Source organism: Achromobacter arsenitoxydans SY8 (genome assembly GCF_000236785.1).
GTDB classification, from domain to species: domain Bacteria; phylum Pseudomonadota; class Gammaproteobacteria; order Burkholderiales; family Burkholderiaceae_B; genus Achromobacter; species Achromobacter arsenitoxydans.
This window is the reverse complement of record NZ_AGUF01000087.1, coordinates 56,884-114,069: the sequence shown is the minus strand read 5'-3', so window position 1 is coordinate 114,069 and position 57,186 is coordinate 56,884. Positions and strand designations below refer to the sequence as shown.

General features: G+C 66.9%; 48 protein-coding genes (2 of these 48 cut by a window edge). 27 read left to right on the top strand and 21 right to left on the bottom strand.

Annotation, left to right across the window (positions count from 1 at the left end):
• Window positions 1–794, top strand: partial view of a serine O-acetyltransferase EpsC gene (gene epsC / locus KYC_RS26575; RefSeq protein WP_008168363.1) — the 3' portion only. 154 nt of this gene lie to the left of the window's left edge; 794 of the gene's 948 nt are visible here — the last part of the coding sequence; its start codon lies beyond the left edge, outside the window; the stop codon is at window positions 792–794.
• Window positions 795–853: 59 nt separating this feature from the next.
• Window positions 854–1,672 (top strand): NAD-dependent protein deacetylase, encoded by an 819-nt coding sequence (locus KYC_RS26570; RefSeq protein WP_008168360.1) that lies wholly within the window; start codon window positions 854–856, stop codon window positions 1,670–1,672.
• 159 nt (window positions 1,673–1,831) lie between these two features.
• Here KYC_RS26570 and KYC_RS26565 read toward each other — a convergent pair whose 3' ends face one another.
• The 3 genes from KYC_RS26565 to KYC_RS26555 form a co-directional block, all read right to left on the bottom strand.
• Window positions 1,832–2,686 (bottom strand): inositol monophosphatase family protein, encoded by an 855-nt coding sequence (locus KYC_RS26565; RefSeq protein WP_008168357.1) that lies wholly within the window; start codon window positions 2,684–2,686, stop codon window positions 1,832–1,834.
• A 194-nt stretch (window positions 2,687–2,880) separates the two neighbouring features.
• Window positions 2,881–4,350 carry an NAD-dependent succinate-semialdehyde dehydrogenase gene (locus KYC_RS26560; protein WP_008168355.1) on the bottom strand — a complete coding sequence of 490 codons (1,470 nt, stop codon included), beginning with the start codon at window positions 4,348–4,350 and terminating at the stop codon, window positions 2,881–2,883.
• Between the two features lie 142 nt (window positions 4,351–4,492).
• Window positions 4,493–5,755 carry a 4-aminobutyrate--2-oxoglutarate transaminase gene (locus KYC_RS26555; RefSeq protein WP_008168353.1) on the bottom strand — a complete coding sequence of 421 codons (1,263 nt, stop codon included), beginning with the start codon at window positions 5,753–5,755 and terminating at the stop codon, window positions 4,493–4,495.
• Between the two features lie 96 nt (window positions 5,756–5,851).
• Between KYC_RS26555 and pdxR the strand changes: the two genes are divergently transcribed.
• Window positions 5,852–7,336, top strand: a complete 1,485-nt coding sequence (pdxR, locus tag KYC_RS26550; RefSeq protein ID WP_008168352.1) for a MocR-like pyridoxine biosynthesis transcription factor PdxR — start codon at window positions 5,852–5,854, stop codon at window positions 7,334–7,336.
• Window positions 7,337–7,352: 16 nt separating this feature from the next.
• Here the strand turns inward: pdxR and KYC_RS26545 are convergent, their stop codons facing one another.
• The gene (locus KYC_RS26545; RefSeq protein WP_008168351.1) at window positions 7,353–8,267 is read right to left on the bottom strand and encodes a DUF72 domain-containing protein; all 915 of its coding nucleotides are present in this window, start codon (window positions 8,265–8,267) and stop codon (window positions 7,353–7,355) included.
• A gap of 116 nt (window positions 8,268–8,383) precedes the next feature.
• Here KYC_RS26545 and KYC_RS26540 point away from each other — a divergent pair, with 116 nt between their 5' ends.
• The 8 genes from KYC_RS26540 (at window position 8,384) to KYC_RS26505 (ending at window position 19,479) form a co-directional block, all read left to right on the top strand.
• Window positions 8,384–10,561 carry a UvrD-helicase domain-containing protein gene (locus tag KYC_RS26540; RefSeq protein ID WP_008168350.1) on the top strand — a complete coding sequence of 726 codons (2,178 nt, stop codon included), beginning with the start codon at window positions 8,384–8,386 and terminating at the stop codon, window positions 10,559–10,561.
• 76 nt (window positions 10,562–10,637) lie between these two features.
• A complete protein-coding gene (locus KYC_RS26535) occupies window positions 10,638–11,648 on the top strand; it encodes a magnesium and cobalt transport protein CorA (RefSeq protein WP_008168349.1) in 1,011 nt (336 codons plus the stop codon).
• Between the two features lie 114 nt (window positions 11,649–11,762).
• Window positions 11,763–12,419, top strand: coding sequence for a thermonuclease family protein (locus KYC_RS26530; protein WP_008168348.1), 657 nt, complete (start codon window positions 11,763–11,765; stop codon window positions 12,417–12,419).
• Window positions 12,420–12,499: 80 nt separating this feature from the next.
• The gene (locus KYC_RS26525; protein ID WP_008168346.1) at window positions 12,500–14,737 is read left to right on the top strand and encodes an ABC transporter substrate-binding protein; all 2,238 of its coding nucleotides are present in this window, start codon (window positions 12,500–12,502) and stop codon (window positions 14,735–14,737) included.
• On the top strand, window positions 14,734–15,711 hold the full coding sequence (locus KYC_RS26520; RefSeq protein ID WP_008168344.1) for an ABC transporter permease: 978 nt from the start codon (window positions 14,734–14,736) through the stop codon (window positions 15,709–15,711). The genes KYC_RS26525 and KYC_RS26520 overlap by 4 nt, the downstream gene beginning before the upstream one ends.
• 5 nt (window positions 15,712–15,716) lie before the next feature.
• A complete protein-coding gene (locus tag KYC_RS26515) occupies window positions 15,717–17,228 on the top strand; it encodes an ABC transporter permease (protein WP_008168341.1) in 1,512 nt (503 codons plus the stop codon).
• On the top strand, window positions 17,225–18,916 hold the full coding sequence (locus tag KYC_RS26510) for an ABC transporter ATP-binding protein (RefSeq protein WP_008168339.1): 1,692 nt from the start codon (window positions 17,225–17,227) through the stop codon (window positions 18,914–18,916). The genes KYC_RS26515 and KYC_RS26510 overlap by 4 nt, the downstream gene beginning before the upstream one ends.
• Before the next feature lie 104 nt (window positions 18,917–19,020).
• Window positions 19,021–19,479, top strand: coding sequence for a DUF1178 family protein (locus tag KYC_RS26505; RefSeq protein WP_008168337.1), 459 nt, complete (start codon window positions 19,021–19,023; stop codon window positions 19,477–19,479).
• Window positions 19,480–19,550: 71 nt separating this feature from the next.
• Here the strand turns inward: KYC_RS26505 and efp are convergent, their stop codons facing one another.
• The 3 genes from efp to KYC_RS26490 all read right to left on the bottom strand — a co-directional run bounded on the left by efp (window position 19,551) and on the right by KYC_RS26490 (window position 22,567).
• Window positions 19,551–20,111: an elongation factor P gene (gene efp / locus KYC_RS26500; protein ID WP_006225610.1), complete on the bottom strand. Its 561-nt coding sequence runs from the start codon at window positions 20,109–20,111 to the stop codon at window positions 19,551–19,553.
• Between the two features lie 133 nt (window positions 20,112–20,244).
• Window positions 20,245–21,357 (bottom strand): elongation factor P maturation arginine rhamnosyltransferase EarP, encoded by a 1,113-nt coding sequence (earP, locus tag KYC_RS26495; protein ID WP_008168331.1) that lies wholly within the window; start codon window positions 21,355–21,357, stop codon window positions 20,245–20,247.
• 7 nt (window positions 21,358–21,364) lie between these two features.
• A complete protein-coding gene (locus KYC_RS26490; protein WP_008168328.1) occupies window positions 21,365–22,567 on the bottom strand; it encodes a DUF2863 family protein in 1,203 nt (400 codons plus the stop codon).
• Between the two features lie 244 nt (window positions 22,568–22,811).
• Here KYC_RS26490 and KYC_RS26485 point away from each other — a divergent pair, with 244 nt between their 5' ends.
• Window positions 22,812–23,585, top strand: a complete 774-nt coding sequence (locus KYC_RS26485; protein WP_081478117.1) for a DODA-type extradiol aromatic ring-opening family dioxygenase — start codon at window positions 22,812–22,814, stop codon at window positions 23,583–23,585.
• A gap of 116 nt (window positions 23,586–23,701) precedes the next feature.
• Here the strand turns inward: KYC_RS26485 and acnA are convergent, their stop codons facing one another.
• Together acnA and KYC_RS26475 are read right to left on the bottom strand one after the other, a co-directional pair.
• Window positions 23,702–26,407 (bottom strand): aconitate hydratase AcnA, encoded by a 2,706-nt coding sequence (acnA, locus tag KYC_RS26480; RefSeq protein WP_008168326.1) that lies wholly within the window; start codon window positions 26,405–26,407, stop codon window positions 23,702–23,704.
• A 236-nt stretch (window positions 26,408–26,643) separates the two neighbouring features.
• Complete coding sequence (locus tag KYC_RS26475) at window positions 26,644–27,552, bottom strand: LysR substrate-binding domain-containing protein (protein WP_008168324.1); 909 nt, start codon at window positions 27,550–27,552, stop codon at window positions 26,644–26,646.
• Window positions 27,553–27,700: 148 nt separating this feature from the next.
• On the opposite strand from KYC_RS26475, the gene KYC_RS26470 reads away from it, so the two are divergent.
• Both KYC_RS26470 and KYC_RS26465 read left to right on the top strand, forming a co-directional pair.
• Window positions 27,701–28,633, top strand: a complete 933-nt coding sequence (locus KYC_RS26470) for a pirin family protein (RefSeq protein ID WP_008168322.1) — start codon at window positions 27,701–27,703, stop codon at window positions 28,631–28,633.
• A 225-nt stretch (window positions 28,634–28,858) separates the two neighbouring features.
• Window positions 28,859–31,084, top strand: coding sequence for a TonB-dependent receptor (locus KYC_RS26465; protein WP_043519332.1), 2,226 nt, complete (start codon window positions 28,859–28,861; stop codon window positions 31,082–31,084).
• A gap of 95 nt (window positions 31,085–31,179) precedes the next feature.
• On the opposite strand, the gene KYC_RS26460 is transcribed toward KYC_RS26465, so the two are convergent.
• The 4 genes from KYC_RS26460 to KYC_RS26445 form a co-directional block, all read right to left on the bottom strand.
• Entirely contained in the window at window positions 31,180–31,776 is a 597-nt protein-coding gene (locus KYC_RS26460) for a transglycosylase SLT domain-containing protein (RefSeq protein ID WP_008168318.1), read from the bottom strand.
• A gap of 193 nt (window positions 31,777–31,969) precedes the next feature.
• Complete coding sequence (gene acnB / locus KYC_RS26455; RefSeq protein ID WP_008168316.1) at window positions 31,970–34,561, bottom strand: bifunctional aconitate hydratase 2/2-methylisocitrate dehydratase; 2,592 nt, start codon at window positions 34,559–34,561, stop codon at window positions 31,970–31,972.
• A gap of 209 nt (window positions 34,562–34,770) precedes the next feature.
• Window positions 34,771–35,568 carry an FxLYD domain-containing protein gene (locus tag KYC_RS26450; protein WP_043519331.1) on the bottom strand — a complete coding sequence of 266 codons (798 nt, stop codon included), beginning with the start codon at window positions 35,566–35,568 and terminating at the stop codon, window positions 34,771–34,773.
• Window positions 35,558–36,433 (bottom strand): FxLYD domain-containing protein, encoded by an 876-nt coding sequence (locus KYC_RS26445; RefSeq protein WP_043519329.1) that lies wholly within the window; start codon window positions 36,431–36,433, stop codon window positions 35,558–35,560. The genes KYC_RS26450 and KYC_RS26445 overlap by 11 nt, the downstream gene beginning before the upstream one ends.
• Before the next feature lie 316 nt (window positions 36,434–36,749).
• Between KYC_RS26445 and KYC_RS26440 the strand changes: the two genes are divergently transcribed.
• Entirely contained in the window at window positions 36,750–37,514 is a 765-nt protein-coding gene (locus KYC_RS26440; protein ID WP_008168314.1) for a TSUP family transporter, read from the top strand.
• A 39-nt stretch (window positions 37,515–37,553) separates the two neighbouring features.
• Here the strand turns inward: KYC_RS26440 and KYC_RS26435 are convergent, their stop codons facing one another.
• From KYC_RS26435 to KYC_RS26420, 4 genes are all read right to left on the bottom strand, one after another.
• A complete protein-coding gene (locus KYC_RS26435; protein WP_043519327.1) occupies window positions 37,554–37,994 on the bottom strand; it encodes a CBS domain-containing protein in 441 nt (146 codons plus the stop codon).
• A gap of 128 nt (window positions 37,995–38,122) precedes the next feature.
• Entirely contained in the window at window positions 38,123–39,028 is a 906-nt protein-coding gene (locus KYC_RS26430; protein ID WP_008168310.1) for a LysR family transcriptional regulator, read from the bottom strand.
• A gap of 112 nt (window positions 39,029–39,140) precedes the next feature.
• Window positions 39,141–40,145: an acyl-CoA dehydrogenase family protein gene (locus tag KYC_RS26425; protein WP_043519360.1), complete on the bottom strand. Its 1,005-nt coding sequence runs from the start codon at window positions 40,143–40,145 to the stop codon at window positions 39,141–39,143.
• 10 nt (window positions 40,146–40,155) lie between these two features.
• A complete protein-coding gene (locus tag KYC_RS26420; protein WP_008168307.1) occupies window positions 40,156–41,304 on the bottom strand; it encodes an acyl-CoA dehydrogenase family protein in 1,149 nt (382 codons plus the stop codon).
• A 276-nt stretch (window positions 41,305–41,580) separates the two neighbouring features.
• On the opposite strand from KYC_RS26420, the gene KYC_RS26415 reads away from it, so the two are divergent.
• From KYC_RS26415 to bktB, 3 genes are read left to right on the top strand one after another with little or no spacing between them, the layout of a single operon-like run.
• Window positions 41,581–42,549 (top strand): Bug family tripartite tricarboxylate transporter substrate binding protein, encoded by a 969-nt coding sequence (locus tag KYC_RS26415; RefSeq protein WP_008168304.1) that lies wholly within the window; start codon window positions 41,581–41,583, stop codon window positions 42,547–42,549.
• 29 nt (window positions 42,550–42,578) lie between these two features.
• The gene (locus KYC_RS26410) at window positions 42,579–43,379 is read left to right on the top strand and encodes a crotonase/enoyl-CoA hydratase family protein (protein WP_008168303.1); all 801 of its coding nucleotides are present in this window, start codon (window positions 42,579–42,581) and stop codon (window positions 43,377–43,379) included.
• Between the two features lie 54 nt (window positions 43,380–43,433).
• Window positions 43,434–44,615, top strand: a complete 1,182-nt coding sequence (gene bktB, locus KYC_RS26405; protein ID WP_008168302.1) for a beta-ketothiolase BktB — start codon at window positions 43,434–43,436, stop codon at window positions 44,613–44,615.
• A 63-nt stretch (window positions 44,616–44,678) separates the two neighbouring features.
• Here bktB and KYC_RS26400 read toward each other — a convergent pair whose 3' ends face one another.
• Window positions 44,679–46,268, bottom strand: a complete 1,590-nt coding sequence (locus KYC_RS26400; RefSeq protein ID WP_008168301.1) for a DUF1963 domain-containing protein — start codon at window positions 46,266–46,268, stop codon at window positions 44,679–44,681.
• A 39-nt stretch (window positions 46,269–46,307) separates the two neighbouring features.
• The gene (locus KYC_RS26395) at window positions 46,308–47,081 is read right to left on the bottom strand and encodes an IclR family transcriptional regulator (protein ID WP_043519324.1); all 774 of its coding nucleotides are present in this window, start codon (window positions 47,079–47,081) and stop codon (window positions 46,308–46,310) included.
• A gap of 112 nt (window positions 47,082–47,193) precedes the next feature.
• On the opposite strand from KYC_RS26395, the gene KYC_RS26390 reads away from it, so the two are divergent.
• Genes KYC_RS26390 through KYC_RS26365 form a run of 6 tightly spaced genes read left to right on the top strand, consistent with a single transcriptional unit; the run spans window position 47,194 to window position 54,142 of the window.
• Window positions 47,194–47,997, top strand: coding sequence for an enoyl-CoA hydratase (locus KYC_RS26390; protein WP_008168299.1), 804 nt, complete (start codon window positions 47,194–47,196; stop codon window positions 47,995–47,997).
• Window positions 47,994–50,078 (top strand): acetate--CoA ligase family protein, encoded by a 2,085-nt coding sequence (locus tag KYC_RS26385; RefSeq protein ID WP_008168298.1) that lies wholly within the window; start codon window positions 47,994–47,996, stop codon window positions 50,076–50,078. The genes KYC_RS26390 and KYC_RS26385 overlap by 4 nt, the downstream gene beginning before the upstream one ends.
• Window positions 50,079–50,110: 32 nt before the next feature.
• Window positions 50,111–51,079: a Bug family tripartite tricarboxylate transporter substrate binding protein gene (locus KYC_RS26380; protein ID WP_008168297.1), complete on the top strand. Its 969-nt coding sequence runs from the start codon at window positions 50,111–50,113 to the stop codon at window positions 51,077–51,079.
• Window positions 51,080–51,083: 4 nt separating this feature from the next.
• The gene (locus KYC_RS26375; RefSeq protein WP_008168296.1) at window positions 51,084–52,316 is read left to right on the top strand and encodes an acyl-CoA dehydrogenase family protein; all 1,233 of its coding nucleotides are present in this window, start codon (window positions 51,084–51,086) and stop codon (window positions 52,314–52,316) included.
• A gap of 4 nt (window positions 52,317–52,320) precedes the next feature.
• The gene (locus KYC_RS26370; RefSeq protein ID WP_008168295.1) at window positions 52,321–53,340 is read left to right on the top strand and encodes an acyl-CoA dehydrogenase family protein; all 1,020 of its coding nucleotides are present in this window, start codon (window positions 52,321–52,323) and stop codon (window positions 53,338–53,340) included.
• A gap of 31 nt (window positions 53,341–53,371) precedes the next feature.
• Entirely contained in the window at window positions 53,372–54,142 is a 771-nt protein-coding gene (locus KYC_RS26365) for a class I SAM-dependent methyltransferase (protein ID WP_008168292.1), read from the top strand.
• A 9-nt stretch (window positions 54,143–54,151) separates the two neighbouring features.
• On the opposite strand, the gene KYC_RS26360 is transcribed toward KYC_RS26365, so the two are convergent.
• Together KYC_RS26360 and KYC_RS26355 are read right to left on the bottom strand one after the other, a co-directional pair.
• Window positions 54,152–54,478, bottom strand: a complete 327-nt coding sequence (locus tag KYC_RS26360; RefSeq protein WP_008168290.1) for a type II toxin-antitoxin system RelE/ParE family toxin — start codon at window positions 54,476–54,478, stop codon at window positions 54,152–54,154.
• The gene (locus KYC_RS26355) at window positions 54,475–54,756 is read right to left on the bottom strand and encodes a type II toxin-antitoxin system Phd/YefM family antitoxin (protein WP_008168288.1); all 282 of its coding nucleotides are present in this window, start codon (window positions 54,754–54,756) and stop codon (window positions 54,475–54,477) included. The genes KYC_RS26360 and KYC_RS26355 overlap by 4 nt, the downstream gene beginning before the upstream one ends.
• A 182-nt stretch (window positions 54,757–54,938) precedes the next feature.
• Here KYC_RS26355 and KYC_RS26350 point away from each other — a divergent pair, with 182 nt between their 5' ends.
• The 3 genes in view from KYC_RS26350 to KYC_RS26340 are tightly spaced (at most 58 nt apart) and all read left to right on the top strand, a layout consistent with a single transcriptional unit that may run on beyond the window.
• Entirely contained in the window at window positions 54,939–55,691 is a 753-nt protein-coding gene (locus KYC_RS26350; RefSeq protein ID WP_008168287.1) for a GntR family transcriptional regulator, read from the top strand.
• Window positions 55,642–56,958, top strand: coding sequence for a malonyl-CoA decarboxylase domain-containing protein (locus KYC_RS26345; protein WP_008168284.1), 1,317 nt, complete (start codon window positions 55,642–55,644; stop codon window positions 56,956–56,958). The genes KYC_RS26350 and KYC_RS26345 overlap by 50 nt, the downstream gene beginning before the upstream one ends.
• A gap of 58 nt (window positions 56,959–57,016) precedes the next feature.
• Window positions 57,017–57,186, top strand: partial view of an enoyl-CoA hydratase/isomerase family protein gene (locus KYC_RS26340; protein ID WP_008168282.1) — the start only. The gene runs 622 nt beyond the window's last position; 170 of the gene's 792 nt are visible here — the first part of the coding sequence; its start codon is at window positions 57,017–57,019; the stop codon falls past the right edge of the window.

The following is a 57,186-nucleotide window of genomic DNA, read 5'->3' as shown; positions in this document are numbered from 1 at the left end:
AGATCATCAAGAACCTGTGCGGCGCGCTGTTCCCGATGCGCCTGGGCCCCATCGACCTGCGCGAAGAGGTCGAAGACTTCTACGTCGGGCACACCATCGGCGCGGCGCTCGATGCGCTGCTGCACCAGGTCTGTCTGGAGCTGCAGTACGTCGGGCGGGACGACCCGGCCCTGCGGGCGGACACGCAGCTGCGCGCCATTGAAATCGTGCGCCAGTTCGGCGCCGAGCTGCCGGCCGTGCGCGCCGCGCTCGACCTGGACGTGACGGCCGCCTACCAGGGCGACCCGGCGGCCCACAGCGTGGACGAAGTCCTGCTCTGTTATCCCGGCGTGGCGGCAATGATCCACCACAGGCTGGCCAACGTCCTGTATCGGCTGGGCGTGCCGATGCTGGCGCGCATCGTGGCGGAAATCGCCCACGCGGACACCGGCATCGACATCCACCCCGGCGCCACCATCGGCCGCAGCTTCTTCATCGACCACGGCACCGGCGTCGTGATCGGCGAAACCGCCATCATCGGCGACCGCGTGCGGCTCTACCAGATGGTCACGCTGGGCGCGAAGCGCTTCCCGCCCGGCGAAAACGGCGAACTCAAGAAGGGCCTGGCGCGCCATCCCTTGATCGAGGACGACGTGGTGATCTACGCTGGCGCGACGATCCTTGGCCGGGTCACGATCGGCAAGGGTTCGACCATCGGCGGCAACGTCTGGCTCACGCGCAGCGTGCCGCCGGGCAGCAACGTCACGCAGGCCAGCCTGGTCAGCGACATGCCCGACTGCGGCTTGGGCGGCTGAACGCCGCTTTTCCGTGCGCGGCCCGTGCCGCCGCGCGGAAATTCGACTGAGGAGCCTGGATGGACACAGCAGTCTCGGAACTGGCCGCGCTGCGCGGCTTCATCGACCGGCACCCCCGGCTGTTCGTGCTGACGGGCGCCGGGGTCAGCACCGATTCCGGCATTCCCGATTACCGCGATACCGAGGGCGAATGGAAGCGCCAGCCGCCCATGACGCTGCAGACCTTCATGGGCGGCGAACTGGCCCGGGCGCGCTACTGGGCGCGCAGCATGGTGGGCTGGAGGCGCTTCGGCCACGTGCGGCCCAATGCCTCGCACCTGGCGCTGGCCCGCCTTGAGGCGCGCGGCCATGTCGCCATCCTGGTGACGCAGAACGTGGACGGGTTGCACGAGGCCGCGGGCAGCCGCGACGTCGTGGACCTGCACGGCCGGCTGGACGCGGTGCGCTGCATGAATTGCGACTGGCGCGGCAATCGCCACGACTGGCAGGACGCGCTGCACGCGCTCAACCCCGACTGGGTGGCGCTTGAGGCAAGCGACGCGCCCGACGGCGATGCCGACCTGGACGGGCACGATTTTTCGCGCTTTGCCGTGCCGCCGTGTCCGCGCTGCGGCGGGATCGTCAAGCCGGACGTGGTGTTCTTCGGTGAAACCGTGCCGCGCGACCGCGTGGACCGGGCCAATGCCGGGCTGGCGAACGCCGACGCGGTGCTGGTGGTCGGATCTTCGCTGATGGTGTATTCGGGCTACCGCTTTGTAACCGCCGCGTCGCGCAGCGGCATTCCCATCGCCGCCATCAACCTGGGCCGCACCCGGGCGGACAGCCTTCTGACCCTTAAAGTCGAGCAGCCTTGCGCCGTGGCGCTCGAGGCGCTGTAGCGGCAGCCGGGTCGGCCGGTTTTTGACCGGTTTAAGCAAGTGCTTGCCCGGCAAGGTTTTTTTTGAACGGTTACAGACCTTTCCATAGGGTTGTCCACAGGAACTGGGGATAACTCCTAGGGATAACCCCATATTTCAGGGCTGCAAAGGCCCTTCCTGTCAAGCCTCGACGCTTTCCAATGCGTCCCCCAACAACGCCTTGCGCGCCGCATGCCAACTGCCGGCGTCGGGCGCGTACAGCAGGCCGCCAGTGCGGTGGGTGGGCTTGTAGGGGGATCCGTCGAAGCGCGCCGCATAGCCGCCGGCTTCGCGGTGCAGCAGCCAGCCCGCGGCATGGTCCCAGGCGGTAAGCTGGTTGTACAGGGCCACATGGCAGTGCCCCGCCGCCAGCATGCGGTATTCGTGGGCGGCGCAGCGCAGGGACGCCGTGCTGCCCAATCGCGACAGGTTGCCATTGACGGCGGACCTGAGGGGTTCGGGCAGGGCGCCGGTGGCGATCAGGCCGTCCATGTCCTGCGGGGGCGCGGGGCTGGCGACGGTCAGCGGCGTCCGCTTGCCGTTTTCGTATTCCAGCCAGGCGCCTTCGCCGCGCACGGCCAGGGCGCTGTCGCGGCTGACCGGGTCGTAGATCACGCCGGCGATCACGTCGCCGCGGTGGCAGGCCGCAATCATCATGCCGAACAGGGGCAGGCCGGCGACGTAGTTGCGGGTGCCGTCGATAGGGTCGATCAGGAAGGCCAGGTCGGCATCGACCAGCATGTTCAGCAGCGCAGGATTGCGCGCGGACGCTTCTTCGCCGATCAGCACGGCGCCGGGATGCAGCTTGGCAAGGCGTGTGGCGATCAGGCGTTCGGCGGCTTCGTCGGCGTCGGTGACGAGGTCACGCGGCGAACTCTTGTCGCGCACCGCGCCCTCGGGCAGGTTGCGAAAGCGCGGCATGACTTCCGTCTGCGCCGTTTCAGCCAGGATGGCCGCCAGCTTGCGGGTGTCCTCGAGGGTGAAAGTTCTGCTCATACTGACTCGTCCAGGGAACGCGCAAATCTATCATGCCTGGGCTGCATTTGAGCGTGATTTTCAAGTCATTGCTTTGAAAGGACTTTTTCCGGTCATGCAGGACTTGTCAGCCGGGTTGTCCACAATTGCTGGGGATAAGCGGGCGGGGAGCCCGCCTATCCCCGGCGCGCGGCGGGCGCCGCGCGCGCCGGGCGTCAGGCGCCCAGATCCACGCAGAGATACTTGATCTCGAGGTACTCTTCGATGCCGTACTTGGAGCCTTCGCGGCCCAGGCCGGATTGCTTGACGCCGCCGAACGGGCCGACTTCATTCGAAATGAGGCCGGTATTGATGCCGACGATGCCGTATTCCAGCGATTCGGACACGCGCCAGATGCGGGCGTAGTCGCGCGTGAAGAAGTAGGCGGCCAGGCCGAAGATGGTGTCGTTGGCCATGCCGATGACTTCTGCTTCGGTGTCGAAGCGGAACAGCGGCGCCACCGGGCCGAAGGTTTCTTCGGACGCAAAACGCATCGACTGCGTCACGTCGCGCACCACGGTCGGTTCGAAGAACGTGCCGCCCTTCGCATGCGGCTTGCCGCCCGCGATGACCTTGGCGCCGTTGGCCGTGGCGTCGGCGATGTGCTCCTGGACCTTTTCCACCGCGTTGCGGTCGATCAGCGGGCCTTGGGTCACGCCGTCTTCAAAGCCGTCGCCGACCTTCATGGCGTTGACCTTGGCCACCAGGCGCTTGGCGACTTCTTCGTACACGCCGGCCTGCACATAGATACGGTTGGCGCACACGCAGGTCTGGCCGGCGTTGCGGTACTTCGATGCCAGGATGCCGTCCACGGCGCGGTCCAGGTCGGCGTCGTCGAACACGATGAAGGGCGCATTGCCGCCCAATTCCAGCGACAGCTTCTTGATGGTGGGTGCGCATTGCTCCATCAGCGTGCGGCCGACTTCGGTCGAACCCGTGAAGCTCAGCTTGCGCACGACGTCGCTTTCGCACAGCGCCGCGCCGATGTCGCGCGAGCTGCCGGTGATGACGTGGAACACGCCGGCCGGCACGCCGGCCTCTTCGGCCAGCACGGCCAGGGCCAGCGCGGTCAGCGGCGTTTGCTGGGCCGGCTTGACCACCATGGTGCAGCCGGCGGCCAGCGCCGGGCCGACCTTGCGGGTGATCATGGCGGCGGGGAAGTTCCAGGGCGTGATCGCGGCGGTGACGCCGATGGGCTGCTTGAGCGCCATCAGGCGCTGGCCTGCCTTGGGGCTTTGCAGGATGTCGCCGTCGATGCGCTTGGCTTCTTCGGCGAACCATTCCAGGAACGACGCGGCATAGGCGATTTCGCCCGCGGCCTCGGTCACCGGCTTGCCTTGTTCGGACGTCATGATGGCGGCCAGGTCTTGCTGGTTCTGCATCATCAGTTGCGCCCACTTCAGCAGGATCGCGGCGCGTTCCTTGCCGGTCTTGGCGCTCCAGGCCGGCAGCGCGGCCTGGGCGCTGGCGATGGCCTGTTCGGTTTCCTTGCGGCCCAGCTTGGGCACCGACACGATGGTCTTGCCGGTGGAGGGATTGTCCACCGGAATGGATGCGCCGCCGTTGGCGCCTACCCACTTGCCGTCGATGTAGCAGGCGTCGCGCAGCAGGTCGGGACGCGAGAGGGGATGAGTCAATGCTGTCATGGGGGAGTCTCCTTGAAAGGCCGGCGGAACAAGCGACTGCGGGCGCGGCAGGCGAGCGGCCTGGTGATCAAGCCGCCGCGCCTGCTACGCCCGCAATCGTTGTTCCTGCCGGCCGAATAACCGTTTATTCAGGGCCTGCGTCTCAGGCGGTCAGCGCCTCGGACAGGATGTCCAGCGCGCGTGCGAACTGGGCGTCGGGAATGGTCAAGGGATACAGGAAGCGCAGGACGTTCCCGTATACACCGCAGCTTAGCAAAATCAGGCCGTTGTCGATGGCGTGCTTTTGCACGCGCTTGACGGCTTCGGCGTCGGGCTTGCCGGCCGCGTCGTTCAGTTCCAGCGCGACCATCGAGCCCAGGCCGCGCACGTCGGCGATGCCGGGAACCTTGGCGCGCAGGCCTTCCAGGTGCGCGCGCAGCTTCTCGCCCAGCTGGTTGGCGCGTTCGCACAGCTTTTCCTCGGCGATCACGTCCAGCACCGCATGCGCGGCGGCGACCGCCAGCGGGTTGCCGGCGTAGGTGCCGCCCAGGCCGCCCGCGGCGGGGCCGTCCATGACGTCGGCGCGGCCGACCACGCCCGAGATCGGGAAGCCGCCGCCCAGGCTCTTGGCCATCGTGATGAGGTCGGCCTGGACCGAGTGGTGCTCCATCGCGAACAGCTTGCCGGTGCGGCCGAAGCCGGTCTGGACTTCGTCGGCGATCAGCAGGATGCCGTGTTCGTCGCAGACCTTGCGCAGCGCCGTCATCAGTTCGGGCGGGGTGATGTTGAAGCCGCCTTCGCCCTGCACGGGCTCGATGATGATGGCCGCGACGCGCTTGGGATCAATGTCGACCTTGAACAGCAGGTCCAGCGCCTTGAGCGAATCGGCGACGCTGATCGACTGCGTGGCGTTGGGGAACGGCACGTGATAGATGTCGCCGGGCATCGGGCCGAACGACAGCTTGTACGGGGCGACCTTTCCGGTCAGCGCCATGCCCAGCATGGTGCGGCCGTGGAACGAGCCGGAGAAGGCGATCACGCCCGAGCGGCCGGTGGCCGAGCGCGCGATCTTGACGGCGTTTTCGACGGCTTCGACGCCGGTGGTGAAGAAGGCGCTCTTCTTCAGGCCGTCGATGGGCGCCAGGCGGTTGATGCGCTCGGCCAGCGAGATGTAGCCTTCATAAGGCACGATCTGGTAGGCCGTGTGCGTGAAGTTGTCGAGCTGGGCGGCGACCGCGGCCTTGATCTTCGGGTGCAGGTGGCCCGTGTTCAGGACGGCGATGCCGCCCGCGAAATCAATGTATTCCTTGCCTTCCGCATCCCACAGCGTGGCGTTTTCGGCGCGCACGGCATAGAAGTCGCACATGACGCCGACGCCGCGCGGCGTGGCCAGGGAACGGCGGGTATTCAGATCCTGATTCTTCATCTCGGTCTCGCAGAGCATGATGGGCGGTAAAAACCTTATTTAATGCTACGATGGCCCCACTTGTGGGAACCACTTTGATAAATCAGGTAGAACCAATTGCGGTCCATCGTCGGTGACTTGCTGCTGCTCCGTCTGGCCGACGGATCCAGCGATCCCATGAACAAGCGGCTTTACCGCGGCGTGCGCGAAGCCATCCTGGATGGATCCATCGCCGCGGACTCGCGCCTGCCGGCCACGCGCGACCTCGCGGCCGAGCTCGGCATCGCGCGCAATACGGTCGTGCACGTCTACAGCCAGCTCCTGGCCGAAGGCTATACCCGCAGCCGCCAGGGCAACGGCACCTTCGTCAATGCGTCGGTGCCGGACTCCTACCTGGCCAGCGGGCGCCGCCTGCGCCAGGCGCCCCAGGCACAGCCGCGCCCGGCGCTGTCGCCACGGGGCGCGGCGATCGTCGACAGCGTGTCGGCCTCGCCTTACCAGTGGGGCGCCTTCATGCCTGGCGTGCCCGACCTGACCGAATTCCCGCACAAGAAGTTCGGCCGCATCTTCAGCGGCCTGTGGCGCAATCCCTCGCCGGATCTGCTGAGCTACTCCTACGGCGGAGGCCTGCCCGCGCTGCGCGAGGCGCTGGCGCAGCACCTGGCGCTGACCCGTTCGATCGACTGCGATCCCGACCAGATCATCATCACCGAGGGCTCGCACCAGGCCATTGACCTGACGACCCGCATCCTGGGCGAGGCCGGCGAAACCGCCTGGGTCGAAGATCCCGGCTACTGGGGCGCCCGCAGCATCCTGCAGGCCAATGGCCTGCGCACGGTGCACCTGCCGGTGGACGAAGAGGGCATGCGCCTGCCGGACAACGCGGCCACGCCGCCGCGCTTCATCTTCGTCACGCCTTCGCATCAGTACCCGCTGGGGCCGGTCATGTCGCTTACCCGCCGGCGCCAGCTGCTGGCGCTGGCGCGGCAAAGCGGCAGCTGGATCATCGAGGACGACTACGACAGCGAGTTCCGCTTCTCCGGCAAGCCCATCGAGTCGCTGCAGGGCCTGGAGCCGGACGCGCCCGTCATCTACATGGGCACCTTCAGCAAGACGCTGTATCCCGGGCTGCGCGTGGGCTATCTGGTGCTGCCCAAGACGCTGACTGCCGCGTTCCAGGCGGCGCATGCCGAGCTGTACCGCGAAGGCCACCTGATGACGCACGCCGCGCTGGCGGCCTTCATTTCCGAGGGCCATTACGCCGCCCATATCCGCCGCATGCGCATGCTGTACGGGCGCCGCCGCGCCATGCTGGTCAACCTGATCGAGCGGCGGCTGGGCCCCGACTGGCTGCACCGCGACGCCAGCATGGCGGGCCTGCACCTGGTGCTGACCCTGCCGCAGGACATGGACGACCTGCGCGTGGTCGACGTGGCGCGCGGCAAGGGCGTGCTGACGCGCGCGCTGTCGCGCTACTACGTCAACGAAGACGGCCGCCGGCCGGGCCTGCTGCTGGGCTACGCCTGCGTGCCCGAACACGACATCGCGCGCAAGTTCGAAGTGCTGCTGGAAAGCCTGGCGGAAGTGGCGCGCGGCGGGTAGGGCGGAGCCCGCGATATCAAACCCCCGGCAGCGCCAGGGCCGAGGCGAAGGCCGCGGCGTTGCGCATGCCCTGGTCTTCGAAGTTGGTGTTGAACACAGCGTGCGCCTGCCCGGTCTGGGACGCCAGGCGCGTAAAGCGCGCGACCAGTTCGGCCAGTTCCTGTTCCGTGTATTCGTACTGGAAGCGGCCGGACGAGGCCGCGCCGGAAGCATTCCAGGTGGCGGCGTTGCGCCCATGCAGGCGCAGCAGCGTGAGGTCCGGATGCGTGCTTTCCCACACGGCGGGCACGGTGTTTTCGAACCCCTGAGGCGCGTCCACCACGGTGTGCGCCACGCCCAGGTCGCGCTCGAAGGCCAGCGTGCCGGCGGTGGCGGCGGGGCTGTCGAACCAGCTGCGGTGCCGGAACTCCACCGAGATCAGGTGTTCGTCCATGCGCCGGGCGCAGTCCGCCACCCGCGCCATGCCGCGCGCGTCGCGCCGTATCCAGGGCGGGAACTGGAAATGCACGGCGCCCAGTTTGCCGGGAAGCCGCAGGGGCTCCAGCGCAATCTGGTAGCGCCGCCAGACCTCGTCGCGCAGGTCGGCCGGCATCTGGTCGTGATAGATGACGGGTTCCGGCCAGTCCGCGAGTTCGCGGCGGATGTCCGGCGGCAGGGCAGTCAGCGGCGTCTGGTGGCCGGTGAACAGGCGGAAGGCCTTGATGTTGAAGACGAAATCGTCTGGCGTCCGGGTGGCCCACAGGTGGGCGTTGTCCGGCGCGGGCAGGGCGTAGAAGCTGGAGTCGACCTCGGCCAGCGAAAAGCGCGTTGCATAGAACCGCAGCCGGGACTCCGCGCTGTGCGCGTCGGGCGGGTAGAAGCGGCCGCAGGCCAGCAGGGTCGGGTCGGTCCAGGAGGCGGTGCCGGTCAGGATGCGGGCGGAATCAGGCATGGAGCCAGGGGAAATCAGACGGAATTCAAAAAATTCTGTATAAATATACAGTGTTAGTCCGGAGCCAGCCCTGGCTCCTTCCTTTTTTTGCGGCCGCAGCGCTGCGGCACCGCGATATGTCCGATCACGCCAATCTTCCGTCCTCGCCTTCCAACGAACGCCCCGCCGAGCTTCCGGCCGGCAGTCCGACTGACCGTCCAACTGACCGTCCAACTGGCCGCCCAACTGGTCGTCCCGATCCCCTGGCCGACCTGAATCCGGCGCAGCGCGAGGCGGCCGAATTCGGCGTGGCTGGCGCGCCTGGCGGCGACGGCCCCCTGCTGGTGATCGCGGGGGCGGGGTCAGGCAAGACCAACACGTTGGCGCACCGCGTGGCGCACCTGATCCTGAACGGCGCGGACCCGCAGCGCATGCTGCTGCTGACCTTCTCGCGCCGCGCCGCGCAGGAAATGGAGCGCCGCGTCGGGTCGGTGCTGCAGCGGGTGATGAACCTGCGTTCGTCGCAGCAGGCCCCGTCGCTGCCCTGGGCGGGCACGTTCCACGCGATCGGCGCGCGCCTGCTGCGCGATTGCGCGCAGCGCATCGGCCTGTCCGAAGCGTTCACCATCCACGACCGCGGCGACGCTGAAGACCTGATGGGGATGGTGCGGCATGAACTCGGCCTGTCGTCCACCAAGTCCCGGTTTCCGCTCAAGGGCACCTGCCTGGCCATCTATTCGCGCGTGGTCAACAGCCAGACGCCCGTGGCCGACGTGCTCAAGACGTCCTTCCCGTGGTGTATCCAGTGGGAAGACGAACTGAAGAACCTGTTCCGCGCCTATGTCGCGGCCAAGCAGGACCAGCAGGTGCTGGACTATGACGATCTGCTGCTGTACTGGTCCGAGATGATGTCCGACGCCGAGATCGCGGCGGACGTGGGCGCGCGCTTTGACCACGTGCTGGTGGACGAATACCAGGACACCAACCGTCTGCAGTCGTCGATCCTCCTGGCGATGAAGCCCGACGGGCGAGGCCTGACGGTGGTGGGCGACGATGCCCAGTCCATCTATTCGTTCCGGGCGGCCACCGTGCGCAATATTCTGGACTTTCCGCACCAGTTTCTCGCACCCGCGCGGGTTATCACGCTGGACCGCAACTATCGGTCCACGCAGCCCATCCTGAATGCGTCGAACGCCGTGATCGGGCTGGCGACCGAGCGCTACGCCAAGGACCTCTGGACCGACCGGCAGTCGTCCCAATTGCCCGAGCTGGTGACCGTCAGCGATGAAGCCGGGCAGGCGCGCTGGGTGGCCGACCAGGTCCTGGCCCAGCGCGAGGGCGGCGCAACGCTCAAGTCCCAGGCGGCGCTGTTCCGCACCACCAGCCACAGCGCGGCGCTGGAACTGGAACTGACCCGCCGCAACATTCCCTTCGTGAAGTTCGGCGGCCTGCGTTTCCTGGAGGCTGCGCATGTAAAGGACTTGCTGTCGCTGCTGCGCTGGGCCGAGAACCCGCGCGGACGCATGGCGGGCTTTCGTGTGGCGCAGCTGCTGCCCGGCATCGGTCCGGCCACGGCGGGCAAACTGATGGACGCGATGTCCGCGTCCGACGAGCCCTTGCGGGCCTTGCGCGAGTTCAAGCCGGGGGCGGCGGCCCAGGAAGAGTGGGGCGCGTTCGCCGATACCTACGCCGCGCTGTGCGATCCCGGGCTGAAATGGCCCGCCGACGTGGACCTGGCGCTGCGTTGGTACAGCGGCCAGCTTGAACGCCTGTACGACGATGCGCGGGTGCGCAAGACCGACCTGGACCAGCTCGTGCGCATCGCATCGGGCTATCCGTCGCGCGAACGCTTCCTGACCGAGCTGACCCTGGATCCGCCGGACGCGACAAGCGACGAGTCCGGCGCCCCGCTGCGCGACGAAGACTACATGATCCTGTCGACCATCCATTCGGCCAAGGGCCAGGAATGGAAGGCCGTCTACGTGCTGAACGTGGTCGACGGCTGCATTCCGTCGGACATGAGCACCGGCACTGCCGAAGAGATCGAGGAAGAGCGCCGCCTGCTGTACGTGGCCATGACGCGCGCCAAAGAACGCCTGCAGCTGATCGTGCCGCAGCGCTTCTATGTGCACCAGCAGACCGGCATGGGCGACCGCCACGTCTACGGCTCGCGCACGCGCTACATCACGAATGCGATGCTGCCGCTGTTCGACCACCTGCCCAAGCTGCCGGACCTGCCGGCCGGACGCGGCGAGCCCAAGGAGCCCCAGGCCCCGCGCATCGACGTGGCCAAGCGCGTGCGCAACCTGTTCTAGGCCGGATGCGGGCTGGGCTATCATCGGCCGATACGCATAAGCTGTCCGGCAGGGATCGATTTGTCTGAGGGTTTCCATGTCTACTGAAGAACAAGCCGCCGACGCGCCCAAGGGCGAGGTCGTGGCGTCGATCGCCTACGTAAACGGACGGCGGGACCGCGAGGTCCCCATCGACGAAGCGGGACAATACGTCAGCCAGGGGCTGCGCCACGGCATGCTGTGGATCGGTCTGCGCAACCCCAGCCCGGAAACCCTGGCCAAGGTGGCAAGCCAGCTTGGCGCCTGCGACAAGAACCAGGAAGAGATGCTTGAGACCCACAAGCGGCCCAAGATCATCGACTACGGCAACATGATCCTGATCGTCGCCATCACGGTCGAGGTCGAGGCCGAACGTCCCATCTTCGGCGAAACCCAGTTCCTGATCGGCGACGGCTTCCTGGTCACGGTGCGCCGCGGCGCCACCGCGGGCCACAGCCCCTTGCGCGAACGCCTGGAAGCCTCGCCCGACCTGCTCAAACGCGGCAGCGACTACGTGGCCTCCGAACTGCTGGACTGGCTGGTGGACCGCTACGTGGCCGCGGCGGTGAAGATCGAGTCCGTGGTAGAAGGCGCGGAACAGAAGCTGCTGATCCGCGGCGCCAAGGACTCCGACATCCGCAGACTGTACCGCCAGCGCCGGGACCTGTTGCGCATCCATACCGTCGTGTCGCCGCTGGCCGAGATCTGCCGCCGCCTGGCGCGCGTGGAAATGTCCGCCGTGGACGAGCATGCCCGCCCGTACTTCGGCGAAGTCGCGGACCGCGTGCTGCGCGTGGACGAACTGTTCAACTCGCTGCGCGAGTCGCTGGCGTTCGCGTTTGAAGCCAGCCTGATGATCGGCCAGGCCGCGCAGAACGACACCACCCGAAAACTGGCCTCCTGGGCCGCCATCCTGGCGGTGCCCACCGCCATCGCCGGCATCTACGGCATGAACTTCGAATTCATGCCAGAGCTCAAATCGCCCTGGGGCTATCCGATCACGCTGGGCGTCATCGTGTCGGCGTGCTCGGTGCTGTACTGGCGTTTCCGCAAGTCCGGCTGGCTCTAGGGAAAGGTCTGAACAAGCCGCCGCGCCGGCGCCCGGCTGGCGGCCGGCGCATGCGGGAAGTCCGGCCCGGGCTTGTGGCAAACTGCCCTCGTTTTCCTATCTGGAGTCCCGCTGGTGCGTGGCAAACCTCCCTTTCGCGGCGGCAGCAAGCTGACCGCCGTCGTTGTTGCCCTGATCCTCGCGGCGGCGGGCGCCCTCGTCAACTGGCTGCAGCCTTCGGACCGCCAGGAGTCGCGGCCAAGCGCAGCCGCGCCGTCGGCGCCCGGCAGGTCCGGGCCGGCAGCCGCTGGCGGCGTCCCGCAGGGCAGCTACACGCTGACCGGCACCATCGTGAACGTGGCGGACGGCGACACCGTGACCCTGCGCGCGCCCGACGGGCAGCGGCGCATCCGCATGGACAGCATCGACGCGCCGGAAGAGGGGCACGGCCCGGAGCAGCCCGGGCAGCCCGACGCCGAAGCCGCGCGCAAGCACCTGGCCAGCCTGGTCGCGGGCAAGGCGCTCACGGCCCAGTGCTACGAACAGGACCAGTACGGCCGCGATGTCTGCGCGCTGATCCTGGACGATGGCCGCTCGGCCAACCGCCTGCAGGTCGAGGCCGGCTACGCCTGGGCCTACACCGCCCGCAAGGGCGACTACCTGCGCGACAAGGCCATGCCGGAACTGCAGCGCCAGGCCAAAGAGGCCGGCCGGGGGCTGTGGGCCCGTCCCAACGTCACACAGCCCTGGAAATGGCGCTACGACTGCTGGCGCCAGCGCCAGTGCGGCTGAGAGCCTAGGGAGATGCCGGGTTACGGGACTCGTCCCGCGTTTGCTATCCTCTGTCGTTACGAAACGAAGGGAAGGTTTCCATGGGTGTCATGAAGCGGCTCTGGGCGTCGGCCATGCTGCTGTCGCTGGCGTTAGCGGGCTGCTCGCAAGAAAGCCCCATCAACAGCCCGTATCCATCCGGCGCAGAAAGCCAGAACACGCTTTATTCCGCTTTCGTCAAACGCTCCCCGAAGTACCTGGACCCGGCCAGTTCTTATTCCGGCGACGAAACGCCTTATACCTACAACATCTATGAGCCGCTATACGGGTATCACTACCTGAAGCGGCCCTACGAACTGGTGCCGCGCGCGGCTGCCTCGATCGACCCGCCGGTCTACCTGGACGCCCAGGGCAACCCGCTGCCGGCGGATGCGCCGGGCGAACAGATCGCCCAGAGCATCTACGACATCAAGATCCGGCCGGGCATGCGCTTCGCCCCGCATCCGGCCTTCGCGCGCAAGGACGACGGCAGCTACGCGTACTATCCGCTGGCGCCGGGCGAGCTCGACGACAAGTTCTACATCCCCGATTTCCCGCTGACCGGCACGCGCGAACTGACGGCCGACGACTACGTCTACGCCTTCCGCCGCCTGGCCAGCCCGCGCGTGGTGTCGCCCATCTATTCCCTGATGGCCGAGCACGTGCACGGCCTGAAGGACTACGGCGACCGCCTGCGCAAGCGCGACCAGAAACTGCGGCGCGACATGCCCGGCGGCGCCGGCGCGCCGCCCTGGCTGGACCTGCGCGAGGACGACACTTTCAAGGGCGTGGAAGCCCTGGATCCGCACACGCTGCGCATCCGCGTCGACGGCAAGTATCCGCAGTTCAAGTACTGGCTGGCGATGACATTCACGGCGCCCATCCCCTGGGAGGCGGACCGCTTTTACAGCCAGCCCGGCATGGCCGCGCATGACCTGTCCTTGAACACCTGGCCGGTCGGCACCGGTCCCTACATGCTGGTCGAGTCGCTGCAGAACCGCCGCCACGTGCTGGGCCGCAATCCCAATTTCCACGGCGAGCCCTATCCCTGCGAAGGCGAGCCCGGCGACGAGGCCGCGGGCATGCTGGCCGACTGCGGCAAACCCACGCCCTTCATCGACCGCGCGGAATTCAGTGTCGAAAAGGAAGCCATTCCGCTGACCGGCAAGTTCATGCAGGGCTACTACGACGTGCCGCAGATCGAGCGCGGCGAATACGGCGTGGCCATGCTGGTGGCCGCCGGCGACAGCCAGGACAAGGCGCGCAAATACCGCGAGCACGGCATCAAGCTGCCCACCACGGTCGAAACCGCCAACTGGTACATGGGTTTCAACTGGCTGGACCCGGTGGTGGGCAAGGGCGACACGCCCGAGCAGGAAGCGCGCAACCGCAAGCTGCGCCAGGCCATCAGCATCGCCTTCGACTGGGAAGAATACGTGGCGGTGTTCGAGAACAGCCAGGCGTCCGTGGCCTATGGGCCCGTGCCCCCGGGCGTGCTGGGCTACCGCGAACCGCCCGAGGGCATCAACCCGGTCGTCTACGACCTGGTCGACGGCAAGCCCGTGCGCAAGTCCATCGACGTGGCCAAGCGCCTGCTGGCTGAAGCCGGCTACCCGGACGGCCGCAATGCGCAGACGGGGGCGCCGCTGGTGCTGTACTACGACTCCATGTCCGGTGGCGGGTCCAATCCGCAGTTCGACTGGATGCGCCGCCAGCTCGCCAAGATCGGCGTGCAGCTCGACGTGCGCGCCACGGACTACAACCGGTTCCAGGACAAGATGCTGCGCGGCTCCGCGCAGATCTTCCTGTGGGGCTGGAACGCCGACTACCCCGACGCCGAGAACTTCCTCTTCCTGCTGTATGGCCCCAACGCCAAGGCCAAGGGCGGCGGCGAAAACGCCGCCAACTACTCCAGCCCGGAATTCGACCGGCTGTTCGAACAGATGAAGTTCCTGGACGACGGCCCGGAAAAGGCCGAACTGATCGCCAGGATGATCGCCGTCGTGCAGCGCGACGCGCCGTGGATGTTCGGCTACTTCCCCATGTCGGGCGGCGCCTATCAGCAGTGGGTGGGCAACGCCAAGCCCACGCAGATGGTCCGCAACACGCTGCAGTACATGAAGATCGACCCGGACCTGCGCCAGCGCAAGATCGACGAATGGAACTCGCCCATCTGGTGGCCCATCGGCGTCTTCGTCCTGCTGATTGTGCTGGCGATATGGCCTTCGTATGTTGCGCTAAAGCGGCGTGAGCGCCAGACGGCCTTCACTCAGCCCGAACGCAAGGAGCATCAATCATGATCGGCTACGTGATACGCCGGCTGCTGTATGGCGTGCTGATTCTGATCGGCGTGAATCTCTTCACCTTCATCCTGTTCTTTGCGGTCAACACGCCCGACGACATGGCCCGGCTGGCCATCGGCGGGCAGCGCGTCAGCCAGGACGCCGTCGAAAAATGGAAGGCCGAGCGCGGCTACGACAAGCCGCTGTTCTTCAACGCCCAGGCCCAGGGCGCGGCTCGGGTCACCGATACGGTGTTCTACCAGCGCTCGGTGCCGCTCCTGGTCATGGACTTTGGCGCGTCCGACGGCGGCCGCGACATCGGCCGTGAAATCAAGACGCGCATGGGCCCCAGCCTGGCGCTGGCGGTGCCGACCTTCTTCCTGGGGCTGTTCGCCAGCATCGTGTTTTCGCTCACCCTGGTCTATTTCCGCGCTACCCGGCTGGACTTCTGGGGCGTGGTGCTGTGCGTGATGCTGCTGTCCATTTCCAGCCTGTTCTACATCATTGCGGGGCAGTGGGTCTTTGCCAAGCTGCTGCGGCTGGTGCCGTTCTCGGGCTATTCGGGCGGGCTGGACATGGTCAAGTTCCTGGCGCTGCCGGTGCTGGTGGCGATCGTGTCCCGCCTGGGCCCCGAGGCGCGCTTCTACCGCACCCTGTTCCTTGAGGAAATCGGCAAGGACTACGTGCGCACTGCCCGCTCCAAGGGGCTGGCCGAACGCGTGGTGCTGTTCCGCCACGTGCTGCGCAACGCCATGCTGCCCATCCTGACCAGCACGGTCGCCGCGCTGCCGCTGCTGTTCATGGGCAGCCTGATCGCCGAGTCGTTCTTCGGTATTCCAGGGCTGGGCAGCTACACCATCGACGCCATCAACGCGCAGGACTTCTCCATCGTGCGCGCCATGGTGTTCCTGGGCTCGGCGCTCTACATCGTGGGGCTGATCCTGGCCGACATTTCCTACACGCTGGCCGATCCCCGCGTCCGATTCGAGTAGCCGCCATGCCCAAGTTCGTCTTCCTCTGGACCGATATCGCTCTGTGGCTGATGGTGCTGGGCGCGCTGGGCTACGTCTGGCACGTGCGGCGCAGCCCCAACCTGCGGGCCACCTGGGCGCGCGTCGCCCGCGACACGCCCGCCATGTGCTCCGCGGTCATCCTGGTCGCCTTTTCGGTGATCGGCCTGCTGGATTCCGTGCATTACCGTCCGCAGCTGCCGCCCGCGCCGGGCGCCGCGGCCGATGCCCCGCCGGTCTACGCGCCGGCGGTGCAGTCCGCGCTGGACGGCCTGCTGGCCGGCACCGTGCTGACCCGGCCCGAGAAAACCTATTCCGAGCCCCTGGCCGCGCACCAGTTCACCAAGGAAACCATGCTGGTGGACGACAAGCCGGTGCGCGATTTTCCGCGGCTGCGGGGCGCGGCCCAGCACCTGACCGACCCCGACAAGGAGCGAGCGGGCGACATCGCCATGCGCCTGGGATGGGGCATGGGCGCGGGGCTGGCGGTCGCGCTGGCGGGGGCGGTGCTGCTCTTCGCGTGTCTTGCCAGGGTCACCGGGTCGGCCTCCCATGCGGCCGAGGAACTCCTGGCCGGCCGGGCCGACATTCCCTGGCGGGCCATGACGATCACCTTCGCCTTGCTCTGCCTGGCCGTCGGCGCGCTGGCCGGCCTGTCCTCCGGCTACCACGCGCTGGGCACAGACCGCATCGGCAACGACGTGCTCTGGCAGGCGCTCAAGAGCATCCGCACGGCGCTCGTTATCGGCAGCCTGACCACGCTGGCGATGCTGCCGCCCGCCATCATCTTCGGCATCGCGGCCGGCTATTTCAAGGGCAAGGTCGACGACGCCATCCAGTATCTGTACACCACCATCACCTCGATTCCCGGCGTGCTCCTGGTGGCCGCCTGCGCGCTGATGATGCAGGTGTACATCGACAATCATTCCGACCTCTTCGATACTTCGGCCGCCCGCGCCGATCTGCGGCTGTTCCTGCTGTGCATGATCCTGGGCCTGACGGGCTGGGCGGGGCTGTGCCGCCTGCTACGCGCCGAAACCCTCAAGCTGCGCGAGCTGGAATACGTGCAGGCGGCGCGCGCATTCGGCGTGTCGCACTGGCGCATCATGACGCGCCACCTGCTGCCCAACGTGGCGCACCTGGTGCTGATCACGGTGGTGCTGGAATTCTCCGGCCTGGTGCTGTACGAGGCCGTGCTGTCGTACCTGGGTATCGGCGTGGACCCCAGCATGAATTCCTTCGGCTCCATGATCGACGGCGCCCGGCTGGAAATGTCCCGCGATCCCATGATCTGGTGGAACCTGATGACCGCATTCATTTTCATGCTGGCGCTGGTGCTGGCGGCCAACCTGTTCGCGGACGCGGTGCGCGACGCCTTCGATCCGCGCACCCGCCGCTACAAGCCCAGCCGCCTGGCGCGCCTGGGCTTCTTCGGACGCCGTCCTGGCGCCGTGCTGGCCGCCGATGCGCGCGCGTCCAAGACCGGAGAAGCGCCATGAGCCCGGACACGCCATTGCTAACCGTGCAGGGCCTGGACGTGGACGTCGCGGGCGAAAGCGGCATGACGCATGCCGTCAAGCGCTTGCAGCTGGCCATCTCCCGGCGCGAAACCTTCGCGCTGGTCGGGGAGTCCGGCTGCGGCAAGAGCATGACCGCGCTGGCGCTGTTGCGCCTGCTGCCCGACGCCGGGCGCATCGTGGGCGGGCAGATCGACCTGGACGGCGAAGACCTCAACCGGCTGCCCGAAAGCGCCATGCGCGGCGTGCGGGGCGGACGCATCGGCATCATCTTCCAGGAGCCGTCCACCAGCCTGAATCCGGTCATGCGCGTGGGCGACCAGATCATCGAAACGCTCACGGCCCACACGCCGCTGCGCGGCGCCGCGGCGCGCGCGCGGGCCATCGACTGGCTGCGGCGGGTTGGCATACCCGAGCCCGAACGCCGCATCGACGACTATCCCTTCCAGTTTTCCGGCGGCCAGAAGCAGCGCGTCATGATCGCGATCGCGCTGGCGGCCGAGCCCGTGCTGCTGATCGCCGACGAGCCGACCACGGCGCTGGACGTCACCGTGCAGGCCCAGGTGCTGGACCTGCTGGCCAGCATCCAGCAGGAAATGGGCATGGCCGTGCTGCTCATCACGCACGACCTGGCGGTGGTGAAGAACGTGGCGCACCATGTCGCCCTGATGCGCGGCGGCGAGATCGTCGAAAGCGCCAGCGCCGAAGAATTCTTCCACGCGCCGCGGCATCCCTACGCCAAACAGCTGTTCGAGGCGATACCCACCTTCGACAAGCGGGGCGTCCCGCTGACCGAACAGGGACGCGCGGCGGCGGCTGAAGTCGGCAAATCCAAGGCCCAGGCGCGGCCTGCCGGCGTGGTGCTGGACGTGCAGGACCTGAAGGTCCATTACCCGGTGCGCAAGGGGCCATTGCGCCGCATCGTGTCCTGGGTCAAGGCCGTCGATGGCGTGACCTTCACGCTGCGCGCGGGCGAGACCCTGGCCCTGCTGGGCGAGTCCGGCTGCGGCAAGACCACCACGGGCAAGGCCCTGTTGCGGCTGATCGAAGGCGCGCGGGTGTCGGGCCGGGCCATGCTGCTGGGGCAGGATGTGCTGTCCGCCGACCGCCGCCAGTTGCAGCGGCTGCGGCAGGACATCCAGATCGTGTTCCAGGATCCTTACGCATCGCTGGATCCGCGCATGCGCGTGGGAGACATCCTGGACGAAGGATTGGAATCCCTGCGTCGCGGCATGGGCAAGGAGGCCCGGCGCAAACACGCGGCGCAACTGATCGAGCGCGTGGGACTGCCCGCCAATACGCTGACGCGCTACCCGCATGAATTCTCGGGCGGGCAGCGCCAGCGCATCGCCATCGCGCGCGCGCTGGCGGTCGAACCCAAGGTGCTGATCTGCGACGAGCCCACCTCCGCGCTCGACGTGTCGGTGCAGGCCCAGATCCTGGATCTGCTGCGCGAACTGCAGGCCGAACTCGGCATCGCCTACCTGTTCATCACGCACAACTTCGGCGTGGTCGAATACCTGGCGGACCGCATTGCCGTGATGGATGGGGGGCGCATCGTCGAACTGGGGCAGGCCGAATCCGTGTTGCTGGCGCCGCGCCAGGACGTCACCCGCCGGCTGCTCGCGGCGGTGCCCAGATTGCATTTCGGGCCGCCGGAGCCGGCCTGAACTTTCCATTCGTCCTATTCTTGCCAACGGCTGCCGGACGGCCGTCGGCAAGCCGGCTTGCGCCGGATCTTGTATTCTGGGCGTAGAACCCCATATTTGATGCCATGGCCCTCAAAGTTTTTGACCTCCAATGCGACCACAGCCACGTCTTCGAAGGCTGGTTCGGCTCGCACGAAGACTATGACGCGCAACAGGCGCGTGGCCTCGTCACGTGTCCGGTCTGCGGGTCCGCCAGTATTACCAAGCGCCTGTCCGCGCCTCGCCTGAACGTGGCCCACCTGCACGCGCCCGCGGCCCAGCCCAGCGTGCCGGCCGGCGCATCCGACGCCGAGAAAATGGCCGCCCTGCAGGCCGCCGTCATGCGCCAGGTGCGCGCCCTGGTGCGCAGCACCGAAAACGTGGGGCCGCGCTTTGCCGAAGAAGCGCGCCGCATCCACGAGGGCGACGCCGACGATCGTCCCATCCGCGGCACCGCCACCCCCGAAGAGCGCGAATCCCTGGCCGAAGACGGTATCGAGGTCATGGCCGTGCCCGACTTCCTGGACGACGAACGCCTGCAGTAGGGCCACGACGCCCGGGGCGAAAAAAAAAGCCAGACCCTTGCGGGCCTGGCTTTTTTGTTTGGCGCGACCGATCAGTTGTTGACGCGGCTGCGGTATTCGTTCGTGCGGGTGTCGATTTCGATCTTGTCGCCGATGGCGCAGAACAGCGGCACGTTCAGTTCGTAGCCGGTGTTGATCTTGGCAGGCTTGGTCACCTTGCCCGAAGTGTCGCCACGGACGGCGGGTTCGGTGTAGGTGATTTCGCGGACGAGCGTCGTGGGCAGTTCCACCGAGATGGCGCGGCCGTCGTAGAAGACCACTTCCACGGGCATCGCTTCTTCCAGGTAGTTCAGGGCGTCGCCCATGCTTTCGGCTTCGATTTCGTACTGGTTGTACTCTTCGTCCATGAAGACGTACATCGGGTCGCCGAAGTAGGAATACGTGCATTCCTTGCGATCCAGCTGGACGACTTCGAACTTTTCGTCGGCCTTGTAGACCGATTCGCTGGCCGAGGCGGTCAAGAGGTTCTTGAACTTCAGCTTGACGACGGCGGCGTTGCGGCCAGACTTGTTGTATTCGGCCTTCTGGACGACGAGGGGATCCTTGCCGACCATGACCACGTTGCCGACTCGCAATTCCTGAGCGGTTTTCATTGATAAAACTCCGGGGTGATGGGTGCACTCACCGTGCTTGCACAAGCCGCATTTCGGATCGGCGTCATGCACACCCCGGGAGGCGTCATAGTTGAGGCCCGACTATTCAGGGCGACTCAGAAAACTCTCTATTCTAACGTTTCTTGGCCAAGTCTGCGCAAAATGCAGCCAGATTTTCAGCCAGGCCGGGCAGCGCCGACTGGCTGGCGTCCCACAGGCGGGCGGCGGCGATCCAGGCCAGCCAGGCGTCTGGCGCCAGCGCGGCCGTTGCGGCAGCGGACGTGTCCCCGGATTCCGGCTGGTTCCAGGCCCGGATCAGCGCGTGGGCGGATTCGGGGGCCGGATAGCGGGCCAGCCAGGCGTCCAGCTTTTCCAGATGGATGTTCTCTTCCTGCGGGTAGATCTGCCAGACCAGCGGACGGGCGGCCCAGGCGGCACGCACGAACGAGTCTTCGCCGCGTACGAAGTTAAGGTCGGCGCACCAGAGCAGGCGGTCGAAGTCGGGCTGGGCGATAAACGGCAGGCGAACCAGCCGTGGTGCGCCGGGCGCCTGGCAGGCGGTTTCCAGGCCGGGCGCCACGCCCTGCGGCGCGAGCAGCAGGGTGGGGCGGGAGTCCGCCGCCAGGGCCTGGGCCAGCTCGCCGGCGGGGGCGGACGGATAGCAAAACAGGGACACGGTGCGGGCGCCGTCGCGCCGCAAGGCCAGCGCGTCGTCGGGCACGCCGGCCGACCGCAGGAAGCTGTCTTGCAGCCCGGCGGACGCCTGCAGCGCGTCGCGCTCCGCGGACAGGCCGGACTCGCGCAGCAGGCCGCCGGTGGCCGCGGTAAAGCCGGGGAAGAAAAAGTGCTTCACCAGCCCGTCGGGCCGTTGCGAGGGCAGGCCGTGGCAGCTTTCCACCCAGGCTTCGGCGCTCAGGTATTCCAGATTGATCCAGACCGGATGGCTGCGGCGCATGCCGTCCACAAAGGCGGCTGGCGGGTCGCAGGCGAAGGCTTCGATCACCACGTCGCGCGGCGTCAGCGCCGGATCGGGCGCGTCGGACCAATGCACGATATCCACGCCGGCCGCCTGCTGGCGCGGCGCGCTAGCGTCGATGCCGGGCTGGATATGCGCAAAACTGGCAAGGTCGTCGACCCACAGGCGGATATCCCAGCCGTGGTCCCGCGCCAACTGGCGCGCCAGGCGCCAGCAGACGCCGATGTCGCCGTAGTTGTCGACGACCCGGCAGAAGATGTCCGCTTGCATGGCCGCCTTAGTGGAAATGGGCGGGGGCGGCCTCGGCGTCCTCGGGCAGTTCGGCATGAACCAGTTCGCCCAGGGGATTCGGGAAGTACGGCGCGCCGCAGTCCTCGCAGTACTCGGGCGGCAGCACGCCGGGAATGCGGCGCACGTCGCTGACGCCGTATTCCTTGAGCAGCGCCGCGATCTCGTCGACCACATCGGGCTGGCCTTCGTCGGAGATCAGGTCTTCCTCGCGCCCGTACAGGGGCCAGACGCAGCCGTAGTACACGTCGTTGCTGCTGCGTGCGGTAAAGCCGATGCGATATTCGTCAACGCGGCCTTCGCCGCAGCCGGCCACCACCGCCCGCAACTGCGAGGCTTCGAGGTTGACGGCGCCTTCCAGCCAGCTCACCGCCGCCCGCAGCGACAGGGGGCGCACCTGGCGGTCGGCCTCGCGATTGCTGACGTAGTAGGCGTCGGGCAGCAAGGACTCGAAGCCGCAGCCCGGCAGCAGGCCCGCCAGGGTGGGCTGCGCCTGCGCGGCCCACTGCGCCAGGCAGGCGTCGCGGCTGGCGTCGGCGTCGCCCAGGTTTTCCTGCCAGCGGAAGATCGGCTCACCCTCGGGCACGGCTGCCGCGCCCACGATGTAGCGGGTGTCGGCCAGCATGTTCGCGGTTTCGACTTCGGTGTTCAGCGTCGGCTTGGTGGTTTCGGCGCCCAGCGCCTGCGATCCCAGGCGCTGCAGCCATTGCCAGGTTTCGGAGAAGGTGCGGGGCATTTGGTCGACGCTGACCAGCACGGGCATCAGGGCGCTGCGCGCCTTGCTGGACAGGACATGCCCATGCAGCTGGGCCAGCAGGGCCTGCTGGGCGCTCGCGGAAATCGGGCCGGTGGGAATGGCGTAGCGGGTCCAGGCGACGATGGGCGCAACGACCAGCAGCACGTCGTAGCGCACGCCGTTCTTGTCGATTTTCATTGATTCGGACAGCGTTTCCGCCTGTTCGATCAGGACCTCGTAGGCGCCCACGTCGGTCTGCGCCAGGTGGTCCAGCGCCGCCTCGAGGGGGGCGTCCTGGCCCGCCTTGAGCAGCTTGGGGATCGAATCGCCAAGCTGGTTCTCCCAGAACACGTCTTCGACGCGGCTGCCCGAACGGTTCAGCGCCTGGGCAAGCGCGACGAGGCGGGTGGCGTCACGGGTCATGCGGGGAGCGGATTGGCTGCGGGATCGGGCCATAACTTCGGGGGACGTCCATTCAGTGTGTAACGGCGTAGTTTAACGCCCGCCACCTCCGGTGGGGCGGCGCTGCGTCTCATGGCGGATGGCGGGATGAAGCGGGGATGGGCGCCGGGCGTCCGGGCGCGTAGGCCTGCACAGCATTGATGCCATATTGGCAACAGATTATCTACATCAAGGGGGTTTATTGCTGTATTCAAACCGCCGAAAATGAGGGCATTGATAAATTCCTGGAGGCATCGCCATGCGTTGGCCTACGTTGTTCGTTTCCCACGGTTCGCCCATGCTTGCCGTCGAGCCCGGCAAGACCGGTCCGGCGCTTGCCGACTGGAGCGCCGCGCAAGGCCGCAAGCCGCGCGGCATTCTGGTGGTGTCGCCGCACTGGATGGGCGAGGGCCTGGCGCTTTCCACCCGCGACCAGCAGGTGGCCTGGCATGATTTTGGCGGCTTCCCGCCCGAGCTCTACACCCTGCAGTACGCCGCACCGGGGTCGCCGGAACTGGCCGCGCGCGTGCAGGCCTTGCTGGCGGAGTCCGGGATCGCGGCAGACCGCGATCCGCGGCGCCCGCTGGACCACGGCGCCTGGGTGCCGCTGCGCTACCTGTACCCCGACGTGGATGTGCCCGTCGTGCAGTTGTCGCTGGACATGGGGCGCGACGCCGCCGGGCAAATGGCGTTGGGCCGCGCCTTGGCTCCGCTGCGCGACGAAGACATCCTGATCATCGGCTCCGGTTCGCTGACGCACAACCTGCGCCATGTCCGCATGCCGCAGAACGCGCCGGCGGCTGCCTATGTGCCGGCGTTCCAGGAGTGGTATGCCCGCAACCTGGCCGAGCACAATGTGCCTGTGTTGCTGGACTGGCAGGCCCAGGCGCCGGGCGCCCTGCAGGCGCATCCGCACGACGATCACCTGATGCCGTTGTACGTGGCGCTGGGGGCGGGCGGGGCCGTGGCAAAGCGGCTGAACGATGAAGTGTCGTACAGCGCGCTGGCGATGGACGCCTACCAGTTCGACTGATCCGCTGCCGGGGGGGGCATCCTGCGCCAGCCGGTCGCCTGCCATGCAATGAGAAGGCCCCGGAACCGCGAGGTTCCGGGGCCTTGTTTTCAGTGCTGTCCGTCAGCGTCTGCGGATCAGGCCGCCAGCAGTTGGCGCAACACGAACGGCAGGATGCCGCCATGCTGGTAGTAATCCACTTCAATGGGCGTGTCGATGCGCAGCAGCACCGTCACGTCCTGCTTCGAACCGTCCTTGCGGGTGATCGTCAGCGTCACGTCCTGCATCGGCTTGATGCCGTTTTCCAGGCCCGAGATGTCGTACGTTTCTTCGCCGGTGATGCCCAGCGACTGCACGCTGTCGCTGCCCTTGAACTGCAGGGGCAGCACGCCCATGCCCACCAGGTTGCTGCGGTGGATGCGTTCGAAGCTGCGGGTGATGACCGCCTTGACGCCAAGCAGCTGGGTGCCCTTGGCGGCCCAGTCGCGCGACGAGCCAGTGCCGTATTCTTCGCCGCCGAACACCACGGTGGGCGTGCCGGCCGCGACGTACTTCATGGCCGCGTCGTAGATGGACATCTGTTCGCCGGTGGGCTGGAACAGCGTTTCGCCGCCTTCGAAGCGGCTGCCGTCGGGCAGGGACGGAATCATGAGGTTCTTGATGCGCACGTTGGCGAAGGTGCCGCGCATCATGATTTCATGGTTGCCGCGGCGCGAACCGTAGCTGTTGAAGTCGGCCTTCATCACGCCGTTTTCCTTCAGCCACTTGCCCGCGGGCGAGGTTTCCTTGATGGAGCCGGCCGGCGAAATGTGGTCGGTGGTGACAGAGTCGCCGAACACGCCGAGCGCGCGCGCGCCCTTGACCGTGGGCATCTCGCCCGGCGTCATGCCGAAGCCTTCGAAGAAGGGCGGTTCGGCGATGTAGGTCGAATCCGGCCAGTTGTAGGTGTCGCCGTTGACGCCCTTGATGTTCTCCCAGAGCTTGCCCGGATTGCTCTTGACCTGGCCGTAATTGGCCTCGAAGGCCTTGGGGTCGAGCGCGTGCTTGAGCAGCGCGTTGACTTCTTCGGAGGACGGCCAGATGTCGCCCAGCCAGACGTCGCCGTCCTTGCCGCGGCCGACCGGTTCGGTCATGAGGTCGCGCGTGACGGTGCCGGCCAGCGCGTAGGCCACGACCAGCGGCGGCGAGGCCAGGAAGTTGGCCTTGATGTTCGGGTGGATGCGGGCTTCGAAGTTGCGGTTGCCGGACAGCACGGCCGAGCACACCAGGTCGTTGCCGGTGATGGCTTCGTTCAGGTCGGGGGTGAGGTCGCCGGCGTTGCCGATGCAGGTCGTGCAGCCGTAGGCCGCCACGTCGAAGCCGAGCTTTTCCAGGTAGGGCAGCAGGCCCGTCTTGGTCAGGTAGTCGGTAACCACGCGGGATCCGGGCGCCAGCGACGTCTTGATGTGCTTGGGCACGCTGAGTCCGGCTTCCACCGCCTTCTTGGCCAGCAGTCCCGCGGCCAGGAGGACGTTGGGGTTGGACGTGTTGGTGCAGGACGTGATGGCGGCGATCAGGATGTCGCCATTCTTGATCTGCGTGCCCGCGCTGGTGGTGAAGGTCTGGTCGAGCTTTTCGGCGGGCTGGTTGAAGCCGTTTTCAGCGACCGGCTTGGAGAACAGGTCGATGAAGGTGTTCTTGACGTTGCCGATTTCGATGCGGTCTTGCGGACGCTTCGGGCCGGCCAGCGACGGGGCCACGGTGGACAGGTCCAGCGTCAGCAGCTTGGTGAAGTTGATGTCCCGGGCCGCCGGGATGCCGAACATCTTCTGGGCCTTGAAATAGGCCTCGAAGGCGGCGATTTCTTCTTGGGTGCGGCCGGTGCCGCGGAAATAGTCGATGGTGCGTTCGTCGACCGGGAAGAAGCCCATGGTGGCGCCGTATTCCGGCGCCATGTTGCCGATGGTGGCGCGCTCGGCCACGGTCAGGCTGGCGGTGCCTTCGCCACAGAATTCGACGAACTTGCCCACGACCTTTTCACGGCGCAGCATTTCGGTGATGGTCAGCACCAGGTCGGTGGCGGTGACGCCGCCGCGCAGTTGGCCCTTCAGTTCCACGCCGACGACGTCGGGGGTCAGGAAGTACACGGGCTGGCCGAGCATCCCGGCTTCGGCCTCGATGCCGCCCACGCCCCAGCCGACCACGCCGATGCCGTTGATCATGGTGGTGTGGCTATCGGTGCCCACCAGGGAATCGGGGTAGTAGACGTTGTTCTTCTTGTCCTGGTGCACGCCGCGCGCCAGGTATTCCAGGTTGACCTGGTGGACGATGCCGAAGCCCGGAGGCACGACGCCAAAGGTGTCGAACGCCTGCATGCCCCATTTCATGAACTGGTAGCGCTCTTGGTTGCGCTTGAATTCCAGCTTCATGTTCAGGTCCAGCGCGTCCTTGGTGCCGAAGTAGTCGATCATGACCGAGTGGTCCACCACCAGGTCGACCGGCACCAGGGGTTCGATGCTCTTGGGGCTCTTGCCCATCTTGTCGGCCACCGAGCGCATGGCGGCGATGTCCGCCAGCAGGGGCACGCCGGTGAAGTCCTGCAGCACGACGCGGGCGACGACGAAGGGAATTTCGTCTTCGCGCTTGGCATTGGCCTGCCAACTGGCGAGCTGCTTGACGTGGTCTTCAGTGACTTTCTTGCCGTCGCAGTTGCGCAGCACGGATTCCAGCACGATGCGGATGGACACCGGGAGACGCTGCACATCAATGCCCAGCGACTTGCCCAGGGCCGGCAGCGAATAGTACTGACAGGACTTATTGCCGATCTTGAAATTCTTGAGTGTGTCTAGGGTGTTGTGCGGCATGATGGACTCCGTGGTTTTGCCCAACTGAAGGCGGCATTTTCAGGCGTTTCGGCACGTTTGTCATTGTCTGCGAGACAAGCTTGCCAGTGATCTGTGTCTTATATCTTATATAAGACTTGCGTGACGCGTCAAAGTTCCGGCCCTTGCTTCGCGCCGGACGGATCGTGTTCGGCGAAACCCCTACTTTGGCCGACGCGCGCAAAGCCTGCAAGACCCCCACGCGGCAATGCGGGCGCTCAGGCCAGCAGCGCCGGCAACGCCGCGGCCACGCATTCCAGGAAGCGCCGCAAGGCCAGGGGCTCGCCTTGGCGCGCCGGCATGACGGCATAGATGCGGGCGGGCTCGGCGTTCCAGCCGGGAAGCAGCCCGACCAGCTCGCCCTTGTCCAGCAAGTCTTTGCACAGATAGCGCGGCACCAGCGCCGCGCCCAGCCCCGCGCGCGCCATCGTCCGCAGGGCCGCCATGTTGCTGCTGACGCAGCGCGGCACGAATTCCACCGCCGCGGAGTCGCCCGCCGGCCCGGCGAAACGCCAGGTCTGCGGGCCGTCCTGCGTGGCATGGGCCAGCAGCGGCAGGCCGGCCAGGTCCAGCGGATGGCGGGGCGCGGCCTTGGCCATGGCCGGGCTGCACACCAGGATGCGCGGCACCGGCGCCAGTTCGCGCGCGATCAGGCGGGAATCGGTGAGGGATGTGGCCTGGGCCCGGAACGCCAGGTCGTAGCCTTCGGCGACCAGGTCGACGACCTGGTCCCGCGTATCCAGCAGTACGCGCACGCCCGGATGGGTCTGGCAGAAGCGCGCCACCAGATCGCTCAGCACGTTGACCGCGAGGGGAGAGGGCGCGGTGATGCGCAGCAGGCCGCCAGGGGTGTCGCCCATGGACGCGGCCAGGTCATACACCGTGCGGGCTTCGCGGGCCAGGGCTTGTGCGTGGGCGTAGATCTGTTCGCCCATAGGCGTGAGCGACACGCGGCGCGTGTTGCGCTGGAGCAGCCGCACGCCCAGGCGGCCCTCAAGCTCGGCCACGCGCCGGCTGAGCTTGGAACGTTGCATATTCAACACACGGGCGGCCGCGGAGAAGCCGCCTTTTTCGACGACCTCGTTGAATAGCAGCAGGTCGTCCAGGCGATGGATATAGCTAGGCATACGGTGTTTTAAACGCAGTTTCGCGGAAGATGAGGAATTGTCCTATAAAACAGGACAATTATTCCTGAAATTGGTCTCTACTGTCCGGCTGGCGGAACGCATAAGCTGTGCCCCGAAATCAATTCAGCACCAATTCAGGCAGTTTTTTTTGACTCTTCATCTCAGCGCCGTCGTCGCCGGTTCCAACAAGTCCGTGGGCGACGCCTGCTCCATCCGCCAGTTTCGCCACTCCGATTTTTCAAAAGGCATGTCGCCGCTGGTGATGGTGGACCATTTCGTCATGACCGGCCCGGCCTTCGGGCCGCACCCGCATACCGGCATCGCGGCGGCGACCCTGTTGCTGGAAGACAGTACGGGCGTGATGCAGAGCCTGGACAGCACCGAGGCCAACCGCGAGATCCGCGCGGGCGACCTGCACTGGACGCAGGCGGGCAGGGGCATCGCGCATGTGCAGCGCCCGGCTGGCGAGGCCAGGCTGCACGGTCTGCAGATCTTCATCGACCTGCCCCAGCACCTGAAATCCCTGCCGGCCTCGACCTCGCTGCTGCGGGCCTGGGAAATGCCCGTCATCCAGACCGTCTCGGGCCGCATCAGGGTGGTCGCCGGCAGCTATGAAGGCTGGGAGTCTCCGCTGCAAACGCCGGAACCCTTGCTGATGCTGGACGGCTGGCTGCGGCCGGGCGCCACCACGCTGGTGCCCGTGCCGCCCGGTTGGAACGCCTGGTTCTTCGCGGTGCAGGGCGACCTGGGCGTGCGCGCCAGGCACCGCCGCAAAGGCGCGGCCCCCTTGCCGAAGGTCGCGGGCGGGGATCCGGACTTCGCGGTGCTGCCGGCAGGGTCGGCGGCCGCGGCCAGTGCAACGCCGGACGGCGAGGAGGGCGTCCTGGTGCTGATGGCGGGCAAGACGCCTGCGCATTTCGTCCTGATCGCGGGGCCCGCCGTCGATGCGCCGGCGGCCGGGCGCAACGCGCCGACGCGGGACGGGCGCCAGGCGCTGGCCGAGGCGCTTGCAGCCTATGGCTCCGCCGCGGGGCATGCCGAGGCCGACGCCGACGCCGCGTTGCAGGATGCCGCCGCCTGATCGCTAAGCCGGCGCCTTGTTGTGATCGCGCAACAAATCCCTCGATTTCATTTGAGGGACGCAATGAGAATGATTCTCTTTTGGTAACATTTGCCTCGTTAGACCTCAAGACCCCAGGGCGAACGGGCTTTGTTGGCGCCGTCTCCGGGCGCCGCGGCAGTTCAAAAGGGATTTTGCGGATCTCCACCGCAACGCGGATCGTTTCCGCCCTACCAGCGTCCCGATATGAAAATTCGAACTCTTGCTTGCATGGCTGCCGCGCTGCCGTGCCTGAGCGCCGTCCACGCCCAGACCGCGCCCCAAACTCAGCCCGCCACGACGAACGGCCCCGTGACCTCGATGGACGCCATCCGGGTCGAGGCCAGCGCCGACGCGTCGGCCGGCGGCTTGTCCGCGCCCTTCGCCGGCGGGCAGGTGGCCCGCGGCGGCCGCGTCGGCATCCTGGGCACGCTGGACAACATGAGCACGCCCTTCAGCGTCACCAGCTACACCAATGAACTGATCCAGGATCGCCAGGCCAAGAGCGTCGGCGACGTGCTGCAGAACGATTCCGGCGTGCGCGTGGCGCGCGGCTTCGGCAACTTCCAGGAGTCGTACTTTATTCGCGGCTTCATCCTGAGCTCGGACGATGTGGCCTATAACGGTCTGTTCAGCCTGCTGCCCCGGCAGTACATCGCAACTGAATTGTTTGAACGTGTGGAAGTGCTGCGCGGCGCTTCAGCTTTCCTGACAGGCTCGCCTCCTAGCGGCGGCGGTATCGGCGGCGTCATCAATCTAGTTCCCAAGCGCGCGCCCAACGAGCCTTTGACGCGAGTAACTACTGGTGTTGCCAGCGGTGGACAGTTCCTCGCGTCCACCGACGTTGCGCGTCGATTTGGGCCAGACGACAGCACGGGCATCCGGATCAACGCTGCTCAGCGTAGCGGCGATACTGGTATTGATGATGAGCATTCCCGTACCAGTCTGGTTTCTCTGGGGCTTGATTGGCGGTCGGCGGACACGCGCTTGTCGGCCGATATCGGATGGCAGGAGAACAAGCTCAAGCGCGCACGGCCGAACGTGACGCTGGCTCGAAACGTAACCGTAGTCCCCGATGCACCGGATGCAAGTTCCAATTACGCTCAGCCGTGGTCGTACTCTAATGAACGCGACGTCTTTGGTACCGTACGGGCGGAGCACGATTTCAGCGACAAGTTGACGGGATGGGCCGCTTATGGTTTTCGACGCAGTGATGAATCCAATTCTCTGGGCAACGTGACCGTCACCAACGGGAGCACAGGCGCAGCACAGTTCTCGCGCTTTGATAACGTTCGCGAGGACCAGGTTGATACGGGTGAATTCGGCATGCGGGCGAACGTAAAAACTGGATCTGTTGGCCATCAGTTCGTCGCTTCGGCCTCGTTTTTCCAATTGAAGAAAGACAATGCCTACGCTACCGGTGGAACTCGTCAGACCAACATTTACGACCCTGTGTCGTACTACGATGCGCCGCCGTTGACGAACGTAGTCGGCAATATGGACAATCCTTCCTTGCAAGGGCGCATTCAGACCAGCAGCTATGCAATTGGCGACACGATGTCCTTCTTTGAAGACCGTGTTTTGTTGACCGCGGGTATTCGCCACCAGCGCCTGTCAAGCCGCAGCTATGACTACAACAGTGGCAAAGAGACCGCATCGTATGATGCGAGCCATAACTCGCCGGCGGCGGGCCTTGTTGTCAAAGTATCGCCCAGCGTGTCGCTCTACGCGAACTATATTGAAGCGTTGGTCGCGGGCGATACGGCGCCAGCCACAATCGCTACAAGCTCGGGTTCGGGCACATTGGATGTCGTGAACGCCGGTCAGAGCCTGGCGCCTTATGTCTCCAAGCAAAAGGAAATTGGCGTTAAGTATGAAGGCGAGTACTTCGGCTCCACGCTGGCCCTGTTCACTACGGACAAGCCTCGCGCATACACCGATCTCTCCGACCTCACGTTTAAGGAGGCAGGGAAGGACCGTCACCAGGGCGTTGAGTTGAACGTTTTCGGTGAAGTGACGCGTAGCGTGCGCTTGCTGGGCGGCTTTACATGGTTGGATGCGGAACAGCGTTCCACCGGCGATCCGGCTATCAATGGCAATCGCGTGATCGGTGTGCCTCGCTTCCAATCCACCATGGGTGCGGAGTGGGACATTCCGGGTGTTCAGGGACTGACGGTCGATGGTCGCGTCGTCTACACCGGTTCGTCGTATGCCAATGCGCAAAATACCTTAAAGGTGCCGGGTTGGACGCGCTTTGACGCCGGGGTTCGATACATGACCGACGTCGGTGGTCATACGCTGACGCTGCGTGCTCGCGTCGAGAACATCGCCAACCGCAACTATTGGGCGTCCGTTGGGGGCTACCCGGGTTCAGGATATCTAGTCCTGGGTGGTCCGCGCACGTTCTCGTTGTCGGCGAGCATGGACTTCTAAGTATCGGCGGGCCCATGCCAGCCTGCATAAGTATCCCGGCCTTCGCGCCGGGATTTTTTTCGCCTGCCTTCAGGCCTGGAGCGGAAACAGCCCGCTCACCAGAACCACCCGCCCCGCGTCAGGCTCGCTTCGCAGCTCTTGTACTGCGCCGTGAACTTCTCGGCGCGCGCCTGCACTTTCTGCGACACGGTCTTGAGCCAGGCCTTGCGGTCGAAACTGCGGTTGCGATAGCCGGTCCAGCCTTCGTGGTAGTTCAGGTACTGGCCGTAGGCGTCCCATTTCGAAACGCCGTTGATTCGCTGGGTCTTGTTCATGTACCAGCCCATGAAGTCCAGCGCGTCCGCGAAGTTGTCGCGGCTGGAGGTCCAGCCGCCGGCTTCCCGCTTGTAGTCGGCCCAGGTTTCGTCCTTGGCCTGGGCGTAGCCGTAGGCGGAGCTCACCCGGCCCCAGGGAATGATGCCCAGGAAGTAGTAGCGGGGCGGCAGGGCGTCGTGCTGGTAGGAGGACTCCTGGTACATCATGGCCATGGGGACCGGCACCGGGGCGCCCCATTTTTTCTGCACATCCAGCGCGGCATCGTGCCAGTCCGGCTTCTCGCGGAAGATGGCGCAGATGTTCTCGGGATTCGAGGGTGGCGCGGTGGCGCAGCCGGCCAGCGTCAGCAAAAGCGGCGGCAGCAATAGCCGGGTCATTGGCGGGCGTACTCCAGGATTGGGCGCCGGGGTTTCCCCGGCGGTGTTACACGGGCTTCCCGGATTGTATTGAAACGTTTCGTCCTGGCAGGCGTTTTGGCCCCAAAAAATTGCGGCGGAACGAAAAAAAACGGCCCCGGGCGAGTGCGCCGGGGCCGTCGTCAGGCCGTCAGGCCTGGCATGCGGGCAGGGATCAGACCTCGATCACGTCCGCCACGTCCTTGTAGTCGGCGATCTTGTCGAAGTTCAGGTACTGGTAGATCTGGTCGCCGCTCTTGTTGATGACGCCCATGTCGGCCATGTACTCGTCCTTGGTCGGGATGCGGCCAAGCTTGGAGCAGATGGCGGCCAGTTCCGCCGAACCCAGGTACACGTTCGTGTTCTTGCCCAGGCGGTTCGGGAAGTTGCGGGTGCTGGTCGACATGACGGTGGCGCCTTCGCGCACTTGCGCCTGGTTGCCCATGCACAGCGAGCAGCCCGGCATTTCCGTACGGGCGCCGGCGGTGCCGAACACGCCGTAGTGGCCTTCTTCGGTCAGTTGCGTGGCGTCCATCTTGGTCGGGGGGGCGACCCACAGCTTGACCGGGATGTCGCGCTTGCCTTCGAGCAGCTTGGAGGCTGCGCGGAAGTGCCCGATGTTGGTCATGCAGCTGCCGATGAACACTTCGTCGATCTTGGCGCCGGCGACTTCGGACAGCGTCTTGACGTCGTCCGGGTCGTTCGGGCAGGCCACGATGGGCTCGTGCACGTCGGCCAGGTCGATCTCGATGATGGCGGCGTATTCGGCGTCGGCGTCCGGTTCCAGCAGCTTGGGATCAGCCAGCCAGGCTTCCATGGCCTTGATGCGGCGGCCCAGCGTGCGCTCGTCTTCGTAGCCGTTGGCGATCATCCACTTCAGCATCACGATGTTGCTGTTGATGTATTCGATGATCGGTTCCTTGTTCAGGTGCACCGAGCAGCCGGCGGCCGAACGTTCGGCGGAAGCGTCCGACAGTTCGAAGGCTTGTTCGACCTTCAGGTCGGGCAGGCCTTCGATTTCAAGGATGCGGCCGGAGAAGATGTTCTTCTTGCCTTGCTTGGCAACGGTCAGCAGGCCTTGCTTGATGGCGTACAGCGGGATGGCGTTGACCAGGTCGCGCAGGGTGACGCCGGGTTGCAGCTTGCCCTTGAAGCGGACCAGCACCGATTCCGGCATGTCCAGCGGCATGACGCCGGTGGCGGCGGCGAAGGCGACCAGGCCCGAGCCGGCCGGGAACGAGATGCCGATGGGGAAGCGGGTGTGCGAGTCGCCGCCGGTGCCGACGGTGTCGGGCAGCAGCATGCGGTTCAGCCACGAGTGGATCACGCCGTCGCCGGGGCGCAGCGAGACGCCGCCGCGGGTGCTGATGAACTCAGGCAGCGTGTGGTGCGTCTTCACGTCCACGGGCTTGGGGTAGGCGGCGGTGTGGCAGAACGACTGCATCACCAGGTCGGACGAGAAGCCCAGGCAGGCCAGGTCCTTCAGTTCGTCGCGGGTCATGGGGCCGGTGGTGTCCTGGCTGCCGACCGAGGTCATCTTCGGTTCGCAGTAGGTGCCCGGGCGGATGCCCTTGCCTTCCGGCAGGCCGCAGGCGCGGCCGACCATCTTCTGGGCCAGCGTGTAGCCGCGGCCGGAGTCGACCGGATCCTTGGGCAGGCGGAACAGCGTGGACGGGGCCAGGCCCAGGGCTTCGCGAGCCTTGGCGGTCAGGCCGCGGCCGATGATCAGCGGAATGCGGCCGCCGGCGCGCACTTCGTCGAACAGGACGTCGGACTTGACTTCGAATTCGGCGATGACTTCGCCGTTCTTGATGGCCTTGCCGTCATAGGGGCGCAGTTCGACCACGTCGCCCATTTCCATCTTGGAAACGTCGAGTTCGATCGGCAGGGCGCCGGCGTCTTCCATGGTGTTGTAGAAGATCGGGGCGATCTTGTTGCCCAGGCACACGCCGCCGAAGCGCTTGTTCGGCACGAAGGGGATGTCTTCGCCCGTGAACCACAGCACCGAGTTGGTGGCGGACTTGCGCGACGAACCCGTGCCGACCACGTCGCCGACGTAGGCGACCAGGTGGCCCTTGTCTTTCAGGGATTCGATGAACTTGACCGGGCCGCGCTTGCCGTCTTCTTCCGGTTCGAACGCGGCGCCGTCGCGCTTGTTCTTGAGCATCGCCAGGGCGTGCATCGGGATGTCGGGGCGGGTGGTGGCGTCGGGAGCGGGCGACAGGTCGTCGGTGTTGGTTTCGCCGGGAACCTTGAAGACCGTGATGGTCAGGCTTTCCGGCAGTTCCGGACGGCTGGTGAACCATTCGGCGTCGGCCCAGCTTTGCAGCACGGCCTTGGCGTTGGCGTTGCCCTTGTCGGCCTTTTCCTTCACGTCGTGGAAGGCGTCGAACATCAACAGGGTCTTCTTGAGCGCATCGGCGGCGATGGTGCCGATTTCCGCATCGTCCAGCAGGTCGACCAGCGGGCCAATGTTGTAGCCGCCGAGCATCGTGCCCAGCAGTTCAGTCGCCTTGGCACGGCTGATCAGCGCACAAGCTTCCTTGCCCAGCGCGATGGCGGCCAGGTACGAAGCCTTGACCTTGGCGGCGTCGTCCACGCCGGCCGGCACGCGGTGGGTCAGCAGTTCGACCAGGTTCTGCTCTTCTCCGGCGGGCGGGTTCTTCAGCAGTTCGATCAGTTCAGCGGTTTGTTTGGCCGTAAGGGGCAGCGGGGGAATCCCCAGAGCCGCGCGTTCGGCAACGTGTTGGCGGTAAGTATCCAGCATGTGAGGCCTGCTCAAAGTCGGGTTGGAAGAAGGGTTGTTGGCCGGAATTGTAGAAGCAAGTGGGGGCGGCAAGCAAATGTCTTATATCTTATATAAGACTTGGAGTGGCAGCTGTTGCTCGGCGGCGACGGCCGGTTCCGTCGGGACAAGCAAAAGGCGGCCCGTGCGAGGCCGCCTGGAAGGGACGCCAAAGGACGCGCCGGCGGCGTCTAGAGGGCGCTGGCGTCGTAGACCACGCCAACGCGCGCGAAATTCCCGCCGTATTGCTTGACGCTGACCTCGAACGGGGCGCTGTCGCCGGGAGGCAGGCGCGGCAGGCGCAGTTCCTGGAAACTGGCGCCGGACAACTGGCCCTGGGCGTCGTACAGGCTGACCCAGACGCGCACCTTTTCCACCTCGGATTGGCTGTCGTTGCGCACCCTCCCATGCACCGTCACGTATTTGTAACGGAAGCGGTAGCTGAAATTCAGGGTGCCGGTGCCGATGCCGGCCTCGGTGTTTTCCACCGATACGTCCAGTTTGGGACGCGGCCCGGGCAGGGCGGCGCGCTTGGCCGGCAGCCACTGGGTCTTGACCTCGCTGTAGCGCTCGACGCGGCCTGTCAGCGCCACCGGCACCCGTTCGCCGGGGTAGAGGCTGGCTGGCAGGCTCCACGACTGGCGCAGGTCCAGCCGGCGCGAGCCGTCGAAGACCGCGATTTCGGCGCGTGGCGACAGGGCGACGTATTGGTCGCTGGTGTTGACCAGTTCCGCATACAGAACGGGGCGCTCGATCTCGTCGAGCAGACGGCGGGGCGCCGACAGCGTGAGCGCGGCGGAGTCGAACAGGGCGAAGTCCGGATCCAGCAGCTCTTCCGTGGTCAGGCGCACGTGGTCGATAACGCGCACGTTGGCGGGGCTGACGTGCACGATGCGGCTGGCGGAGGGCTCGGCGGCGCAGGCCGCGGCGGCGAGCACGAATAGCGCCAGCCCGGCCAGGCGGCTGGCGGCGGTGGAGTCAGCTTTCACTTTGCACCATGTAGTCGTAGGAGGCGACCTCGCCGTCGCGCAGCATCTCGCTGCGCACATCGAAGGACGTCAGCGCGCCCGGGGCCAGCGGGCTGGCCGTGGCGTAGCCGTTGCCGAAGCCGATCAGCCTGCCGTCCGCGCCGTAGAGCATTACGGTGATCTGCGTGCTGCCGGCGGGGCTGGTTCCCTGGTTGCTGATCAGGCCGACCAGGCGGTAGGTGCCGTCGTTGCGGACGAGCTGCACCTTGCTGGCGGCGACGTCATTGTTCTTGCCGCGGGCCGGGGAGGGTGTGCCGACCTGCAGGTCGTAGCGGGAGAAACCCTTGTCCGGCGCCGAGATCGTCATGGGGGTGTATTCGCCGGGCTGCAGCGTGCGGGCCGGGGCGGAGCCGGACGTGGACGCAAGCGACAGTTCGCCCTGGAAGAACGACGCCGTGACGCGGGGCACGTCGATTTTCCTGCCGGTTTCGTTGCGTACGAGCATGACTAGCTGCGTGCGGCCGCGCGTTTTGATTTCCTGCACGTCCGTCAGCTTGACCAGCGCCGCGTCGATGGGCGGCTCCACGGGGCGGCTTGGCGCCGCCGGCCGGGAATTCAGGTTCGATACGGCAAGGGGGATGACGACGGCGGCCAGGACCGCCAGCGCGATCGCCGCGATGGCCGACGTCTTGATCTGGGGCGCCTGCGGCTTCTGTATGTTGCGCAGGATCTTTTCGAGCCGCTGGGCGACGTTGTCCTCGACCAGCGTGACCGCATGGCAATGACTGCATCGGTACTCGTTGGTGTCGAGCTTGGTGAACTGGGCGCTGCCGCAGGTGGAGCAGGTCAGGGTCACCGTATTGATTGTGGTTTGTTTGGGGGTCATTCTGGCAGTGCGCGCGTGCCGGCCCGTGAAGGCGCTCCGGGATGGGGCGGCCGGGCAGGCGTGTCGGGGCTTGCAGGGCGGCAAGGATAGCGGCAGGCCGCAGGCGGCGTGGTGCATACCGCATCAGTTTGTGACCAGATGTTTGCGCGAACCCCGTCGGCGGGAAGATTCGGGGCGTGATCGGCCGGTGCTATCATCCCCGGCACAAAACCGTTAACCCGTTAATCCGTTAGCACGCCGTTTCCCGTCGATCCGCTCTCTGCGCGTGGCCGCGCAGCCGGGGCTGAGCCGAGGCTGGTCTGGCTCTTCCCTGCGCATGAGCATTTATCAACATCTGCTGTTCCTTGCCTGCGTGGCGCTCGCCACGTATGCCCAGACGATGACGGGGTTTGCGTTCGGCCTGGTGCTGCTGGGTCTGTCGGGCGTGTTCCAGCTGGCGTCGGTGTCCGAAGTGGCCAATGTGGTCAGCGTCCTGTCCCTGGTGAACGCCGCCGTCACCCTGGCGCGCGCCAAGCCGCAGGTGAACTGGTCGCTGCTGACGCCCGCCGCAATCAGCAGCCTTGCCGGTGTCGCGGTGGGCGTGGCGGCGCTGACGTGGATCAGCGGATCCATGGCCGTGCTGCTGCAGTTGCTGCTGGGCATCACCATCCTGGCCTGCGCCATCCTGCTGGTGGCGCGGTCCCAGCCGCTGGCGCAGTTGTCCTCGCGCGCGTCGTGCATGTTTTTCGGCGGGGTGTCCGGCGTGCTGGGCGGCTTGTTTTCCAGCGCGGGTCCGCCCATGGTCTATCACCTGTACCGCCAGCCCCTGCCGCTGGCGACGATCCGCAACAGTCTGCTGATCCTGTTCTCGCTCAATGCGACCGTGCGCCTGGCGCTCGTGACCGGGCAGGGCGCCTTCATGGCGTCTTCGTTCTGGCTGAGCTTGCAGGCGCTGCCGGTCGTGATCGGGGTGACCTGGATGGCGCGCCGCTACAGCACGGAAAATTCGATGAAGACGGTCAAGCGCATGGTGTTCGTGCTGCTGCTGGCCGCCGGTCTGGGACTGATCGTGCCGGCGTCGCGGATGCTCGCGGCGGGCTGAGCGCCGCCGCGGATCCCGCAGACATGCGGCGGCGCGGCGTTAGCCGCGTTCGCCGGTGATATAGCGTTCGAGTTCGTGGATGATGAATTTCTGTTCGCTCATTACGTCCTTGACCAGGTCGCCGATGGACAGCAGGCCGACGAGCTTGTCGTTGTCGATGACCGGCAGGTGGCGGAAATGCCGTTCGGTCATCATGGCCATACAGTGCTCGCGGGTGTCGGCGGGGCCCACGTAGTAGACGGACTCCGTCATGATTTCGCGGACTTTGGTCGTGCGCGATGAGCGGTCCTGCAGCACGATCTTGCGCGCGTAGTCGCGTTCGGTCAGCATGCCCAGCACCACGTCGCCTTCCACCACCACCACGGCCCCGATGCTGCGTTCGGCCATCGTCTTGACCGCCTCGAACACCGACGAGTCCGGCGAAACCGTTACGACGGCATGATTGGCCTTTTCCCTGAGAAGCTCAGCAACTGTCTTCACGATGTGCTCCCGAATCGCTGGTGAGGTTCGAACATCGGCCCCGCGGCGCACCGGGCGTCCAGAGGGTGCCGCGGCGTGACCATGCTCCATCCTAAGCCTGCCTGCGGCATTGCCGCAAGCGGGGAGGCTTATTTCGTGTTTTTGTCGCGAAAGGCCTGGACTGCCATTTCGCGCAGGTTGCGCGCAGCGCTGCGTTCGGTGGCGGGGTTCCACGCGAGCGAAATGCCGATGGAGGCGCCGGCGGGAAAATCGGCCAGCGCCTTGTAGACGACGCTGGTGCCAGGATGGCGCCGCCCGCCCGCCGGCACCAGGGCCACGCCCAAGCCGCTTTCGACCAGGCTTAGCAGGGTCTGCACCTGCACGGCCTCCTGCGTGATGCGCGGCGTAAAGCCGCGCAGTTGGCAGGCGTTGATCGCGGCCATGCGCAGGCCCGCGGCCTCGGTGGCGGTGTACATGATGAAGGGCTCCTGCGCCAGGTCGGCCAGCCGGATCCGGCCGCGCCGCGCCAGCGGGTGCGCCTTGGGCACCGCCAGCGCGAAGTCCTCGGTAGTCAGCGGCGCCAGGCGCACGTTCGATCCCATGGCCACCGGCACGCGCACGATGCCGACTTCAAGCGTGTCCTCTTCCAGTTCCTGCATGATGCGGATCGACGTGGCTTCGCGCAGCACCACCGTGACGCCTGGATAGCGCTGGCGGAACAGCGGCAGGATGCGCGGCAGCACGCCATGCGTGGCCGAACCCACGAAGCCGATGCGCACCGTCCCGCCTTCGCCCGCGGCGCCCGCGCGCGCGGCCAGGCGGAACTGTTCGGCATGGAACAGGGCGCGGCGCGCCTCGTCCAGCGCCGCCAGGCCGGCTTCCGTCAGTTTCACGCCCTGGCGTCCGCGCAGGAACAGCGGCACGCCCACAAGCTCTTCCAGCTTGCGTATCGACACCGACAGCGGCGGCTGCGACATGTGCAGTTTCTCCGCGGCGCGATGGAAGTTCAGCGTTTCCGCAAGGACAAGGAACTGCTGCAGGTGACGGAAATCCATGGCGACAATCCTGGCGTGGAAGACGCCGCATGATACGGTGCGCGGCGCCGGCTGGGGCGGCGCTCGGGTCAGGCGATTGCGTCTTCGGCGCGCGGCCCGGCCAGCGCCACATTCATGCCGCTTCCTTGCCGTAGAGCGCCGTGCGCAGGTACGACAGCGCATCGGCGCCGCCCGCGATCGCGTCGCCGCCGATGCGTTCGTGCCAGTGCGATTCCGAGCCGCCCGCCAGCCGCCATTCGCGCAGGCGCCGGGTGTAGAGCTGCAGGTCGAATTCTTCGGTGACGCCAATGGCGCCATGCACGGCGTGCGCAATGTCGGCCACGACGGGCGCGGCCTGGCTGGCGCGCGCCTTGCCCAGCGCCGCCAGCAGGGGGCGGGGCAGTCCGCCGTCGCCCTGGAAGGCCAGTTGCGCCGCCATGCGGACGGCCCATACGTGTTCGGCCATGACGCTGATTTGCTGCTGCACCGCCTGGAAGCGGCCGATGGGCTTGCCGAACTGCGCGCGCTGGTTGGCGTAGTCCAGCGTCATCGCCAGCACGCGGTCCATGGCGCCGGCGATCAGCGCGGCGTAGGCGGCGGCCGCCAGCGCGTCCAGGGCCGCGGGGGCGTCGATGCGGCGGGCGTCGTCCAGCGCCCAGGAAACTTCCGCATCCAGGCTGCCGTGCACGCCATTGGGCCGGATGCAGGCCGTGCGCATGGGCAGCAGCCAGGCCTGGCCGCCGATGCCGGCGAGCACATGGCCGGCCGTGCGCGCCCACGGCACGCTCACGCCCGCGATGCGCTCGCCATCAATGGCGAGCCCCTGCGGCGCCAGCGCGATGGAACCGGCGGGCGGCTGCCGGCCCGTCCGGCTCAGCCAGCCGCGCGCCAGCAGCGTATGGGCGATGGGATGGGGGCACAGATGGCGGCCGGCGGCCAGCACGACGGGCAGCGCGTCGGCCAGGCTCAGCCCGGCGCCGCCGTGTTCTTCCAGCACGAGCGCGTCGGCAAAGCCCGCTTCCTCGCAGGCCTGCCACGCGCTGTCGGGCGGCTGGCCCTGTTCGGCCCGGCGGATCACGTCCGGCGTGCAGGTCTGCGCAAAGAGCCGTTCGGCGGCGTCGCCAAAGAGGTTGTCCATGATGTCGTCCTTATCGAAGGCCAAGGCCGCGGGCGAGGATGCCGCGCAGGATTTCCCGGGTGCCGCCGCGCAACGAATACGTGGGGGCGACCTGTTCCAGATACGCCAGCGTGCGCAGCAGCGGCAGGGGCGGGGGCTGGTCCGGACGCCGGCCCAGGGCATCGCCGATCAGGCGCGGAATGGCCTGTTCCAGTTCAGTGCCCAGGTCCTTCACCAGCGAGGCCTCGATGGCGGGGCTTTGCCCCGCTGCGAGCTTGCCCGCCACCGACAGGGACATGGCGCGCAGTACCGCCATCTGGGACAGGATGCTGCCCAGCGCGGCGCGGCTGGCGGGGTCGTCGCCTGCGGCGCGGCAATGCGCCAGCCAGCATTCCAGCAGCGCGATGCTGGAATACAGGCGCTCGGGCCCGCTGCGCTCGAAGGCCAGTTCGGCGTTCACCTGCGCCCAGCCGGCGCCTTCCTCGCCGATCAGCGCGTCGGCGGAAAGCTCGACGTTGTCGAAGAAGACCTCGGAGAAATGCGCGTCGCCCGCCAGGTCTTCGATGGGACGCACCGACACGCCCGGCAGCGACAGGTCCACGATGACCTGCGACAGGCCCTGGTGGCGGTCCTGCGCCGTGCCCGACGTGCGCACCAGCGCAATCATGTAGTGCGAACGGTGCGCATTGGTGGTCCATATCTTGCTGCCGTTCAGCCGCCAGCCGTTTGCCGCGGGCTCGGCGCGCGTGCGGATGCTGGCCAGGTCCGAACCGGAGCCGGGTTCGCTCATGCCGATGCAGAAAAAGGCCTGCGCGCGGCAGATGCGCGGCAGGTAGAAGTCTTTCTGAGCGGGCGTGCCGTACTTGAGGATCAGCGGGGCGCTCTGGCGGTCCGCGATCCAGTGCGCGGACACGGGGGCGCCCGCGCCCAGCAGCTCTTCGGACAATACGAAGCGCGCGAAGTGGCCGCGCGCCGCGCCGCCGTATTCGCGCGGCAGCGTCAGCCCCAGCCAGCCGCGCTCGGCCAGCTGGCGGCTGAAGCCCGCGTCGAATCCCATCCAGGAGCGGGCGCGCTCGTCGGGTTCCAGGCCATCCAGCGCGTCCGCCAGGAAGGCGCGCACCTCGGCGCGCAGGGCTTCGTCCTCGGGAGGAATGGCGGTCAGTTCAAGCGTATCTATCATCGGGCGCTCCGGTGCGGGCAACGGCGCCGCGACACTGGCGCCGAGGGCCACTATCCGGGAACGCGCTGAAAGCTGTCCAATATTATTTTTTGGATTTCCGATATGTATTCCGTATCGGTGAGGCTGGCCCAAGGGGGGGATATTGCACGCGATACCGCAGCGGTATCACCTGCGCAAAAATTAATATTAGACGCCGCCTGCCGCCCCTGCCTACGCTTCGTGCAGCGCCGTTCCTCGCCCAGCGCGGACCGAGCGACGACAACAAAGGAGACAGGCATGAAAAAGATGATGCGCCTGGCGGCGCTGACGTGCGCCGCATGGCTCGCGCTGCCCGGGACGGCCGCGCAGGCCGCGTACCCCGACAAGCCGATCCGGCTGATCGTGTCGTTCCCGCCGGGCAGCGGCACCGACAGCAATGCGCGCTATGTGGCGAAAAAGATGGAGGAAAAGCTGGGCGTGGCGGTAACGGTGGAGAACCGGCCGGGCGGCAACAGTTTCATCGCGGCCCAGGCCGTGGCCGCGGCGCAGCCCGACGGCTACACGCTGCTGCTCGCCAGCAATTCGCCCGTCGCGACCAACGCCGCGATGTACAAGAACCTGCCGTATGACCCGGTCAAGGATTTTGCGCCCGTGGCCCGGCTGGGCTATGGCGCGATGGCGCTGGCGGTCAAGTCCGATGCGCCGTTCAAGACGGTGGCCGACCTGGTGGATGCCGCGCGCAAGCGCCCCGGCGAGCTCAATTACGGCAGCGGCAGCGCGTCGTACCAGATCGCGACCGAACTGTTCCTGTCCATGGGCGGCATCAAGGCGAACCACGTGCCGTACCGCGGCGCGGCGCCGGCGCTCACCGACCTGGCCGGCGGGCAGGTGGACTTCGTGTTTGCGGATTACGGCGCGGTGATTCCGTTCGTGCAGAGCGGGCGCATGCGGCTGCTGGCCGTCACCGGCGACAGCCGGCTGAAGAGTTCGCCCGATACGCCTACCTTGCAGGAAGCGGGGTTTCCGGGCTACTACATGGTGAACTGGACGGCGGCCTTTGCGCCGGCGCGCACGCCCGCGGCTGTCATCGACACGCTGGCCGACACCTTGCTGGCCATTTATCGCACGCCCGACGCCGCCGAGTTCCTGGCGCGCACCAACTGGGAGGTCTTTCCGGTGGGGCCGAAGGAACTGGGCGAGTTCCAGCGCCAGGAAATCCGCAAGTGGGACGAGGCGGCCCAGCGCGCCGGCATCCCGAAGCAATGACAACCCGCCATTCGAGACAGGAGCAACCCATGGCAGAGCTTGTGCAGGTCGAACAGGGCGCCGACGGCGTCGTAACGCTGACCTTGAACGATCCGGCAACCCGCAACGCGCTTACGGGCAGCGCGATGGTGGATGAGCTGCTGGCCGAATTCGCGCGCATCGAACGCGACCCGTCCGTGCGCGTGCTCATCATCACCGCCGCTGGCAGCGTGTTCTCGTCGGGCGGAAACGTGAACGACATGCAGCGCCAGATCGGCCCGGACGTAGGCAGCGCCGCGTTGCGCCAGGAATACCGGCACGGCATCCAGCGCCTGCCCCTGGCGCTGCATGCGCTGGAAGTGCCGACCATCGCGGCGGTGAACGGCCCGGCCATCGGCGCGGGTTGCGACCTGGCGTGCATGTGCGATGTGCGCATCGCGGCGCAGGAGGCCACATTCGCCGAAAGTTTCGTCAAGCTGGGCATCGTGCCCGGCGACGGGGGCGCGTGGTTCCTGCCGCGACTGATCGGGTCGGCGCGGGCGGCCGAGATGTCGTTCACCGGCGACGCGATCGACGCGGCCACGGCTGCCGATTGGGGGCTGGTGTCGCGCGTGGTGCCGGCCGCAGAACTGCTGTCCACGGCGCGGGCGCTGGCGGCCCGCATGGCGGCCAATTCGCCCGACGCGGTGCGCCTGACCAAGCGCCTGCTGCGCGAAAGCCAGCATGTGCGCCTGGATACGCTGCTGGAACTGTCGGCGGCCTACCAGGCGCTGGCGCACAAGACGCCGGCGCACGCCGAGGCGGTCGGCCAATTCATCGCGCGCCGCGCCGCGCGCAAGCCGCAAGGATGAGGCCGGGACGGCGGCCGGGCAGTATGATGGAAAGCACTACAAGGAGGAAACACCATGAATGAAGTCATCGTCGCGTCGGCCGTCCGAACCGCCATTGGAGATTTCGGCGGGGCGCTCAAGGACGTGCCGCCCTGCGACCTGGGCGCCACCGTCATCAAGGCTGCGCTGGAGCGCGCCGGCGTATCGGGCAGCGAAGTCGGTCACGTCGCCGTCGGCCACGTCATCAACACCGAGCCGCGCGATATGTACCTGTCGCGCGTGGCCGCCATGAACGCCGGTATCGCCAAGGAAACCCCCGCCTTCAACGTCAACCGCCTGTGCGGCTCGGGCCTGCAGGCCATCGTGTCGGCGGCGCAGACCATCATGCTGGGCGACGCCGACATCGCCGTGGGCGCCGGCGCCGAAAGCATGAGCCGCGCGCCGTACATCGCGCCGGCCCAGCGCTGGGGTGCCCGCATGGGCGACAGCGTCATGCTGGACATGATGACCGGCGCATTGTCCGATCCGTTCGGCAAGATGCACATGGGCGTCACGGCTGAAAACGTGGCGGCGAAGTTCGGCATCAGCCGCCAGGACCAGGACGCCGTGGCCGCGGAATCGCACCGCCGCGCCGCCGCCGCCATCGACGCGGGCTATTTCCGTGATCAGATCGTTCCCGTGAAGATCAAGTCGCGCAAGGGCGAAATCGTGTTCGACACCGACGAGCACGTGCGCCGCGACGTCACGGCCGACAGCCTGGCCACGCTCAAGCCGGTTTTCCAGAAGGAAAACGGCACCGTCACGGCGGGCAACGCGTCCGGCCTGAACGACGGCGCGGGCGCGCTGGTGCTGATGAACGCCTCGGTGGCGGCCAAGCGCGGCATCAAGCCGCTGGCCCGTCTGGTGGCCTACGCGCACGCCGGCGTGGATCCCGACATCATGGGCATCGGCCCTGTGCCGGCTACCCAGGCCGCGCTCAAGCGGGCGGGCCTGACGGTGGATCAGCTGGACGTGATCGAAGCCAACGAGGCCTTTGCCGCGCAGGCTTGCGCCGTGTCGCGCGAGCTGAAGCTGGATCCGGCCAAGGTCAATCCCAACGGCAGCGGCATTGGCCTGGGCCACCCCATTGGCGCAACCGGCGCCATCATCGCCACCAAGGCGCTGCATGAACTGCAGCGCGTGGGCGGCCGCTATGCGCTGGTGACCATGTGCATCGGCGGCGGGCAGGGCATCGCCGCGATCTTCGAGCGGATCTGATCCGCTTGTAACGCGCGCCCGGCAGTCGCTCCGGCGGCTGCCGGGCGGCACGGCGATGCAGCCTTAATGGCTCTCCAGCCGCATTTCCACGCCCGAGAAATCACCGGCCTCCAGCTGCTGTGGCCTGATCCAGAAGTAGTAGGCGCCGACGTCGCCCCAGCACCAATCCATCCCGTTATCGGAAGCGATCTGCAGCAAGAGAAGCTCGTTTTGCGGCCCTTCGATCGCGTCGCTCTGCACGCCGTCGTGATAGCCGCCCATCCGATGGGGGCGATTGGACCATAGGCTCCGCGCAGCCGCCTCCAGGTTGGCAAGGCGATCGGCCGGAACGCGCGACCGCGTTTCGGGATTCAGCCAATCTGCCAGCGCTTCTTCTGTCGTGCCCTTGGGAATGGCGAGGTTTGTCTGGTCCGAGCGCTCGTGCAGGTTCAGTTGCCTGGCTTCACCATCACGGGTGATGAACAGTTCAAAACTGTGAAACTCTTTGCCGGCGAAACGCGACTGCAACTGATCCCAGTCGTGTCGGGAAAATGGCATTTCCGGTGGCCGCTCCGCGAGCTGGGCGGCTACCTCGTCGCAGTCTTCGGCGACGGATAGGCGCCACCGCTTCCGTTGCTCCAGATCGTGCTCTAGCCGCTGCTGAAGTCGTTTGACCGTATCGCAGGATTCGACCAAAGCTAAGGTCCGCTTCAGTTGGTCGACGGTCAGCGTGCGATAGTCGCTTTCCGCCCACTCAACGGCCGTCGCGAGTTGGATCGTCAAAGACTCGCGCAACTGATCGAGGCTGCTTTCCGCGCCGAGAACCTCATGGGCATCTTGGTTCCCCCGCTTGCCCCTGGGCTCGGTGCGCATGCTCGTGGCGAGGGCGCGAACGGCCCTCAACGCCTGCCCGAATGTATAGGGGGGCACGGCTTCCAAGTCTTGATACGGAAAAACCGGGGCGCCGTCATACAGTGTTTTCGCAAAGTCCTCGGGCGTCACGAAGCTGTGACGCTCGTTGCGATGCAGGACGTTCGGGAAACTGACGATATCCACAGGCCATCGGCGCCACACGGCGGGGACTGCTTCCCTGGGCAGCCAGTCATAGCTGCCGCCGGCATAGATCCCGTCATGCACGGGGCCCAGGTCTTGCGGCGCTTCCCGCTCCGGGCCCAGCTGTGGCAAGTGCATGATGCGGAACGCGTCGCTGCCGTCAGGGCATCCCTGATTGGGGTCGATGAACACGAGCAGCCAGCCTTCGCGCGGACCCAGGCCTCCCCATAGCTCCCGCGGCAGGTCCGAGCAGCAAATCTGCGCGAGAAAGTGCAGCGGCCGTTCGCCCTGATGCGGGTCTTCGGAAGAGATTGACCGGGGCCATTCAACGCCGTCGGGCATGCGGGGAATGCCGCCCAGCCACGAGCGGGCGGACTCGGCTGCACCGGGAGGAACCTGGCGGCGAAGAACGACCGAAACCGATTCGGACACGGTTGCCGGCGGTTGCGCCGGCGGGACGCCTCTTGGCGTCGAACTGGCGGGACCGCCAGTCCGGCCGCCCTCAACCTCGCCTTGCCGCTTTTTCTTGAACCATTTCGGCAGCACCCTCAGCAGCGAATAGGCGAGCAGGCCGTAGAAAATCAGCGGCAGGTATCCCGTCAAACCCCAGAATGAATTCATCAGCAATCCCTGGTTGGCGCAAAAACGTGTGCCGCCAGTTTAGATAACTTGCAGATAATCCTTGGCCCAGGCCTGGCATTCGGCGTGCAGCAGCGCGCCCATCTGCGCGCGGCGCGGGGCATCCAGCCGGCTGCTGATCGCGCCGAAGCTGAACGCCACCCAGGTCAGCTCCGACACCGGGAACGCGACGCCCACGCCCGACACGCCGGGCGTGATCGTGTCCACGATTTCCGAGTGGCCCGCGGCGCGGGTCTGCCTGACCGCCTTCATCAGCGCGGGGCTGGATACGCCGATCTGCGCGTAGCTGGCCGCGTGCCGTGCGTACAGCGCCGAAATTTCCTCGTCCGGCAGGCTGGCCATCAGGGCCAGTCCGCCCGCGCCCACGCCGAGCAGGCGGCGCTCGCCCTGGTCGATGGTGAACACTTTGACGGGGAATGACCCGGCCTCGCGCAGCAGGCACAGGGCGTAGTCGCCCTGGCGGATCACCAGGAACACCGTGTCGCCGGACAAGCGCGCGAGCTTCTGCGCGAAGGGGCGCAGCGCGTCCAGCAGCGGCGTGCGCCGCAGCGCGGCAAAACCCAATTGCATGGAATCCACGCCCAGCCGGTAGCGGCGAGTGGGGCCGTCGCGTTCGGCGAACTGCTCTTCCAGCAGGCAGCTCAGCAGGCGGTGGGCGGTGGAGCGTTCCAGCCCCGTCGCGGCCATGACGCCTTGCAGGTCGATGCCTTCTTCCTGGTGCTGGGCCAGCACGCGCAGCATGCCGAGCGCGCGGCGCATGCTTTGGGTGCCGCCGGTGGATCCTGGGGTGTTCATATTGTGGGAAAGTTGGTTTGAATATTTTGTATTTTAGGATTTGAGATGCGTTAATTCAATCCAACGGATCGCGTTGCATTCGACGGCGCGGCATCACAAGGATGAGGAGACTATGGAATACGCCACCCTGGCTGTCGAGCGGCACGATGCCGTATGCCGCATCAGCCTTGCGCGGGAGTCCGCGCGCAACGCGCAGAGCCAGCAGATGCTGGACGAGCTGGACGACGCCCTGACGCGGGCCGAGCAGGACGACGCGGTGCGCGTCGTGGTGCTGGCAGGGCGCGGCGCGCATTTTTCCGCGGGCCACGACCTGAAGGAAGCCCAGGCCAAGCGCGCCGATTTCACGGTCGAAGAGCGCTGGGAGTACGAATCGCGCCGCTACTACGGCTACTGCCTGCGCATCTGGGACTTTTCGAAGCCCACCGTGGCGCAGGTGCAGGGCGCCTGCGTGGCGGGCGGCTTCATGATCGCCAATATGTGCGACCTGGTGGTGTGTTCGGACACCGCGTATTTTTCGGACCCGGTGGGCCACACGCTGGCCGCCGCCGCCACCGAGGTGCTGATCCACCCCTGGGTGATGGGGCTGCGCAAGGCCAAGGAAATGCTCTACACCGGCGAAAAGGTGGACGCGCAGGAAGCGCTGCGCATCGGCATGGTGAACCGGGTCGTGCCCGAGGCCGAGCTGGACGCCGCGACGCTGGCGCTGGCCCAGCGCATCGCACAGGCGCCGCCGTTCGGGCTGCGGCTGATCAAGCGGTCGCTGAACCGCACGGCCGACGCGCAGGGCTTCCGCACGGCGCTGTCGGCGCACTTCGATACGCATCAGCTGTCGCACCTGAGCGAGGAATTCCAGGCGGTAAGGGAGCGCGGTCTGGCACAGGCCATCCAGAGAAATAAGAAGGGCGAGGCGGCATGACGCAGCATCTAGACCCGCTCCTCAACCCCCGCTCGATCGCCATGATCGGCGCCAGTTCCAACCCAGGCCGCATCGGCGGCATGCCGTTGGAACTGCTGACGCGATTTGGCTACAAGGGCGGCATCTATCCCGTCAATCCGAAGTACCAGGAGGTGTTCGGCCTGCGCTGCTGGCCGGAGATCGAAGCCGTGCCGGAACCGGTGGACCTGGCGGTGCTGGCGATCGCCGCGGCCGACGTGACGCCGATGCTGCGGCGCTGCCACGCCAAGGGCATCCGGGCTGCCATTGTCTACGCCGCGGGCTTTGCCGAAGCCGGCGGCGACGGCGTGCGGCTGCAGGACGAGCTGGAGGCCTTCGTGGCGGAAAGCGGCATGGCGGTGGCCGGCCCGAACTGCATGGGCTTCGCCAACCTGAACACGCAGGCCCACACCGCGTTCGCCTCGGTCTTCAAGACCGCGCCAGCGCAGGAGGGCACCGGCTCCGTCAGTTTGCTGACGCAGAGCGGCAATGTGTGCGCGGCGGTGTACGCCATCGCGCGCCGGCTGGGGCTGCCGTTTTCGCATTTCATCAACACGGGCAACGAGGCCTGCCTGGATTTCTCGCAGTACCTGGAATACCTGGCTGCGGATCCCCAGACGGAAATCGTGCTGGGCTACATCGAACAGCTGCGCGACGGCGAGCGCTTCGTGCGCGCCTGCCGCGAGCTGGAACGCCAGGGCAAGCTGCTGATCGCGTTGAAGGCGGGCGCCACGGACAAGGGCGCGCAGGCGGTGCAGTCGCACACGTCGGCGCTGGCCGGCGACCGCCGCGTGTATGCGGCGGCCTTTCGCCAGTTGAACGTCATCGAGGCGACGGACTTTGCGCAGATGGCGCACCTGGCCAGTCTCGCGACGCTGCGCCACCGCACGGCCGGCAAGCGCGTGGCGGTGCTGACGATGTCCGGCGCGCTGGGCGCCATCCTGGCCGACAAGTTCATCGGCGCGGGGCTGGACCTGCCGGACCTGCCGCCCGACCTGCAGTCGGTGCTGCGGGGCGGCATTCCCGATTACGGCATGGTGGGCAATCCGGTGGACGTGACCGGCAACGTGGTCAACGATCCGGCCTTCGTGCGCACTGTGCTGCAGGCGCTTGCCACGTCGGACGCGATCGACGCCGTGGTGGTGTACGCGCCCGGCTACATGCTGGACCGCATGGCCGATGCGCTGGCGGAAGCCTCGCGCCAGCACCGGCGCCTGTTCGTCGCCATCGACACCGGCCTGGCGCAAAGCCGCGCCGCGCTGCGCGAGGCCGAGGTGGCGGTGTTCGAGGACCTGGGGCAGGCGGTCGGCGCCCTGGCGCCTTACCTGCTGTGGTGCGACGCACGTGCGTCCCGGCGGCTGGCGCCCGCGCCGCGCCTGGATGCGGCCTCTGCGCCCGCGTTGCCCTGCAACGAGACGGATGCGCGCGCCTACGTGGCCGCCTTCGGCCTGCCGCAGGCGGTGTCCGCGGCGGCGCGCAGCGCGGACGACGCGGTTCGGGATGCGCGGACGGCGGGCTATCCCGTCGCGCTGAAGATCCTGAGTCCCGACATCGCGCACAAGACTGAAGCCGGCGGCGTGGCGCTGAACCTGGCCGACGACGAGGCCGTGCGCCACGCGCATGCCCAGGTGACGCAGGCCGCGGCGCGCGCGCAGCCCGACGCGCGCATCGACGGCGTGATGGTGCAGAAGATGGAGCGCGGCGTCGCGGAATTGATCGTCGGCGCCACGCGCGACCCCGTCTTCGGCCCCGTGCTGACGGTGGGGCTGGGCGGCGTGCTGACCGAGATCTACCAGGACACCAGCCACCGCCTGTTGCCGGTGGACGAGGACATCGCCCTGCAGATGCTGCGGGAACTCAAGGCGTTTGCGCTGCTGGACGGCTATCGGGGCAAACCCCGTGGCGACCTGGCGGCGGCATGCAGGAGCATCGTGGCCGTGGGCAATGCATTGCTTGCCGCGCCCGCGCATGTGGCGGAGATCGAAGTCAATCCATTGCTCATCAAAGAGGCGGGACAAGGCGTCGCGGTGCTGGACGCGCTGATCCTGCCCGCAACCCCGTAGCGCGACAGCGCACACCCAAGGAGGAGACAAGCATGATCAGGAAAATACTGGCCGGCGTCGCACTGGCCTGCATCGGCGTCACGGGCTCCGCGCACGCCCAGGACAATTTCCCCAGCCGCCCCGTGCGCATCGTGGTGCCATTCTCGCCAGGCGGCGCGACGGACATCATGAGCCGCCTGCTGGCGGAAAAACTGAGCGGCAGGCTGGGCCAGCCGGTGATCGTGGAGAACAAGCCGGGCGGCGGCACCATGATCGCGTCCGACTACGTGTCGCGCGCCGAGCCCGATGGCTACACCTTGCTGATGGCGGCGTCGTCGCTGGGCATCGCGCCCAGCATCTACGCCAAGGTCAACTACGACCCGATCAAGGATTTCGCGCCCATCACCCAGGTGGCGTCGGTGGTGCATGTGCTGGAAGTGCATCCGTCGATTCCGGCCAAGAACGTGGGCGAGCTCATCGCCTACCTCAAGGCGAACCCGGGCAAGGTCAGCTACGGCTCGGTCGGCACGGGCAGCTCCACGCACCTGGAAGCCGAACTCTTCAACAGCATGGCCGGCGTGCAGATGGCGCACATCCCCTACAAGGGCAGCGCGCCCGCGCTGAACGACCTGGTGGCGGGCCGCGTGCAGGTGATGTTCGACGCGTGGGCCTCGTCGGGCCCGTTCGTGAAGGACGGCAAGCTGCGCGCCCTGGCGGTCACCACCGCCAAGCCGTCGGCGTCGGTGCCGGACCTGCCCACGGTCGCCTCGTCCGGACTGCCGGGCTACTCGGCGATGCCATGGCTGGGCCTGGTCGCGCCGGCGCGCACGCCGCAGCCGGTAATCGACAAGATCTACCAGAACCTGGCGCAGATCCTGGAGCAGCCCGAGGTCAAGACCCAGTTCGTGGGACTGGGCCTGGACATCATCGGCAGCGACCCCAAGACCTTCAGCGCGTTCATCCACCAGGACGTGGCGACGTGGGCCAAGGTCGCGCGCGAATCGAACATCCGCCTGGAGTAGACGCATGACCCTGCTGGAAAACGCCGCGCGGGAAGACGCCGTGCGGGATAGCGCTGCGCAGGATAGCGCCGCGGGCGAGACCGAAGCCTTCCGGCTGGAGCTGCGAGGCTGGCTGGAATCGGCCTATGCGGATTTCGCGCGGGCCTGGCCGGGCGGCGCCGACCCGCGCAGCCTGGACTACCGGCGCGCCTGGGAAGACACCCTGTGCGCGAACGGCTGGTCCGGGCTGGGCTGGCCCAAGGCATACGGCGGCAAGGAATTGCCGCTGTCGCGCCAGGCCGTTTTTCACGAAGAGCATGCGCGCTGCGGCGCGCCGCTGGGCGTGAACCTGATCGGCCACGGCATCCTGGCGCCCACCGTGCTGCACTTTGGCGACGAGGCGCAGAAGCGTCGCTTCCTGCCCGGCATTCTGTCCAACCGCGAGGTGTGGTGCCAGGGGTACTCGGAGCCCGGGGCGGGTTCCGACCTGGCCTCGGTGCGTACGCGGGCCGAGCCCGCGCCCGGCGGCTTTCGTCTGAATGGCCACAAGATCTGGACCTCGTTCGCGGATCGTGCGCAGTGGTGCTTCGTGCTGGCCCGCACCGATCCGCAGGCGGCCAAGCACAAGGGGCTGAGCTTTCTGCTGGTGGACATGGGCAGCCCCGGCGTGCGGGTCGAGCCGATCCGTCAGATCACCGGCGAGGCCGAGTTCAGCGAGGTCTTCTTCGAAGACGTGTTCGTGCCGCAGGATGCGTTGCTAGGTGAACTGAACCAGGGCTGGAAGATCGCGATGGCCGCGGCCAGCTTCGAGCGCGGCACGTACTTCATCCCCCGCCTGGTGCGCTTTGCGCAGGAATTGCGGCAGGTGCGCGAGCTGGCCCTGCGCGCGGATGCCCACGGCCGCGTGCCGGCCGCGTCGGCGTCGGTGCGCCATCGCTGGGCCCGGCTGGCCGCCGACAGCCATGTGCTGGCGCTCAAGTCGCAGCGCGCGCTGGCCGGCGCCCAGCGCGGCGATCCGCCCGGACCGGAAGGGTCGTCCACCAAGATTCACTGGAGCGAAGCGCACCAGCGCCTGCTGGAACTGTCGCTGCAACTGCTGGGCGAGGACGCCTGCCTGGGCGTCGGCGCGGTCGGCGCGCGCGCGGCGGAACTGACGCACGCCTACCTGTGGTCGCGGGCCGAGACCATTCTGGCCGGCACTTCGGAAATCCAGCGCAACATCATCGCCGAGCAGATGCTCGGCCTGCCCAAGGCTTGACCCCATGAATCTGCACCTGAGCGAAGACCAGCGCATGTTGCGCGACGCGGCCCAGCGCTTTCTGGCCGAGCGCCATCCCGCCGCCGTGGCGCGCGCCGCCGCCCGGCAGGACACGGACGCGCGCCACGCGCTGTGGCGCGAACTGGCGGAGCAGGGCTGGCCGGCCTTGCTGGCGTCCGCCGAGCATGGCGGCCTGGAACTGGGCATGCGCGAGGCCTGGATCGTGGCCGAGGCGGCGGGCCGTCATCTGCTGAGCCTGCCGCTGGCCGCCAACATGGCGGTCCTGCCCACCCTGTGCGCGGCCGGCGGCCCCGCCGCGCAGTGGGCCGGCGCGATGATGGCGGGCCACACCTGGCATGCCGACGCGGCCATGCGCCCCGACGGCTCGGCCTTTATCGAAGGCGCCGGCGAGGGCGTGCGCGCGCTCGCCGTGCACAAGGTGGCGCCGTCGGTCTTGCGGCTGGAATTGCTGGCGCCGGTCGCCGGGCTGGACGGACTGGATCCCACGATGCCCGTCGCGGTTGCGGCGCGTCCGGAAACGCTGGACAGCGTGGAGCTGGATGTCGATCCCGGCATGTGGGGCCGGCTGCGCACGCGCCTGCGTCTGCTGCGCACGGCCGAGATGCTGGGCGCGGCCTCGGCCGCGCTGGATCTGGCCGCCGCCTATGCGCGCGAGCGCCGGCAGTTCGACCGCGCCATCGGCGCCAACCAGGCGATCAAGCACCGCCTGGCGGAGGACTGGATGGCGTTGGACGATGCGCGGCTGGCCGGCTGGGCGGCCGCGGCGTCGCTGGACGCGGGGGCGGAATCGGCGCCTCTGGATTGCCTGTACGCGCCGCTGCTGGCCGTGGAGGCCGGCCGCCGGGCCACGCAGAATGCCGTCCAGACCCACGGCGCGATGGGGGTCACCTGGGAGTGCGACGCGCACCTGTACCTGAAGCGCGTCCTGCGCCTGGCGGCGAGCCTGGAGTCCGAAGTGCCCGGCCCGGACCTGCTGGAGCGGATCTGGGAAGCGGCGGCGTAGAGGGGGCCGGGCGCCGGCCTACAATCGCGCCATGCATAAATCCAACTTTCCCTCCGAACTCGACCAGCCGACGCTTTCCGAAGTGGACGGCGTCCGCTATCTGCACTTCAACACCGAGTGGGTGCAGGGCGCGATGAACATCAAGAGCCCGTCCGAACTGGTGCTGGAATACACCGCCCAGATGATGGCCTGGCTGCTGTTCCTGGATCCGCCCAAGGAAGAGGCCATCGGCATGCTGGGGCTGGGCGCGGGGTCGCTGGCGCGGTTCTGCGTCAAGCACACGCGCAGCCCGCTCCTGGCCGTGGAATGGAACCCGCGCGTGACGGCCGCCTGCCACATGTTCTTCCGCCTGCCCGGGTCCAACCGGCTGGAGGTCGAACACGCGGACGCCGGCGCCTGGGTGGCCGACCCGCTCAACGCCGGCCGCTGCCCCGTGCTGATGGTGGACCTGTACGACGCCGCTGCCGAAGGGCCGGTGCGCGACAGCGTGAAGTTCTACCGCGACTGCCGCCGCGTGCTGGGCGAGGTCGGCATCCTGGCGGTGAACCTGTTTGGCCGCCACGAAAGCTTTGGCAAGAACATCGACAACCTGTCCAAGGCGTTCGACGACAGGGTCGTGCTGCTGCCCGAGGTCGAAGCCGGCAACCAGATCGTGCTGGCGTTCTCGGGCCCGAGCCTGGCGATCACGCCTGCGGAACTGCTGGAACGCGCCGAGGTGGTGGAGGGCAAGTATGGCCTGCCGGCGCGCCGCTGGGCGCGTGCGCTGACCCGCCACGCGGTGGACGGGGTTTTGCACTTCTGAGCGCGGGGCCTAAGGGCGCAGCGTTCTAAGAGGCCGCCTGGAGAGCTTGGTCTGGAAATCCTGCCGGCTGTCGCAAATGATGTGGATATAGACCGTGTCTGCGACAACCTCATAGATGACCCGGTTCTTGACTGCGATCACTTCCAGGAAGTGGGTGGCGGGAAGTTCCGGGGGCGGGTGTCCGGCCTGGGGGAATTGTTCAAGGTTCAGGATCGCCCGCTTGATCTTGGCGTAGGCGTCCAGCCAGATCGTTTGCGAAAAGTGCTTTCTGACGTAGCGGCGGATTTCGTGCAGGTCTTCGACGGCGGATTGAAGGAAGACAAGCTTCCGGATCATTCGGAATCATCCTTGTCCATCGCTTCAATCTGCGCGAACACGTCTGCTGCAGGGGTGGTCCGTCCTTCCTCGATCTCTTTGCGGCCATGGGCAAGCAACTGAAGAAGGGCAATGGCTTGCTCCTGTTCTTCATAGCTCTGTACGTCCATGACGACGAGCTTTGCCTCTCCGTTCTGGGTGATGAGCATGGGTTCCCGGGTTTGGGTAAGGGTTGTCACGATTTCCGCCGCGTGGCTCTTGAGATACGAGATGGGTTTGACTTGGGTCGAGTATTTCATGGCAGGCCTGCGAATTGATTTCGAATAGGACCAAGTTTAGTCTTAATTTGGTCTTACCCTCGTCGCGGACGCAGGCGTTAGGGTAGGTACGGGGGTAGGCCGGGCTTTACCGGCGCCGGCATCGAACATATCATTGGCTTATTCATAATTATGAATTACGGCGTAGCGCCCGCCGTCAGCCCATGACCCAGCCCATCGTCCGGCAAGCCCTGTACCTGGAAGTCGCGGACCGCCTTCGCGGCATGATCCATGCGCGTTCGTTAAGCAACGGCGAATGGATCGACGAACTGAGGCTGGCGGCTGAAATGGGCATTTCGCGCACGCCGCTGCGCGAGGCCCTCAAGGTGCTGGCCACCGAAGGCCTGGTGCGGCTGGAGCCCCGGCGGGGCTGCTTCGTCAACGAGCTCTCCGCCCAGGACCTGGAAGACATCTTCCCGCTGATGGCCATGCTGGAGGGGCGCTGCGCCTACGAGGCCGCGCGCAAGGCCAGCGATGCGCAACTGGCCGAATTGGAGCCGCTGCACGCCGCGCTGGCGGGCCATGCCAAGGCGGGCCGCATCGACGCCTATTACAAGACCAATTACCTGATCCACGAGGCCGTCCAGGCGCTGGCCGGCAACCAATGGCTGTCGGACATGGTGGGCAACCTGCGCAAGGTGCTCAGCCTGTCGCGCCATCGCAGCCTGTCGCGGCCCGGCCGCATCGACGAATCCTGCGCCGAGCATCTGGCCATTTTCCAGGCCTTGAAGGCGCACGACCCCGACGCCGCGCAAGCGCTGGCGCACACCCATCTGATGCGGCAGCTTGAAGCGCTGCGCGCACTGAGCACTGAAGACGCCGCAGACGCGGCGCCGTCCGATCCCATCGTCATCGAGGAGCCCGCCCATGTCCGCACCCGCCAACCTCGCGCCCGCGCGCGGCGCACGCACGCCTGAGCCCGAAGCCGACCTCGTCGACGCCACCGCCGCGGCCGAAAGCGCCAGTCTGATCACCCGGCTGGGCCGGCTGTGGGAGCGCGGACGCCTGCCCAGCGAATCCGAGGTCCGGCGCCTGTTCGAGGCGCGCCTGACGGACGTGGCCGCCAACAAGCTGGCGCGCCGCTGGTGCGAGCAATACGCCGCGGCCGACGGCAAGGACCGCCGCCTGATGCTGGCCGCGCTGGCGCAGGTTCGCGCCACCTACGCGGGCGAGGCCGGCGAAGGCGTGCGCCTGTTCAAGCGCTTCAACGCCCAGCCGCAGGGCCTGCGCTTCCTGGTGGAACTGCGCGCCGACATGCTGCGGTGGCGCAAGCAGGTGGCGGGCATCCAGGCGCTGGACAAGGAACTCGAAGGCCTGCTGTCGGCATGGTTCGACGTGGGCCTGCTGGAACTGCGCCCGCTGACCTGGGATTCGCCGGCGTCGCTGCTGGAAAAGCTGATCCTTTACGAGGCCGTCCACGAGATCCAGTCCTGGGACGACCTGCGCCACCGCGTCGCGCCCGATCGCCGCTGCTATGCCTACTTCCACCCGCAGATGCCGGGCGTGCCGCTGATCTTCGTGGAAGTGGCCTTCGCCAGCCAGATGGCCGATAACGTGCAGGTGCTGCTGGACAGCACGCTGCCGCCGCAAGACCTGGACAAGGCGCGCTGGGCGATCTTCTATTCCATCTCGAACACGCAGCCCGGCCTGAAGGGCATCAGCTTCGGCAACTTCCTGCTCAAGCGCGTGGTCGAGCAGCTGCTTGAAGAATTACCCAAGCTGAAGTCCTTCGCCACGCTGTCGCCGATTCCGGGATTCACGGACTGGCTGGGCAAGCTGGACGCGCAGGCGGTCGAGTCCATCGTGCGCGAAGACAAGTCGCGCGCCAAGGACCGCAAGCGCGAAGGCGTGCCGGACGGGCAGCGCTGGGTGGCGCGCCTGGCCAAGGCGGCGCAGGGCAAGACCTCGGACGTCGTCAAACGGGCGGGTTTCCGGCTGGCGGCGACCTATCTGCAGTCCATGAAGAACGGGCTGCCCGTCGACCCCGTGGCGCGTTTCCACCTGGGCAACGGCGCACGCATCGAACGCCTGAACTGGGCGGCGGACACGTCGCCCAAGGGCCTGAAGCAGTCCTGCGCCCTGATGGTCAATTACCTGTACGACCTGGACGAACTGGACACGAACCTGCAACGGCTGAACGACGGCAAGCCGCAGGTCAGCCGCAGCGTGGGACGCGCGGGCTGACCGCCGGAAACACGGCGGCGCAACACAACAACAGACCAACAACATAAGGGCAGGGGACATGACGGAGAACGTGGCTGGCCGCGTGCTGCTGGAGCGCGAGGGGCATCTGGCCCGGGTGACGCTTTCGCACCCGGGGCGCCTGAACGCGATCACGGTGGGCATGTGGGGCGAACTGAAGGACGTCTTCACGCGCATCGCCCAGGACGACGCCGTGCGCTGCGTCATCGT

Bases quoted from the DNA above. Each gene is read 5' to 3' on its own strand.
- earP (WP_008168331.1), bottom strand. From the start codon at position 21,357: ATGCAAGCGGACATCTTCTGCCGGGTCGTCGACAACTACGGCGACATC.
- KYC_RS26345 (WP_008168284.1), top strand. From the start codon at position 55,642: ATGTCCGCACCCGCCAACCTCGCGCCCGCGCGCGGCGCACGCACGCCT.
- KYC_RS26535 (WP_008168349.1), top strand. From the start codon at position 10,638: ATGTCTACTGAAGAACAAGCCGCCGACGCGCCCAAGGGCGAGGTCGTG.
- KYC_RS26360 (WP_008168290.1), bottom strand. From the start codon at position 54,478: ATGATCCGGAAGCTTGTCTTCCTTCAATCCGCCGTCGAAGACCTGCAC.
- KYC_RS26445 (WP_043519329.1), bottom strand. From the start codon at position 36,433: ATGACCCCCAAACAAACCACAATCAATACGGTGACCCTGACCTGCTCC.
- KYC_RS26555 (WP_008168353.1), bottom strand. From the start codon at position 5,755: ATGAAGAATCAGGATCTGAATACCCGCCGTTCCCTGGCCACGCCGCGC.
- KYC_RS26375 (WP_008168296.1), top strand. From the start codon at position 51,084: ATGACCCTGCTGGAAAACGCCGCGCGGGAAGACGCCGTGCGGGATAGC.
- bktB (WP_008168302.1), top strand. From the start codon at position 43,434: ATGAATGAAGTCATCGTCGCGTCGGCCGTCCGAACCGCCATTGGAGAT.
- KYC_RS26430 (WP_008168310.1), bottom strand. From the start codon at position 39,028: ATGGATTTCCGTCACCTGCAGCAGTTCCTTGTCCTTGCGGAAACGCTG.
- KYC_RS26565 (WP_008168357.1), bottom strand. From the start codon at position 2,686: ATGAGCAGAACTTTCACCCTCGAGGACACCCGCAAGCTGGCGGCCATC.
- KYC_RS26460 (WP_008168318.1), bottom strand. From the start codon at position 31,776: ATGACCCGGCTATTGCTGCCGCCGCTTTTGCTGACGCTGGCCGGCTGC.
- KYC_RS26355 (WP_008168288.1), bottom strand. From the start codon at position 54,756: ATGAAATACTCGACCCAAGTCAAACCCATCTCGTATCTCAAGAGCCAC.
- KYC_RS26390 (WP_008168299.1), top strand. From the start codon at position 47,194: ATGGAATACGCCACCCTGGCTGTCGAGCGGCACGATGCCGTATGCCGC.
- KYC_RS26520 (WP_008168344.1), top strand. From the start codon at position 14,734: ATGATCGGCTACGTGATACGCCGGCTGCTGTATGGCGTGCTGATTCTG.
- acnA (WP_008168326.1), bottom strand. From the start codon at position 26,407: ATGCCGCACAACACCCTAGACACACTCAAGAATTTCAAGATCGGCAAT.
- KYC_RS26510 (WP_008168339.1), top strand. From the start codon at position 17,225: ATGAGCCCGGACACGCCATTGCTAACCGTGCAGGGCCTGGACGTGGAC.
- KYC_RS26525 (WP_008168346.1), top strand. From the start codon at position 12,500: ATGGGTGTCATGAAGCGGCTCTGGGCGTCGGCCATGCTGCTGTCGCTG.
- KYC_RS26560 (WP_008168355.1), bottom strand. From the start codon at position 4,350: ATGACAGCATTGACTCATCCCCTCTCGCGTCCCGACCTGCTGCGCGAC.
- KYC_RS26395 (WP_043519324.1), bottom strand. From the start codon at position 47,081: ATGAACACCCCAGGATCCACCGGCGGCACCCAAAGCATGCGCCGCGCG.
- KYC_RS26485 (WP_081478117.1), top strand. From the start codon at position 22,812: ATGCGTTGGCCTACGTTGTTCGTTTCCCACGGTTCGCCCATGCTTGCC.
- KYC_RS26490 (WP_008168328.1), bottom strand. From the start codon at position 22,567: ATGGCCCGATCCCGCAGCCAATCCGCTCCCCGCATGACCCGTGACGCC.
- KYC_RS26365 (WP_008168292.1), top strand. From the start codon at position 53,372: ATGCATAAATCCAACTTTCCCTCCGAACTCGACCAGCCGACGCTTTCC.
- KYC_RS26380 (WP_008168297.1), top strand. From the start codon at position 50,111: ATGATCAGGAAAATACTGGCCGGCGTCGCACTGGCCTGCATCGGCGTC.
- KYC_RS26545 (WP_008168351.1), bottom strand. From the start codon at position 8,267: ATGCCTGATTCCGCCCGCATCCTGACCGGCACCGCCTCCTGGACCGAC.
- KYC_RS26515 (WP_008168341.1), top strand. From the start codon at position 15,717: ATGCCCAAGTTCGTCTTCCTCTGGACCGATATCGCTCTGTGGCTGATG.
- KYC_RS26540 (WP_008168350.1), top strand. From the start codon at position 8,384: ATGTCCGATCACGCCAATCTTCCGTCCTCGCCTTCCAACGAACGCCCC.
- KYC_RS26505 (WP_008168337.1), top strand. From the start codon at position 19,021: ATGGCCCTCAAAGTTTTTGACCTCCAATGCGACCACAGCCACGTCTTC.
- KYC_RS26570 (WP_008168360.1), top strand. From the start codon at position 854: ATGGACACAGCAGTCTCGGAACTGGCCGCGCTGCGCGGCTTCATCGAC.
- KYC_RS26465 (WP_043519332.1), top strand. From the start codon at position 28,859: ATGAAAATTCGAACTCTTGCTTGCATGGCTGCCGCGCTGCCGTGCCTG.
- acnB (WP_008168316.1), bottom strand. From the start codon at position 34,561: ATGCTGGATACTTACCGCCAACACGTTGCCGAACGCGCGGCTCTGGGG.
- KYC_RS26440 (WP_008168314.1), top strand. From the start codon at position 36,750: ATGAGCATTTATCAACATCTGCTGTTCCTTGCCTGCGTGGCGCTCGCC.
- efp (WP_006225610.1), bottom strand. From the start codon at position 20,111: ATGAAAACCGCTCAGGAATTGCGAGTCGGCAACGTGGTCATGGTCGGC.
- KYC_RS26420 (WP_008168307.1), bottom strand. From the start codon at position 41,304: ATGATAGATACGCTTGAACTGACCGCCATTCCTCCCGAGGACGAAGCC.
- KYC_RS26400 (WP_008168301.1), bottom strand. From the start codon at position 46,268: ATGAATTCATTCTGGGGTTTGACGGGATACCTGCCGCTGATTTTCTAC.
- KYC_RS26410 (WP_008168303.1), top strand. From the start codon at position 42,579: ATGGCAGAGCTTGTGCAGGTCGAACAGGGCGCCGACGGCGTCGTAACG.
- KYC_RS26370 (WP_008168295.1), top strand. From the start codon at position 52,321: ATGAATCTGCACCTGAGCGAAGACCAGCGCATGTTGCGCGACGCGGCC.
- KYC_RS26475 (WP_008168324.1), bottom strand. From the start codon at position 27,552: ATGCCTAGCTATATCCATCGCCTGGACGACCTGCTGCTATTCAACGAG.
- KYC_RS26425 (WP_043519360.1), bottom strand. From the start codon at position 40,145: ATGGACAACCTCTTTGGCGACGCCGCCGAACGGCTCTTTGCGCAGACC.
- KYC_RS26385 (WP_008168298.1), top strand. From the start codon at position 47,994: ATGACGCAGCATCTAGACCCGCTCCTCAACCCCCGCTCGATCGCCATG.
- KYC_RS26350 (WP_008168287.1), top strand. From the start codon at position 54,939: ATGACCCAGCCCATCGTCCGGCAAGCCCTGTACCTGGAAGTCGCGGAC.
- KYC_RS26415 (WP_008168304.1), top strand. From the start codon at position 41,581: ATGAAAAAGATGATGCGCCTGGCGGCGCTGACGTGCGCCGCATGGCTC.